This is a genomic window from Rossellomorea pakistanensis (genome assembly GCF_016908495.1).
Taxonomy (GTDB): Bacteria; Bacillota; Bacilli; order Bacillales; family Bacillaceae_B; genus Rossellomorea; species Rossellomorea pakistanensis.
Map to the genome: position 1 here is coordinate 403,699 of NZ_JAFBDZ010000003.1, position 57,671 is coordinate 461,369.

Annotated in this window: 63 protein-coding genes, 1 pseudogene and 1 other annotated feature (2 of these 65 only partly in view); of the genes and pseudogenes, 56 read left to right on the forward strand and 8 right to left on the reverse strand. The window is 36.3% G+C overall.

The annotated features are described in order from the left end of the window. Positions 1-172: the 5' portion of a sporulation integral membrane protein YtvI gene (gene ytvI, locus JOC86_RS15875; protein ID WP_239587640.1), read on the reverse strand. The gene continues 887 nt to the left of window position 1, outside the view; 172 of the gene's 1,059 nt are visible here — the first part of the coding sequence; it begins with the start codon at positions 170-172; its stop codon lies off the left edge, out of view. A gap of 134 nt (positions 173-306) precedes the next feature. Continuing rightward, the gene (locus JOC86_RS15880; RefSeq protein ID WP_205173889.1) at positions 307-666 is read right to left on the reverse strand and encodes a YugN family protein; all 360 of its coding nucleotides are present in this window, start codon (positions 664-666) and stop codon (positions 307-309) included. A 220-nt stretch (positions 667-886) separates the two neighbouring features. Here JOC86_RS15880 and JOC86_RS15885 point away from each other — a divergent pair, with 220 nt between their 5' ends. Both JOC86_RS15885 and JOC86_RS15890 read left to right on the forward strand, forming a co-directional pair. Continuing rightward, a complete protein-coding gene (locus tag JOC86_RS15885; RefSeq protein ID WP_205173890.1) occupies positions 887-1,321 on the forward strand; it encodes a CBS domain-containing protein in 435 nt (144 codons plus the stop codon). Positions 1,322-1,651: 330 nt separating this feature from the next. Continuing rightward, a complete protein-coding gene (locus JOC86_RS15890; protein WP_205174255.1) occupies positions 1,652-2,716 on the forward strand; it encodes a CAP domain-containing protein in 1,065 nt (354 codons plus the stop codon). Positions 2,717-2,803: 87 nt separating this feature from the next. Here the strand turns inward: JOC86_RS15890 and JOC86_RS15895 are convergent, their stop codons facing one another. Beyond that, the gene (locus JOC86_RS15895; RefSeq protein ID WP_205173891.1) at positions 2,804-3,286 is read right to left on the reverse strand and encodes a PaaI family thioesterase; all 483 of its coding nucleotides are present in this window, start codon (positions 3,284-3,286) and stop codon (positions 2,804-2,806) included. Between the two features lie 116 nt (positions 3,287-3,402). Between JOC86_RS15895 and JOC86_RS15900 the strand changes: the two genes are divergently transcribed. The 4 genes from JOC86_RS15900 (at position 3,403) to JOC86_RS15915 (ending at position 5,078) form a co-directional block, all read left to right on the forward strand. Then, the gene (locus JOC86_RS15900; protein WP_239587641.1) at positions 3,403-3,822 is read left to right on the forward strand and encodes a YlbD family protein; all 420 of its coding nucleotides are present in this window, start codon (positions 3,403-3,405) and stop codon (positions 3,820-3,822) included. A 38-nt stretch (positions 3,823-3,860) separates the two neighbouring features. Then, positions 3,861-4,103: a YlbE-like family protein gene (locus JOC86_RS15905; RefSeq protein ID WP_205173892.1), complete on the forward strand. Its 243-nt coding sequence runs from the start codon at positions 3,861-3,863 to the stop codon at positions 4,101-4,103. A 76-nt stretch (positions 4,104-4,179) separates the two neighbouring features. Next, a complete protein-coding gene (locus JOC86_RS15910; RefSeq protein WP_205173893.1) occupies positions 4,180-4,572 on the forward strand; it encodes a hypothetical protein in 393 nt (130 codons plus the stop codon). A 59-nt stretch (positions 4,573-4,631) separates the two neighbouring features. After that, on the forward strand, positions 4,632-5,078 hold the full coding sequence (locus JOC86_RS15915) for a YlbF/YmcA family competence regulator (RefSeq protein WP_205173894.1): 447 nt from the start codon (positions 4,632-4,634) through the stop codon (positions 5,076-5,078). Between the two features lie 313 nt (positions 5,079-5,391). Here the strand turns inward: JOC86_RS15915 and JOC86_RS15920 are convergent, their stop codons facing one another. Continuing rightward, a complete protein-coding gene (locus JOC86_RS15920; RefSeq protein WP_205174280.1) occupies positions 5,392-5,706 on the reverse strand; it encodes a hypothetical protein in 315 nt (104 codons plus the stop codon). A gap of 85 nt (positions 5,707-5,791) precedes the next feature. Here JOC86_RS15920 and JOC86_RS15925 point away from each other — a divergent pair, with 85 nt between their 5' ends. Then, entirely contained in the window at positions 5,792-6,067 is a 276-nt protein-coding gene (locus tag JOC86_RS15925; RefSeq protein WP_205173895.1) for a YlbG family protein, read from the forward strand. 52 nt (positions 6,068-6,119) lie between these two features. On the opposite strand, the gene JOC86_RS15930 is transcribed toward JOC86_RS15925, so the two are convergent. Beyond that, positions 6,120-6,509, reverse strand: coding sequence for a DUF7147 family protein (locus tag JOC86_RS15930; RefSeq protein ID WP_205173896.1), 390 nt, complete (start codon positions 6,507-6,509; stop codon positions 6,120-6,122). A 255-nt stretch (positions 6,510-6,764) separates the two neighbouring features. On the opposite strand from JOC86_RS15930, the gene JOC86_RS15935 reads away from it, so the two are divergent. From JOC86_RS15935 to coaD, 4 genes are all read left to right on the forward strand, one after another. After that, the gene (locus tag JOC86_RS15935) at positions 6,765-6,956 is read left to right on the forward strand and encodes a hypothetical protein (protein ID WP_205173897.1); all 192 of its coding nucleotides are present in this window, start codon (positions 6,765-6,767) and stop codon (positions 6,954-6,956) included. 107 nt (positions 6,957-7,063) lie between these two features. Next, positions 7,064-7,189, forward strand: coding sequence for a hypothetical protein (locus JOC86_RS25040; protein ID WP_275583412.1), 126 nt, complete (start codon positions 7,064-7,066; stop codon positions 7,187-7,189). Between the two features lie 63 nt (positions 7,190-7,252). Beyond that, on the forward strand, positions 7,253-7,804 hold the full coding sequence (rsmD, locus tag JOC86_RS15940) for a 16S rRNA (guanine(966)-N(2))-methyltransferase RsmD (RefSeq protein WP_205173898.1): 552 nt from the start codon (positions 7,253-7,255) through the stop codon (positions 7,802-7,804). A 21-nt stretch (positions 7,805-7,825) separates the two neighbouring features. After that, entirely contained in the window at positions 7,826-8,305 is a 480-nt protein-coding gene (coaD, locus tag JOC86_RS15945) for a pantetheine-phosphate adenylyltransferase (protein ID WP_205173899.1), read from the forward strand. Between the two features lie 233 nt (positions 8,306-8,538). Here coaD and ylbJ read toward each other — a convergent pair whose 3' ends face one another. Next, positions 8,539-9,768, reverse strand: a complete 1,230-nt coding sequence (gene ylbJ, locus JOC86_RS15950) for a sporulation integral membrane protein YlbJ (RefSeq protein ID WP_205173900.1) — start codon at positions 9,766-9,768, stop codon at positions 8,539-8,541. 289 nt (positions 9,769-10,057) lie between these two features. Between ylbJ and JOC86_RS15955 the strand changes: the two genes are divergently transcribed. Next, positions 10,058-10,840 carry a patatin-like phospholipase family protein gene (locus tag JOC86_RS15955; RefSeq protein WP_205173901.1) on the forward strand — a complete coding sequence of 261 codons (783 nt, stop codon included), beginning with the start codon at positions 10,058-10,060 and terminating at the stop codon, positions 10,838-10,840. Between the two features lie 4 nt (positions 10,841-10,844). Then, the gene (locus tag JOC86_RS15960) at positions 10,845-11,879 is read left to right on the forward strand and encodes a SepM family pheromone-processing serine protease (RefSeq protein WP_205173902.1); all 1,035 of its coding nucleotides are present in this window, start codon (positions 10,845-10,847) and stop codon (positions 11,877-11,879) included. Between the two features lie 435 nt (positions 11,880-12,314). Here the strand turns inward: JOC86_RS15960 and JOC86_RS15965 are convergent, their stop codons facing one another. Continuing rightward, positions 12,315-13,535 carry a nucleotidyltransferase gene (locus JOC86_RS15965; protein WP_205173903.1) on the reverse strand — a complete coding sequence of 407 codons (1,221 nt, stop codon included), beginning with the start codon at positions 13,533-13,535 and terminating at the stop codon, positions 12,315-12,317. A 149-nt stretch (positions 13,536-13,684) separates the two neighbouring features. On the opposite strand from JOC86_RS15965, the gene JOC86_RS15970 reads away from it, so the two are divergent. The 4 genes from JOC86_RS15970 (at position 13,685) to JOC86_RS15985 (ending at position 16,014) form a co-directional block, all read left to right on the forward strand. Then, positions 13,685-14,227, forward strand: a complete 543-nt coding sequence (locus tag JOC86_RS15970; RefSeq protein ID WP_205173904.1) for a YceD family protein — start codon at positions 13,685-13,687, stop codon at positions 14,225-14,227. A gap of 63 nt (positions 14,228-14,290) precedes the next feature. Further along, on the forward strand, positions 14,291-14,464 hold the full coding sequence (gene rpmF, locus JOC86_RS15975) for a 50S ribosomal protein L32 (RefSeq protein ID WP_205173905.1): 174 nt from the start codon (positions 14,291-14,293) through the stop codon (positions 14,462-14,464). An 84-nt stretch (positions 14,465-14,548) separates the two neighbouring features. Further along, positions 14,549-15,304, forward strand: coding sequence for an enoyl-CoA hydratase/isomerase family protein (locus JOC86_RS15980; protein WP_205173906.1), 756 nt, complete (start codon positions 14,549-14,551; stop codon positions 15,302-15,304). Positions 15,305-15,390: 86 nt separating this feature from the next. Continuing rightward, complete coding sequence (locus JOC86_RS15985) at positions 15,391-16,014, forward strand: RsfA family transcriptional regulator (protein ID WP_205173907.1); 624 nt, start codon at positions 15,391-15,393, stop codon at positions 16,012-16,014. Positions 16,015-16,152: 138 nt separating this feature from the next. Here JOC86_RS15985 and JOC86_RS15990 read toward each other — a convergent pair whose 3' ends face one another. Then, on the reverse strand, positions 16,153-16,629 hold the full coding sequence (locus tag JOC86_RS15990; protein WP_205173908.1) for an N-acetyltransferase: 477 nt from the start codon (positions 16,627-16,629) through the stop codon (positions 16,153-16,155). 324 nt (positions 16,630-16,953) lie between these two features. On the opposite strand from JOC86_RS15990, the gene JOC86_RS15995 reads away from it, so the two are divergent. The 39 genes and pseudogenes from JOC86_RS15995 to JOC86_RS16185 form a co-directional block, all read left to right on the forward strand. Further along, entirely contained in the window at positions 16,954-18,300 is a 1,347-nt protein-coding gene (locus JOC86_RS15995; RefSeq protein ID WP_205173909.1) for an acetyl-CoA carboxylase biotin carboxylase subunit, read from the forward strand. Between the two features lie 43 nt (positions 18,301-18,343). Then, on the forward strand, positions 18,344-18,556 hold the full coding sequence (locus tag JOC86_RS16000) for a biotin/lipoyl-binding carrier protein (protein WP_205173910.1): 213 nt from the start codon (positions 18,344-18,346) through the stop codon (positions 18,554-18,556). Positions 18,557-18,585: 29 nt separating this feature from the next. Next, positions 18,586-20,126: pseudogene (locus tag JOC86_RS16005) on the forward strand (acyl-CoA carboxylase subunit beta). A gap of 449 nt (positions 20,127-20,575) precedes the next feature. Beyond that, complete coding sequence (locus JOC86_RS16010) at positions 20,576-21,472, forward strand: 2-dehydropantoate 2-reductase (RefSeq protein WP_205173911.1); 897 nt, start codon at positions 20,576-20,578, stop codon at positions 21,470-21,472. Further along, complete coding sequence (locus JOC86_RS16015) at positions 21,472-21,858, forward strand: DUF3397 family protein (RefSeq protein ID WP_205173912.1); 387 nt, start codon at positions 21,472-21,474, stop codon at positions 21,856-21,858. Before JOC86_RS16010 ends, JOC86_RS16015 begins: the two co-directional genes overlap by 1 nt. Before the next feature lie 457 nt (positions 21,859-22,315). Then, positions 22,316-23,935 (forward strand): bacillithiol biosynthesis cysteine-adding enzyme BshC, encoded by a 1,620-nt coding sequence (bshC, locus tag JOC86_RS16020; protein ID WP_205173913.1) that lies wholly within the window; start codon positions 22,316-22,318, stop codon positions 23,933-23,935. 597 nt (positions 23,936-24,532) lie between these two features. Beyond that, positions 24,533-24,964, forward strand: coding sequence for a division/cell wall cluster transcriptional repressor MraZ (mraZ, locus tag JOC86_RS16025; protein WP_205173914.1), 432 nt, complete (start codon positions 24,533-24,535; stop codon positions 24,962-24,964). Between the two features lie 33 nt (positions 24,965-24,997). Further along, positions 24,998-25,930, forward strand: a complete 933-nt coding sequence (gene rsmH, locus JOC86_RS16030) for a 16S rRNA (cytosine(1402)-N(4))-methyltransferase RsmH (protein WP_205173915.1) — start codon at positions 24,998-25,000, stop codon at positions 25,928-25,930. Between the two features lie 22 nt (positions 25,931-25,952). After that, entirely contained in the window at positions 25,953-26,315 is a 363-nt protein-coding gene (ftsL, locus tag JOC86_RS16035; RefSeq protein WP_205173916.1) for a cell division protein FtsL, read from the forward strand. Then, complete coding sequence (locus JOC86_RS16040; protein ID WP_205173917.1) at positions 26,315-28,528, forward strand: penicillin-binding protein; 2,214 nt, start codon at positions 26,315-26,317, stop codon at positions 28,526-28,528. The genes ftsL and JOC86_RS16040 overlap by 1 nt, the downstream gene beginning before the upstream one ends. A gap of 270 nt (positions 28,529-28,798) precedes the next feature. Further along, on the forward strand, positions 28,799-30,664 hold the full coding sequence (locus JOC86_RS16045) for a stage V sporulation protein D (RefSeq protein WP_205174257.1): 1,866 nt from the start codon (positions 28,799-28,801) through the stop codon (positions 30,662-30,664). A gap of 346 nt (positions 30,665-31,010) precedes the next feature. Continuing rightward, positions 31,011-32,489, forward strand: a complete 1,479-nt coding sequence (locus tag JOC86_RS16050; RefSeq protein ID WP_205173918.1) for a UDP-N-acetylmuramoyl-L-alanyl-D-glutamate--2,6-diaminopimelate ligase — start codon at positions 31,011-31,013, stop codon at positions 32,487-32,489. Next, the gene (locus tag JOC86_RS16055; protein WP_205173919.1) at positions 32,486-32,920 is read left to right on the forward strand and encodes a hypothetical protein; all 435 of its coding nucleotides are present in this window, start codon (positions 32,486-32,488) and stop codon (positions 32,918-32,920) included. The genes JOC86_RS16050 and JOC86_RS16055 overlap by 4 nt, the downstream gene beginning before the upstream one ends. 1 nt (position 32,921) lies before the next feature. Then, positions 32,922-33,896: a phospho-N-acetylmuramoyl-pentapeptide-transferase gene (gene mraY / locus JOC86_RS16060; protein WP_205173920.1), complete on the forward strand. Its 975-nt coding sequence runs from the start codon at positions 32,922-32,924 to the stop codon at positions 33,894-33,896. After that, the gene (gene murD, locus JOC86_RS16065) at positions 33,897-35,246 is read left to right on the forward strand and encodes a UDP-N-acetylmuramoyl-L-alanine--D-glutamate ligase (protein WP_205173921.1); all 1,350 of its coding nucleotides are present in this window, start codon (positions 33,897-33,899) and stop codon (positions 35,244-35,246) included. Positions 35,247-35,348: 102 nt separating this feature from the next. After that, the gene (gene spoVE, locus JOC86_RS16070) at positions 35,349-36,449 is read left to right on the forward strand and encodes a stage V sporulation protein E (RefSeq protein ID WP_205173922.1); all 1,101 of its coding nucleotides are present in this window, start codon (positions 35,349-35,351) and stop codon (positions 36,447-36,449) included. Positions 36,450-37,021: 572 nt separating this feature from the next. Beyond that, positions 37,022-37,930 carry a UDP-N-acetylmuramate dehydrogenase gene (gene murB, locus JOC86_RS16075; protein WP_205174258.1) on the forward strand — a complete coding sequence of 303 codons (909 nt, stop codon included), beginning with the start codon at positions 37,022-37,024 and terminating at the stop codon, positions 37,928-37,930. Between the two features lie 166 nt (positions 37,931-38,096). After that, positions 38,097-38,885: a cell division protein FtsQ/DivIB gene (locus JOC86_RS16080; RefSeq protein ID WP_205173923.1), complete on the forward strand. Its 789-nt coding sequence runs from the start codon at positions 38,097-38,099 to the stop codon at positions 38,883-38,885. After that, positions 38,860-39,570 carry a DUF881 domain-containing protein gene (locus tag JOC86_RS16085; RefSeq protein WP_205173924.1) on the forward strand — a complete coding sequence of 237 codons (711 nt, stop codon included), beginning with the start codon at positions 38,860-38,862 and terminating at the stop codon, positions 39,568-39,570. The genes JOC86_RS16080 and JOC86_RS16085 overlap by 26 nt, the downstream gene beginning before the upstream one ends. Before the next feature lie 38 nt (positions 39,571-39,608). Further along, positions 39,609-40,331 (forward strand): DUF881 domain-containing protein, encoded by a 723-nt coding sequence (locus JOC86_RS16090; RefSeq protein ID WP_205173925.1) that lies wholly within the window; start codon positions 39,609-39,611, stop codon positions 40,329-40,331. Positions 40,332-40,335: 4 nt separating this feature from the next. Then, a complete protein-coding gene (locus JOC86_RS16095) occupies positions 40,336-40,698 on the forward strand; it encodes a small basic family protein (protein ID WP_205173926.1) in 363 nt (120 codons plus the stop codon). Between the two features lie 114 nt (positions 40,699-40,812). Continuing rightward, positions 40,813-42,117 carry a cell division protein FtsA gene (gene ftsA / locus JOC86_RS16100; RefSeq protein ID WP_205173927.1) on the forward strand — a complete coding sequence of 435 codons (1,305 nt, stop codon included), beginning with the start codon at positions 40,813-40,815 and terminating at the stop codon, positions 42,115-42,117. Positions 42,118-42,158: 41 nt separating this feature from the next. Beyond that, positions 42,159-43,334 (forward strand): cell division protein FtsZ, encoded by a 1,176-nt coding sequence (gene ftsZ, locus JOC86_RS16105; RefSeq protein ID WP_205173928.1) that lies wholly within the window; start codon positions 42,159-42,161, stop codon positions 43,332-43,334. Positions 43,335-43,905: 571 nt separating this feature from the next. Next, on the forward strand, positions 43,906-44,832 hold the full coding sequence (gene spoIIGA / locus JOC86_RS16110) for a sigma-E processing peptidase SpoIIGA (RefSeq protein ID WP_205173929.1): 927 nt from the start codon (positions 43,906-43,908) through the stop codon (positions 44,830-44,832). Positions 44,833-44,979: 147 nt separating this feature from the next. Beyond that, positions 44,980-45,699, forward strand: a complete 720-nt coding sequence (gene sigE / locus JOC86_RS16115; RefSeq protein WP_205173930.1) for an RNA polymerase sporulation sigma factor SigE — start codon at positions 44,980-44,982, stop codon at positions 45,697-45,699. 207 nt (positions 45,700-45,906) lie between these two features. Further along, positions 45,907-46,683, forward strand: coding sequence for an RNA polymerase sporulation sigma factor SigG (sigG, locus tag JOC86_RS16120; RefSeq protein ID WP_205173931.1), 777 nt, complete (start codon positions 45,907-45,909; stop codon positions 46,681-46,683). A 91-nt stretch (positions 46,684-46,774) separates the two neighbouring features. Continuing rightward, positions 46,775-47,053, forward strand: a complete 279-nt coding sequence (locus tag JOC86_RS16125; RefSeq protein WP_205173932.1) for a YlmC/YmxH family sporulation protein — start codon at positions 46,775-46,777, stop codon at positions 47,051-47,053. Positions 47,054-47,118: 65 nt separating this feature from the next. After that, positions 47,119-47,940: a peptidoglycan editing factor PgeF gene (gene pgeF / locus JOC86_RS16130; protein WP_205173933.1), complete on the forward strand. Its 822-nt coding sequence runs from the start codon at positions 47,119-47,121 to the stop codon at positions 47,938-47,940. Between the two features lie 6 nt (positions 47,941-47,946). Further along, on the forward strand, positions 47,947-48,621 hold the full coding sequence (locus JOC86_RS16135) for a YggS family pyridoxal phosphate-dependent enzyme (protein WP_205173934.1): 675 nt from the start codon (positions 47,947-47,949) through the stop codon (positions 48,619-48,621). A gap of 15 nt (positions 48,622-48,636) precedes the next feature. After that, positions 48,637-49,077 carry a cell division protein SepF gene (locus JOC86_RS16140; protein ID WP_205173935.1) on the forward strand — a complete coding sequence of 147 codons (441 nt, stop codon included), beginning with the start codon at positions 48,637-48,639 and terminating at the stop codon, positions 49,075-49,077. An 8-nt stretch (positions 49,078-49,085) separates the two neighbouring features. Next, the gene (locus JOC86_RS16145; RefSeq protein ID WP_205173936.1) at positions 49,086-49,349 is read left to right on the forward strand and encodes a YggT family protein; all 264 of its coding nucleotides are present in this window, start codon (positions 49,086-49,088) and stop codon (positions 49,347-49,349) included. A 79-nt stretch (positions 49,350-49,428) separates the two neighbouring features. After that, positions 49,429-50,205, forward strand: a complete 777-nt coding sequence (locus JOC86_RS16150; protein WP_205173937.1) for a YlmH family RNA-binding protein — start codon at positions 49,429-49,431, stop codon at positions 50,203-50,205. 92 nt (positions 50,206-50,297) lie between these two features. Further along, positions 50,298-50,813, forward strand: a complete 516-nt coding sequence (locus JOC86_RS16155; RefSeq protein WP_205173938.1) for a DivIVA domain-containing protein — start codon at positions 50,298-50,300, stop codon at positions 50,811-50,813. A 53-nt stretch (positions 50,814-50,866) separates the two neighbouring features. After that, positions 50,867-51,086: a binding site (T-box leader), on the forward strand. A gap of 134 nt (positions 51,087-51,220) precedes the next feature. Then, positions 51,221-53,992, forward strand: coding sequence for an isoleucine--tRNA ligase (ileS, locus tag JOC86_RS16160; protein ID WP_205173939.1), 2,772 nt, complete (start codon positions 51,221-51,223; stop codon positions 53,990-53,992). 120 nt (positions 53,993-54,112) lie between these two features. Continuing rightward, on the forward strand, positions 54,113-54,379 hold the full coding sequence (locus tag JOC86_RS16165) for a hypothetical protein (RefSeq protein WP_205173940.1): 267 nt from the start codon (positions 54,113-54,115) through the stop codon (positions 54,377-54,379). Positions 54,380-54,484: 105 nt separating this feature from the next. After that, on the forward strand, positions 54,485-54,979 hold the full coding sequence (gene lspA, locus JOC86_RS16170) for a signal peptidase II (protein WP_205173941.1): 495 nt from the start codon (positions 54,485-54,487) through the stop codon (positions 54,977-54,979). Next, the gene (locus tag JOC86_RS16175; RefSeq protein WP_205173942.1) at positions 54,951-55,862 is read left to right on the forward strand and encodes an RluA family pseudouridine synthase; all 912 of its coding nucleotides are present in this window, start codon (positions 54,951-54,953) and stop codon (positions 55,860-55,862) included. Before lspA ends, JOC86_RS16175 begins: the two co-directional genes overlap by 29 nt. Before the next feature lie 328 nt (positions 55,863-56,190). Further along, on the forward strand, positions 56,191-56,733 hold the full coding sequence (gene pyrR, locus JOC86_RS16180) for a bifunctional pyr operon transcriptional regulator/uracil phosphoribosyltransferase PyrR (protein ID WP_205173943.1): 543 nt from the start codon (positions 56,191-56,193) through the stop codon (positions 56,731-56,733). A gap of 193 nt (positions 56,734-56,926) precedes the next feature. Further along, positions 56,927-57,671 carry the 5' portion of a uracil-xanthine permease family protein gene (locus JOC86_RS16185; protein ID WP_205173944.1) on the forward strand. Its footprint extends 572 nt past the window's final position, so only the first 745 of its 1,317 coding nucleotides appear in the window; it begins with the start codon at positions 56,927-56,929; its stop codon lies off the right edge, out of view.

Sequence of the window (57,671 nt, forward strand, 5' to 3'; positions counted from 1 at the left end):
GTTTCAATCGAAATTTGTTTATTAACATTCTTACTGCAGGCTCTAATATTATAGCAGTTATGATTGCTGCTATTAAAGGAATTGAGACAGGCAGAATAAAGTAAATCAATAAAAATAGTAATAGGATGGTAATCGCAATGATTACCATTTTTTTGTTTAGAACCTTGGTCAATGTTGTGCCCCTTTCTCCTCTAGAACATCATTAATACTATTATAGTAAAGAGTCTTAATGTTGAACAGTAAAAACAGGAGCATGTAAGTAAAAACATACAAAAAAGCTGACTCCATTTGAGTCAGCTTTCACTATTAATCAGCAAACACTTCTACTTCTTTTTTTACATCAGCAAGGAGCTTATCACAACTGTTTACAAGATGATTTGGAAAGTGTTCTCCTTCACCATATTCTACTCCATGTGGATAATAATGTTTTCCCAATAAAGGAGTCATTAACTGAATGACCGCGTCATGCTTACCAATGTCTCCTCCAGCAGTGTATCCCTGAATACGTAAATAATATGTACCCTCTTTAATTTCAAATTTGCGATCGTAGGTTACTCGTTCGTAGTCCCATTGACCTTCACGAACCAGTCCATGAGATAGCATAACTTCATCTAAGCGGTTTAAATCCGCTTTCAAATTTTCAATGCCAGTAGCTTCAAAACGCATAATCTTTTTCCCTCCTATATGTTAAGGCATTCATATCTTTTATTAAAAGATAGTACAAAATGCAAAGTTCTTCATTTTTAATAATAGTGTAAAATCATTCATCTTGCAACGGAATGATGTGACGAAATGTGAACATTGACTTATATTTAAGAATAGTTTGCCCGTTCTCGAAAGAAAATAGAAATATTGCTTTAAGTTATTTTGAGTGAGGAGGATTAAGATGAAGGTGAAAGAAATGATGACAAAAGATGTTGAGTGTTGTACACTATTAGACAATGTTTTTGAAGTAGCGGTAAAAATGAAAGAAAACAATGTCGGCGTAATCCCAATTGTTAATGGGGAAAGGATCGTCGGGATGATAACCGATAGAGATATCGTTCTCAGATGTGTTGCTGAGAAGCACCCAAATTCTTCAAAGGTAGAGGATATCATGAGTAATGATTTAATCACCATTGGTCCTGAGGAAACAACAGATGATGCCCTTCAATTAATGGCAAGATACCAAATCAGAAGAATACCTGTTGTGGAAGGGGATCAAACTTTACTTGGAGTAGTTTCTCTTGGTGATTTTGCCATTAGACATGAATATGCACATGAAGCGGAAGAAGCATTACAGGATATTTCAGATCCTATTTATAAAAATAAACCTTGTTAGGTATTCAACCCTATGTTTAAAGGCTTTTTTTGCATACACTTTGTGAAAGTATAAAGTAGTTCAAGGTTGGGGGACCCTTTAGGGTACTCCTTTTTTGTTTGGAATGCCTAACGCTATAAAAAATTAAGGTTCCTCTTTTCTTGATCTTAAAATGCCTGTTGGAGAGATAGCTGGTTGGGGGAGAGCGTTTCTTAATTTGAACAACTTGGGTACTTTCGTTTTATTATCAAGATATTCAGACATCTAGCTATTAATGAATAGAGTAGAAATGATATAATAAAACTATTCTTACCTACATATCATGATAGAAATAGGAAAGGAGGATAACTCCTGAAAATAATAATTAGAACGCTTATTGTTCTTATTTTCCTTATTATATTTGGAATTTATACAAGCCTTCAAAAAGATGAAAATTCAATGTTAGAAGGTCCTGATAAAAACACTCCACAATTAGATAAAGAGAATAAATTAAGTGAAGCAATAGAAGGACACGATGGCGAGAGACCTAATGAGGGTCTTTCAGTATTCATTGGGAAAAGTATAGAAGAAGTGATAGCGGAGATCGGGGAACCCGTTCGTATTGATCCTTCTTCGTATGGCTATGACTGGTGGATCTATAAACCATCGCCAAAAGAGTACTTTCAAATTGGAGTAGATAATAGTAAAGTTGTAACCGTTTTTGCAATAGGAGAGGATGTAAATGTGGCACCCTTTACATTAGGACAAAGTATTGATGAGATTTATCGATTTACCATCGTAGATTCTGAGATTGTAGTAAATAATGATAACGGAACATATCAATTTGAGCTTTCAGAAGAAGATCTTAACACTAGACTTCTAGCACAATTCGGTGATATCTATGCACAATTATACCTTGATAAATATTCTGGGAAATTGATGAGTATTCGGTATTTTAATGAAGAAACCCTTGTTAAGCAACGCCCCTATGAAATGGTATATAGAGGACAGCTTATAGAAGAAAAAGAAATTAGTGATGAAGAATGGGAAGAGATAGATAATGGAAGTGCACAACAAATTTTTGACATTACAAATATGATTAGAAAAAATTTTAAACTCTCAACACTTGAATGGGATAAAGACACTTCTTTAGTAGCAAATGGCCACAGTAAAGATATGTTTAATGAGAATTATTTTTCCCATGATTCACCGACCTTTGGATCGCTTTCAGATCGACTTGAGTCAGGAAATATACTATTTCAAAAGGCAGGCGAAAATATAGCGGCCAAATATACAGATGGACCTGCTGCCGTTCATGGATGGTTGAATTCAGAAGCGCATCGAGAAACAATGTTAGACGATGAATTTACTCATATTGGAATAGGTGTTTATCACAAATATTATACTCAAAATTATATAAAAAAAATGGATGAATAAGGAGAGGGTAAGTACTTACGCCTCTCTTTTCTATAAGGTATTTACTAATCTATATTGAGAATTATGACCACTCTTTATAAAGATTGATTATTTTTTAAAGATAAAAAAAGAGCCTGTGCTATGAGCAATTACTTTTCCGTCATCCCGTACGACCTTCCCATCCATAACTAATGTTTTTGAACCTTTATGAACAACTGAAGCCCTCGCAGTTAGATTACCTCCAGTACCAGGTGCAAGATAGTGCATGGTTAAATTAGTCGTTACGGCACCGTATCCCTCAGGCAAAATGATATTCGCTAATGTACCCATAGCTGAATCAACTAAGGTAGCTGTTACGCCACCATGTACGATTTCAAATGAATTATAGGTAAATGGAGTAATCGGGATACTTACATCGCAATGATTTTCACTTAATGTTCTTTCCATTCCTAAGACTCCACCAATGTAGGAACCGTTTAGGTTTTCTCTTTTTCGCTTTACACCTTCCAATATCTGTTTTACCACTTGCAATTCTTCTTCATTTCCTGTCGAGATGCATTCATCTAAAAGCTTATATAGTTCTTCTTTCATTTTCGGTCATCCTTTTCATGTTTTTACTCTTTCTTCATCTTATCATGATTAGCACCATTTTGGATTTTGAATCATAGATTATTATAGGTATATGTCCGGTATTTGGAGGTGACATAATGGCTAATAAACTACATCCAAAAGTCCAAGAGTTCAAACATTTTGCCAAAAATCATCCGAAAATGATCAAGGATGTAAGAAATGGATCGATTACTTGGCAAGACCTTTTTGAAGAATGGTACCTGCTAGGTGAAGATGACCCAAGGTGGAATGAATACATTGAAGGAAAAAACGCTGAAACCAAAGGGGATAAGGAGAAAAATTCAGGGGATAAGAATTGGGTAGAACAAATTACAGGAGTAATAAAAAATATGGATGCTGAACAAATGCAACAGCATATAAATAGTATTAGTCAAGCTTTAGGAGCAGTCCAAGGTGTGCTAACACAATTTCAATCAGGCGGTGGAGATTCAAAATCAGCCATAAAGTCGTCAACGGAAACAAAGCCAAACCATCCATTCTCTTTTTTTAAGGATTAATCCTTTGATTCTCATGAGAAAAGGAAGTGAAACCGTTTATGAGAAAAGAGGTAACTGATTATATTTATTCAAAGGTTGATTTGAAAAATTTTATAAGAGAACAACCTACATGGTATCGAACCTTATCGAGAAATCCACATTTATTACAAGAATTTGAGATAGCATCTATGAATCATTTTCGAAGAACGATTCCTCATCGAGTTGAGAAATTTTCTAACGGTGTTCAAATGGCTTCCATGATGATGCATATGTTTCAAGCAATGAATGATTCTGAAGGATAATATTTCGGCCACTCCTTGATTTTCTTGGTTAATATTCAACCATTATGCAAAGGATAACAGGTAAGGAGTGGTATATATGAAAAAACTGTGCATCATTGTTGTACTTTTTCTATTAGCTGGATGCAGAGATGATTTACCTGAACCAGAAACAATTCAAGAAACACCTGCCATCGAAACGGCATCATCTGTTGCTAAGAAGAAAACTGATATGACAGTTCGTCATGTCGTTCAAGGAAATCAAGTCTATGTGGAATGTATTGTACCGGATATAACATTTACAAACAATAATTCGGCCAAGAAAGGTAAAATTGTTGTTAGTTTAGATGGAAAAAGATTTAGCGAATATAATACAGCAGCTTTTATTATGAAAGGTATTCCAAAAGGGGTTCATCATCTAAAGGTTGAAATCGTAAAGCTGAATAATGAACCATTAGGAATGTCAAAACAATTCTATGTGACAATTTCATAAATGTTCGATTCGCTTACCTTCATAAATTCTGTTAAAATGATTTTATGGAGGTGAGCGTTTTGCTTGCTACAATGGAAAGATTGGAAATACTTGATGCAGCGGAACAGTTAGCCGGACAGATTCTGGAGTCAGATGTAGCAGAACACTATCGCTACTGTTTATATAAATTAAACAATAATAAAGAAACACAAGCTAAGATACGCAAATTCACTAAAATGAAGGAACTTTATGAAGAGGTTCAAAGGTTTGGCCGTTATCATCCAGACTATAAACGAGTGATGATGGAGATACGTACACTTAAACGTGATATGGATATGGATGAACATGTAGCAAATTTCCGTCATGCTGAAAATGAGTTACAGGATCTATTAGATCATGTTAGCTTGCTTGTAGGCAGAGCTGTTTCACAGCAAATTAAAGTCCCTACTGGAAATCCTTTTTTCTCTTCAAGTTCAGCTTGTGGTGGAGGTTGCGGAAGTGGCGGTGGTTGTGGTTGTTCAGCGTAAGAGGGGGGAAACCCTCTTATTTTTTATGGTTTGATTGATAATCTCACTAATATACTAGGAAAAAGTTTGGTTTGCCGTTCAAGGACCTGTTTGAAGCTTAAGTCAACTCGAATTTAAAAGGAAAGGCGGCCGTTCCATAATGACTCGCCTTATGTAAGGGGTAAGCTGTTCGAGACGCTTCCGCTTTTCGTGTGTCTAGCTCCAGTGCTTAGGCTTTCGAGACATAAGACAAGCCACCTTGAAAGGGAAAACCCACCATTTCTAGGTGACTCGACTTATGCTTGTCAAATCTGTTCATGGAGCTTCCGCTTTTCTAAGACCTTAGCCTAATACAATCGACACATAGGTTTCCACAGCAGAACATTTTTTCTTGAGGAACATAAAAGCGATGACGGTATACATACATGTCTTGGCTTTCACGAACATATATGGTTTCAGAATGTAATCTTTTGCCCCTCATGACTCTTGATGAAGCCTTTCGGATTGTTTCTTCAATTTTTTGTTTAGTTTCATAACTTGTCACGTAAATAAATGGAATTCCAGCTTTCTTTTCCCATTGAAAGCTTTTTATGTAAGCATGTTGGTTTATTTCTTTTTCAAATTCATTCCAAATATTTAAAATATCCAAAAGAGTCATCCTCTCATATGTCTATTGCTTGAGTGTTCTTAATTGTGCTAGACTATTTAAAAAGAATGCTATAAGGGGAAAAAATATGTTTACAGAAAGACAAGGAATTGTTGTTTGGCTATATAGTTTAAAGCATGCCAAATCATTAAGGCGTTTTGGAAATGTCCTTTATGTTTCAAGAAAATCCAAATATGTGCTTCTTTATTGTAATCAAAGTGATACAGAGTTTGTGATGGAGAAACTTTCAACCTATTCCTATGTTAAAAAGGTTGCTCCTTCTTATAAACCGTTTCTTAACACACAATTTGAAAATTCTAAACCGGATAAGGCAAAGGAATACGATTACAAAATGGGCATATAATGATACATACTACTATGCCCATTTTTAATGTGCTTATTGGATCATTCGCTCTCTACTGAAGCGGCGCGATATAATGGTTCAGTCTTAAGATGGCGATTAGGTGTTGATAGTACAGGTCTATCTCCGGGAATAGGATAGACGGTTTAACATCCATTTGAATAATAGTCTTTCCTAGTTCATCTGCCACATTTTGAAAGAGGGCATATCTCTGGCTTGGCTGGTGTTCTGGGTGTGGAATCCCTTCACGACTAATGTAGATAGGCTGGAATTTTCCGTCACCTGATGGAGTCAATACTAGTGCAATCGAAGTGACTTGTCGCCCTTTTATTTCAGTATGGAATGCGATTAGATGTGATAATCGATGCTGATTAGCACGGGTCAGTTCAATTAATTCGTAAATATCTGCAAATCCCTCACCGAGTTCGATAAAACGTTGAATCACTTTCATTCTTCCTTTCCAACTTAAAAATGCATTAAGTTCTTCTTGTTGTCAATTCATAATTATTTCAGACTGAAGTTCATAAGTAAAGGGATGTTCCTTCATTAGAAGTAGAATTATAAATACGCTAAAGGAGTGTTCTTCTTGATTATTGTATTTGTTCTTCTTATCATTTGCCTTCTGGCCGGTTACCTCATATCCCCAAACAATAAATCCACTGATATACCAGACTTTGATTATTTTATTGTAACTGCTATATTGTCTACATTATACATTCATGGAGTCATTTCTCTATATGAAAAAGAAATGCTTGAATCATCTACTTTACTTGATATCGAAAGCTATGTAATGTATTCAGGTTTACTTAGCCAAGAGGAATGGTTATGGTGGATAGAGGATCATTGTAGTGACAATCCATTGCTGGTAGATCTAGATGGCGATTTGGTATAAAGCTAATAAAAACAAAAAAAACCCTGCAGATCTTAACTGCAGGGTCCTTCTATATCCTTTTAACAGGATAGAAGGTAAAGGGAGAGGAGAAACCGGAGGAAGAACTTATGGGGAAACGTAAGTCTTCTCCGCGGTTGGCAACAACATCAGATGCGATGTTGTTAGTTTCATTATCACCTACTGTCGATAATTTATACATTTTCTTCAGAATAATTGACAAGATTATTGTATGATAGATAATGATGTTGAATTATGGTAGGATAATGAGGGAAAACTTAAGTTTAGTGGTGAAAAAAATGAGAATTATATCAGGTAACCGTAAAGGAAAAGCATTGAAGTCTGTACCGGGTACCGGTACGAGACCGACAACAGATAAAGTAAAAGAAGCTATCTTTAATATGGTTGGTCCTTATTTTCAAGGAGGTCTAGGTCTTGACCTGTTTGCAGGTAGCGGGGGGCTGGGCATTGAAGCATTGAGTAGAGGATTGGATAAAGTTATCTTTGTAGATAAAGATGCAAAAGCTATCGCTACAATCAAAAGTAATTTAGATCAATGTGATTTATCAGATAAAAGTGAAGTTTATCGTAATGAAAGCTTCAGAGCTTTAAAGGCGATTGTTAAAAGGGAATTGCAATTTGACTTAATCTTGCTTGACCCCCCTTATCAAAAACAAAAACTAGTTGATATATTAGAATTGATTGATGATCAACAATTGCTGAATGAAAACGGTTTCGTAATGTGTGAACATAGCTCAGATGTGTCATTACCTAATGAGGTGGGAAGTTTAAAGTTATTGAAGAAGGAAACATACGGAATGATCAGAATCTCAATCTTTCATGCGTTATAGTTAATTAGGGGGTAAGAAAAAATGGCGAGTATTGCAGTATGTCCAGGGAGCTTTGATCCGATTACATACGGTCATCTAGATATTATTTCCCGTGGGGCTAAAGTATTCGACAATCTATACATAGTAGTATTAAATAATTCATCCAAAAATCCATTATTCTCAGTTGAGGAGAGAATACAACTAATCCAAGAAGTGACAAAAGATATTCCGAATGTTGTGGTCGATTCCTTTCAAGGGTTATTAGTGGACTATGCTAAAAATGTGGGGGCAGATGCTATTATACGAGGATTGCGAGCTGTTTCCGACTTTGAATATGAAATGCAAATTACATCCATGAACAGAGTCTTGAATGAAGAGATTGAAACTTTTTTTATCATGACAAACAATCAATATTCATTCCTGAGCTCTAGTATTGTAAAAGAAGTGGCAAAATACGATGGTGATATTTCTGAATTAGTACCAAAAGCTGTGGAAGATGCTCTTAAAGATAAATTTAAGTGATAATTTCCATACTTTATGAAGTAAGTAAAATTAGAAAGACTATTATAGGATTGTCTTTAAAGTGACAAAAGCCATAATAGTCTTTTTATATTTAAGCTGTTCTAAAAAATTGTTGTTTTTTATGAAGATAAATTTTTGTAAGAACGTTGGTTGGAGCGGAAACCAACCCTTTTTCAAATAACAACAATATTTACGAAAACAGCCTATATTTAAAAAAATATTCGAATAGTTCTCTAATTAAGTCGATTTTGATCAACAATCTTTCTCCACAATAAAAGGCAATAAACTCCTAAGGAAATAATCGTTAGGATCGGACCGAAAGCTTTCAGCCAATAAATCGCTGATCCCCAAAATTCCCACTGATGTATATTAAATACTGGTACAGCATTTGAAGGTTGATTGTGGTAAAACCTTTCATAAACAGGCTTCCATAGTAAAACAGAAATAGTTGCTGCAATCATTCCATGAAGAATTCTAGCGTAAAAAAAAGGTTTAAAACGTATATCTGTCTGAGCCATTATGCTCGCTGCCTGTGCTTGCACACTAAATCCATTAAATCCAAGTATAAAGCTTGTAATCAGAGCCTGATGAATAAGCAGAGTTCCATCAATTCCACTTGTCATTTGGCTTCCAAGTGTAATTTCAAATAATCCTGAAATAAAAGGCATAGTTAAACTTTCTGATAACCCAAATACGATAAAGATTGTCGTTAGGCCACTAGCTATGAGAGGTGTGATATGAAGGTGAAATAAGATTTTGTTTAATACGGAGAATAGAATAATAAATCCTCCGATCATTAATAATGTTTGTATAGAGGAGCTAACAGCATCTCCAAGTAATTTTCCCAATGGTCTCTTATCTTTTAATCTTGTTTGATGTAGGACTGATAATGCTGTTTTAATACTGAAGCTTCTATCCATACTGTAAGTTCTTTCTTGTTTTTCTTCTTTTCTTCCATAAAAACGCATAATAATACCAACACAAATATTTCCTAAATAATGTGCAAGGGCTAAAATCACGCCTAGATGAGGGTTTTTAAAGAATCCAACAGATACTGCACCAAAAATAAAGAGAGGATTGGAGGAATTGGTGAAAGATACAAGTCTTTCAGCCTCAATTCGAGTTAATTGTTTCTCTTGGCGTAATCTTGCTGATAACTTTGCTCCAGCTGGGAAACCAGAAGCCATGCCCATTGCCCACACAAAGCCGCCGACTCCAGGTACTCTAAAAATCGGCCTCATTAAAGGCTCTAGCAAGACTCCAATAAACCTTACCACTCCTATACCGATTAGCATTTCTGAGATTATGAAGAATGGGAGCAACGAAGGAAATACGATTTCCCACCACATATTTAAGCCCCTAATAGAAGCTTCAAATGATTCTTCTGGAAAGATAATCAGAGAAAGAGCGAAAGTTGATACACTTAAACTTAAGAGTAATGTTTTTATTTTTGAAGCATTCAATGACATTTCCTCCTTGGGAGCCGTGCCTTTTTCCTTGGAAAACCTTGTAGAAGTGATAAAATAAAAAGATGGTACTTGTCCTCATATTAATCAATATACTCATAGATAATATAAATAGACCATAAGATGAAATGAACTGAAAAAAGAATTATGGAAGCACATGTTCAGCTCCAGTAATTGATTTTTAAGCTAAAGCGGATAGGTTGCTTGCACTTGACACTTATAAACACTCTTCAACACTAGGGCACTTTATAACGTTTTGAAATGACCAAAAGAGGGAGTGCAATATATGAGTGGACCTAAGGTTGGATTGGCTCTTGGCTCAGGGGGGGCAAGAGGTTTTGCCCATTTAGGTGTATTAAAGGCATTTCACGATGAAGGCATACCGGTCGATATGATGGCAGGGAGTAGCATGGGAGCACTTGTAGCTTCTTTTTACGGTGTTGGCCATGATATCAATCATTTATATAAGCTATCAGCAGCATTTAAGCGAAAATATTATCTGGATTTTACTGTACCAAAGATGGGGTTTATTGCGGGCAAACGAATAAAGGAATTTATTAGGTTATTTACCCATAATAAAAAGATTGAAGAATTGAAAATCCCCATTTCTATCGTGGCAACAGACTTGAAAACAGGGGAAAAAGTTATCTTTACTAGTGGTCCTATAGCTGAGGCAGTAAGAGCAAGTATTGCGATCCCAGGTATTTTTGTTCCTGAAAAAGTAAATGGGCGCCTGCTTGTTGATGGAGGCGTAAGTGACCGTGTTCCTGTATCGGTTGTAAAAGAAATGGGAGCAGATATCGTTATTGGTGTGGATGTTTCACATGTGAAGAAGAATGTTGAAATCAATAATATTTATGATGTTATCATGCAAAGCATTGATCTTCTTCAACTTGAAATTGTAGAGAACAGGGAGATTAAGTCTGACTTTATGATTCGACCACATGTAGAAATGTATAGTACACGTGCTTTTAAGAATATTGAAGCCATGATTAGAATTGGGGAAGAAGAAGCATTAAAAATCATTCCATCTATAAAAAAGAAAATGGAAAACTGGAAGGGGTCTTAATCTTTTGTCACAAAGAAATTGGATTAGAACAATCGTAGTATTTACCATCATCATCGTAGCAGCTTCCTTTTATTATCTACCTTATTATGTTACGAAACCTGGAAGTGCACATGTGTTAGACCCAATCGTAGAGGTAGAAGGTGGATTTGAGGATGAAGGCGAACTAATGCTGACAACCGTAAGGATGGGAAGAGCAAATATTTTTACCTATGCGATAGCAGCTTTAAGAGAATATGAATATATTTATCCAGTTGAGGAAATTAGAAGTCCACATGAATCAGATGAAGAATATAATGTAAGGCAATTATATTTGATGAAAAACTCAAAGCACAATGCCATTCAGGTGGCTTTTGAAAAGGCTAATAAACCTGTTTCTTTTGATTATAAAGGAGTCTACGTTTTAAATGTTTATAAAGAAATGCCTGCTAGTAAAGTATTAAAAGCGGGGGATAGGATTACTGCTATCGATGAAAACCAGTTCCAATCATCAGAGGAATTTATCAAATATGTAAGTGAGAAAAAAGAAGGTGAAGAAGTTAACATCACTTATAAAAGAGATCAAAAAGAACATACAGCGAAAATAGCCTTAGCGAAATATCCTAAACTTGATAAGATTGGGTTAGGGATTGGGTTGGTTGACGATCGTGAAATTGAAACCACACCATCTGTTGAGTTAAAAACAGATGAAATTGGAGGACCTTCAGCAGGGTTTATGTTCAGTCTGGAAATCTATAATCAACTTGTAAAAGAGGACATCACGAATGGTAAGGAGATTGCAGGTACAGGAACAATATCTGAAGCAGGTGAAGTAGGAAGAATCGGAGGAATTGAACAAAAAGTTATAGCAGCTGATGATGCGGGTGCCGAAATATTTTTTGCTCCAGATGATAAAATAAAAGCTGACATGCGTAAAGCAGATCCGACTATACTCTCAAATTATGAAGCAGCTAAAAAAGCTGCTGAAGATATAAATACAGATATGAAAATTGTACCTGTTCAAACATTTGACGATGCATTAAAATACTTGAGCGGTTTGTAATTGATTAAACAAGTCTGTCCAAAATTAAGAAGTTGGGAACGAAAAATTCAGGGCGTAGTTGCGTAGTTCTAAAAAGGATTTGAAACCACAATCTAGTCTATATACAGATGGATTTTCATCTATATATATTCAAGTTGTGGTTGCTAAAAACTTGATTTTTAGGACAAGCCCATAGAAAATTTTGTTCCGAACTTTTTATAGGAAGGCTTGTTTTTTAACATATATTTTTGTAAAAAGGTTGTTTTTCGCTGTAGGTGCGAGATTCTTGACGGAGAAGCGGGACAGGTGAGACCTAACCTAAGCAGGAGCATGGCGGCGAAGAGGATTACCGCTCGCTCAGCGGAAAGCGAGATTCCTTTCGCTGCAACCAACTAACTCCTCTTCAAATAACAACAATATCTACGAAAACAGCCTTTAATAAATAGAGTAGAAAAGTTATCTACTTACAATGATCGGAGGAGTCGCATATTCTTTCCGATATAAATCAGCTTGTTTTTCTGGTTCTATATGCCCTAGTGAATAGATTTCCGAAGCTTTTCTGTCCAAAAATGTATCACTTGGATTCCCTTTAGATATTGTACTGACAATCGGGAGAGTGATCTCTTTTTTGATTTTATTTAAATAACGGGTACCAATTGAACTCATTCCCAAAAGACGAATATATTTAGGTTCGGTATGTCTGTCCATCATCGCTTGTTTTGTAGTATTCGTTAGGATATGGAGGGACATTCTTTGTATTCTCGTCCAGGTGTACCTTTTTGTTTTTACTTTTTCCATATATTCATAAAAAGAAAAAGACGTTTTTGCACAGTTTTTCAGCCTATTTTCAATTCCTTCCTCAATTTCGTAAATTACTCGCAGCTCCTCTGCTGTAGATGATAGCAAACGGTATTTCAAAAGCGGCCAATACATCTCCCAACCATGAAGGTCACCATATCGCTTCCTATATGCTTGTAATGCTTTTAGTGTTGTGCTGGGTACAAAGGGACTAATTTTGGATAGGCCTCCGTCTTCTGAAAATATAGATTTTCTTATACTTGTTGCACTTGCTACATTAGAAGAGGTAAATGATTGATCATGATACCCTGCATTTTTTCTTGAAATTGTAAAAGCTTTCATTGAAGACTCAATCTTATTCCGAGCTTCAATGTAGTGAAAACCAAGTATATTATTTGGCTGTGATAAATCGATTAGGTGATTCGAAAGATTTAGCTCTTGATAAGCACTTGACAATGCACTTGGATAGCTCATTCCTTGTTTTATGTAATCTTGGACTTTTAGATCATATTGATCTCGGTACCGTGAAATTTGATCAGCAGTTGTTTCGAATGCGGAAATATTACCTGATTCACTACCGAAACAAAAGCTCTCACATCGAAGAGCATTTAATAAAGAAATAGCACCATATGCAAAGACTTCTGCATGCTGTGTTGCAAATGAATATGGAAGTTCTACTACTAGATCTACTCCTGCTTCAAGCGCCATTCTCGCACGTGTCCATTTATCTACTAGGGCAGGTTCGCCTCTTTGCAGAAAGTTGCCACTCATTATAGCAATAACAAGGTCAGCCCCTGTAGCATTTTTTGATTCCAACAAGTGATGTAAATGTCCATTATGGAAAGGGTTGTATTCAACAACTACTCCTGCTGCTTTCATTTCTCATTCACTTCCTTTAAAATAGTTAATACTCCGTTTAAAATAACGTTATAATTACAACACTATAGTTGTAAAGAGTGTAAAGAAAAAATATTGACAAAAGGTAGTATGGAAGCTATAATTACTTTTGTTGCCTTGAGGTGATTACATTGAAATGGTCAATAATTCAATTGCAAAAGTTTCGCGATAAGGGATTGACACTGGATGAAACCGTTACACTTGACGAACTTAAATCTCGTGACCCGGAAATCCGGGATATTTCACCCATTTCTATTAAAGGAAGAGCCGATATAGGCTCTGACAGGGTAACGTTCCATTTAAATATTACTGGAACTCTTATTTTACCATGTTCACGTACCTTAGTAGATGTCAGATATCCTATTAATATTAATACTACGGAAACTTTCCTCCTAAAATCAACTGATTATGAAGGTTTTGAAGAGGAAGAAGTCCATCAGGTACAAAGTGACGTAATTGATTTGAAACCAGTTGTTTTAGAATTACTGTTACTAGAAGTACCGATGCAAGTTTTCAGTGAAGATGCGAAAGATGATGAGAATCTCCCATCAGGCAAGAATTGGGAGGTAGTAACAGAGGATCAATTGCAACAAGCTGAACAAGAAGAGGAAAAGAAGGTAGACCCTCGGCTTGCAGACTTAGCGAAGCTTTTTGAACAAGACAAAAACTCTTAATAATGAAGTACCAGAGGATTCTTTCTTCATAGAATGATGAATCTCTTTAAGGAGGTGGGAAGAATGGCAGTACCATTTAGAAGAACTTCTAAAACAGCAAAAAGAAAACGCCGTACACATTTCAAATTAAATGTACCTGGTATGGTTGCATGCCCAAACTGTGGTGAAATGAAATTAGCTCACCGTGTTTGCAAAGAATGTGGAACTTATAAAGGGAAAGATGTAGTAAACAACTAATTGTTTACTACTCAAGGAAAAAACGTGAAGAGACCATGGCTCTTCACGTTTTTTTAATAGTAAAAAGAAAATGTGGTGAGGAAAATGGACTATCTATTACATAAGTCAGATACAGGAATATTGACCTTTTCAATCAATAGAGTTAATAAACGAAATGCCGTTAATTATGAAGTAATGTCAGGACTTAAACGTGCAATTGCCCAAACACGACTTGATGAAGAAATAAAGGCATTAGTCATCACTGGTGCTGGAAATCATGCTTTCTGTTCAGGAGGGGACCTTTCTGAATTTCATGGATTAAAAACAGAAGAGCAAGCATGGGAGATGCTTAATAGGATGGGGGAGTTATTATATGAAATAGCTACTCTTCCAAAGCCTACGATTGCGTGGATTAACGGAGTCGCAATAGGTGGCGGGTGCGAAATTGCTGCAGCTTGCGATTTTAGAATTAGCAAAAAAGGCGTTAAAATGGGATTTGTTCAAGGGAATTTGGCGATTACTACAGGGTGGGGAGGAGCAAGTTTATTATATGAAAGAATCCTTCCTTCCCATGCCATGAGGCTTTTAATGACAGCAGACTTATATGATGTTGAAGAATTATATCAGATGAAATTTATCGATCATTTTATCAACGGTGATGGAAGTGAAATCGATCATTATTTACATAGCATAACAACAAAAAACGTTCATGTTATAAAGGCTTATAAGCAATCCCTCTTGAATAAGTGGAATATTTCAAATTTACACGAAAAGATGATGAAGGAAATCAGATCATGTGCCATTTTGTGGGCGAAAGAAGAACATCATGAAGCTGTTGATCGATTTTTGAATAAAAAATAAAAAATAAAAGAGAGATTTATTCTATCTTTCCTAGTAAGAGCATAAGAATACATTAAAGATTCGGTTTACCTTTGGGAGGGATAGAATTGACATCTAATAGACAAGATGCTTGGAGTCAAGATGAGGATTTATTGTTGGCAGAAGTGGTTCTCCGTCATATACGTGATGGTGGGACCCAATTGCAAGCTTTTGAAGAAGTAGGGAAAAAGCTCTCTAGAACATCTGCTGCTTGTGGTTTCAGGTGGAACTCATTTGTTAGAAAACAATATAAATCTGGTATTGACCTGGCAAAAAAACAAAGAAAAGAGAACAAGAAGAAACATCCTCAAAGTTCGTTTGTAGGTGGGCATGAAATCGAGGATGAACCTTCAGAAATATTGACCACTTACAATCCAATGACAAACTCTCTAAGTCTTGATCAGGTGATTCACTATCTAAAAAATGTCAATAAAACAATACAAGATGGTGACTCCATCATAGAGGAAAAGAAGAGACTAGAAGTTCAAGTAGAGGAATTAAGAAAAGAATTACATCATTTGAGAGCAGAAAATGAAAACTATCAAAAGAAACTTCAACTACTTGAGGAGGATCATCACTCATTGCTTACTATTTTTGAAAAAGCAAGAAAAATGGCACTGCTTCAGGGAACTGAAGACAAAGTAAAGTTTCAAATGGATAAAAACGGGAATTTACAAAGGGTACAAAAATAAGTAAAGGGGTAACTCATGAAGTTACCCCTTTACAATATATAACAGCTGGATAAGTCCTAGAGGTATAGATGACTGCAACGCTTCCAAAAAAATGACGTTGTAAGCCTGGGATTCTTTAAAAACTAAACCCCATAACTTCTAGCCGATTTTCTGCTCTTTGACTCCCTCTGGATACCACACAAAAGGATTCTCCCCTAAGTCGCGATCCATATCATAAGTTACATTTTCAAATTGCATTTTCTCCCAGAAAGCTTGTGACTTTACTCTTGGATTCGTTTTAATTGGTAAACCGAATTGTTTTGCAAACTCTACAAGTTTACTCCCGTAACCTTTTTGTTGATAATTTGGAAGCACTTCTAACTTCCATAGCTCTAAATAATTTTGTGGGGGATCAAAATATTGGTCGTATTTCGCACTTCGTTCATAAAGACTCATCCTTGCTACTAGCTTATCACCAAAGTATATACCAAAAAATGGAGAAACACTATCATTCTCGATAATATTAGCTTCAAGATCTTCAAGCATAGATAACTCTTGAATTCCATATTCTTTAAATTTTTTGAATTCCTCTAGTGTTTTATAATTTACTCTTAATTTTTCAACTGTTGTTGCCATTAAACATTCCCCTTTCCCGAAATTGCTATCTTGTATTAGATTAAAGTACATAATATAAGCATATTAGATTTTAGAAAGATTTAAAGTTCAGCGATTAGTGAGAACGTTTTCTTTTTGAAATAGTGTTCTCTTATCCTTTTTAATATTATATTTGCACTTTAAAATACTATTGATTTATTATTATTATATAACAAAAATACGAAAAATTCTGCACTTATTTAAGTAAGCGGTTACAATTTTAGCAGGATTTTTTAATTTTTTGTAGAAAAAGGTATACGAAGGGATGGTTTGAAAATAGATCAGTCTCTAGAAAGGGGATTTGCTGTGCGAAAGATATTAATTGCGAACAGAGGAGAAATTGCCTCTCGAATCATTAAAACGTGTAAAGAATTGGATATTCAGACAGTTGCCATTTATTCTGATGCAGATAAGGATATGCCTTATGTAAGAGAGGCAGATACAGCTCATCGTATCGGAGAGCCTCCTGTTAATAAATCTTACCTAAATGTGGATGAAATCGTAAAGGTGGCTCTTAACGAAAAGGTAGATGCAGTTCACCCAGGCTATGGCCTGCTTTCTGAAAATAGTCAGTTTGCTAGAGAAATAAGAAATCATAGCATTGAGTTCATAGGTCCATCAACAGAAGTTATTGATTTAATGGGGGATAAGGTTACAGCAAGAAAAACAATGGAAGAAGCAGGAGTTCCTGTTGTTCCAGGAAGTAAGGGCTCCGTTGCTTCCATTGAAGAAGCAAAAAAGATTGCTAGCAGTATTGGCTATCCCGTAATGCTAAAAGCAAGTGGTGGCGGAGGCGGAATTGGAATGGTCCGCTGCGAAAATGAGCAAGCGCTCGTTCAAAGCTATGATTCTACTAAGAATAGGGCAAAAGCATATTTTGGGATGGATGAAGTATTTCTTGAAAAATGTATTGACCATGCAAGACATATAGAAGTCCAAATATTTGGAGATCGAAAAGGAAATATCGTCCATCTATTCGAAAGGAATTGTTCTGTCCAAAGAAGAAATCAAAAAGTGATCGAGGAAGCACCTTCACCTAAACTTTCGGACAATACAAGGGAAAAGATGTTTGAAGCAGCAGTTACTGCGGCAAAAGCGGTCCATTATGAAAATGCTGGAACGGTGGAATTTATTGTTGATCAGAATGAGAATTTCTATTTCCTGGAAATGAATACAAGATTACAGGTAGAACATCCTGTAACAGAATGTATTACAAGTTTGGATCTTGTAAAATGGCAAATATTAGTGGCAAGTGGTGATGCGCTTCCACTAACTGAACAATCAGAAATCAGGCAAAAAGGACACGCCATTGAATTTCGAATTTATGCAGAAGATCCAAAGACGTTCTTCCCTTCACCAGGGAAGCTTGCTCAGTTAGATTGGCCACAATTTGATTTTGTAAGAATTGATAGTGGATATGAATCAGGAAATACTGTTACACCTTTTTATGACCCAATGATAGCAAAATGTATTGTTTATGGTGAGAGCAGGGGAGAGTGCATCCAAAACGCAACTTCATATTTAAATGAAGTAAAGGTAGATGGGATCAAAAGTAACCTTCCGCTCTTTATTGACATATTGCAAAATCCTTCCTTTAAAGAAGGAGAGTACAATACTAGCTGGTTATCCACCTTATTAACAGTAGGCAAATAATATCTATACCACATATACACTAAACAAACTAGGAGGAAAACAAATGAAAGAAATAACAGCTTCAATGGCAGGTACGGTATTAAACGTATTAGTTCAAGGTGGGGAAGAAGTTTCAAATGGTCAAACCGTAATGATGTTGGAATCTATGAAAATGGAGATTCCAGTAGAAGCGACAGATGCTGGAAAGGTTGTTGAAGTAAAAGTAAATATCGGCGATTTTGTCAATGAAGGAGATATCCTATTAACGGTTGAATAAAAAACTTATATAGCAAAGGGGGAGGATGTATGACTGTTAAGAATAAATTAGACGCCACATTAGAGGAGAAAAAAGAAAAAATACTTTCTGGTGGACAACCAAAGTATCACGAAAAATTAAAACAACAGAATAAATTATTTGTGAGAAATCGTTTAAACCTTCTATTTGATGGTGGAGAGTACCAAGAAGATGGAATGTTTGCAAATTGCCAAGCAGAAGATTTACCAGCTGATGGAGTCGTAACAGCGATTGGAAAGATTAATGGGCAGACTGTATGTGTGATGGCCAATGATTCAACAATAAAAGCGGGCTCATGGGGAGCAAGAACTGTAGAAAAAATCATTCGAATTCAAGAAAATGCATTAAGATTAAAAGTTCCTATTCTTTATTTAGTAGACTCGGCAGGAGCTAGGATTACAGACCAACTTGAGATGTTCCCAAATCGCCGCGGGGCAGGTAAGATTTTCCACAATCAAGTGAAGTTATCCGGTATGGTACCGCAAATTTGCTTATTGTTTGGACCATCGGCAGCAGGAGGGGCTTACATACCTGCATTCTGCGATATTGTAATCATGGTAGATGGAAATGCTTCTATGTACCTTGGCTCACCTCGTATGGCTGAAAAAGTAATTGGTGAGAAAGTAACGCTTGAGGAAATGGGTGGGGCAAGAATGCATTGCAGTGTAAGCGGCTGTGGAGATTTTCTTGCACATTCTGAGGAAGAGGCGATAGAAACGGCAAAAAGTTACCTAAGCTACTTCCCAGAGAATTATGAAAAAAACCAAACAAAATTTCAAGTGTTGCACCTAAAGAAGGAAAACCTTTACAAGATATTATCCCTGAACATCAAAATGCACCATTTGATATGTATGAATGTATCGATACATTAATTGACGAGGGAAGCTTCTTTGAAATGAAAAAACTGTTTGCTCCAGAAATGATTACAGGATTTGCTAGAATGGGTGGTCAACCCGTGGGGATTGTTGCTAATCAACCGAAAGTAAAAGGTGGAGTACTTTTTGTTGATTCTGCTGATAAAGCGGCTAAGTTTATTCAACTATGTGATGCATTCCATATTCCGTTGCTTTTCCTTGCAGATGTACCAGGATTTATGATAGGTACTAAGGTTGAAAGAGCTGGAATCATTCGTCATGGTGCAAAATTAATTGCGGCGATGAGTTCAGCAACTGTTCCTAAAATTTCGGTGATTGTGAGAAAAGCTTATGGAGCAGGATTATATGCGATGGCAGGTCCAGCGTTTGAACCAGATTTCTGTGTTGCATTGCCGACAGCGCAAATTGCTGTAATGGGTCCTGAAGCAGCAGTGAATGCCGTTTATTCGAACAAAATTCAAGCTATCGAAGAACCAAAAGAAAGAATTGCTTATGTTCAAGAAAAACAAAAAGAGTATAAAGAACATATTGATATTTATAAGCTTGCTTCAGAGCTGATTATCGATGAAATTGCAGCTCCAAATAAGCTGCGTTCGGTTCTAATCGATCGATTTGAACTATATAGTACAAAGGACATCGAGTTTAGTAATCGAAAGCACCCTGTTTACCCAGTATGATGAATTAATGGGCTGATCCCGTTGAAGTGTAGGAAAATAGCTGTCTTAAAGGGACCAGGAACTACCATATACGTCAACATAAAGGAAGGGTTTTCTTCTTTCTATCGACGTTGTGATTCCTGACACAATGGTTTGGACAGCTCTCTTCACTTTAATTTGGTTCAGTCCTTTTAAATTATGGCTCTTTTCGTAAAGGTGGTTGTTTTTTACAAGTTAATGGAGTTATAAATAAAGGAATTGGCCAAATGCCAATTGGTTCGATTCCGACTTCTCACATTGATATCAAGCACACAAATCGATATAGAAATTTTGCTTTTGATTAAAGCAACAAAGTTTGCAAAAACAACCTGATTTATATAAAATATGTGCATATTTCCCTAACCATTTGTTTCCTTGTTAATAAGATTTTGTTAAACTTATGATACAAATTAATACCTTAAGGAGTAATTATGAACATTGGAATTATTGGTGCCGGAGCGATTGGCCTATTATTTGCAGCGTATCTTAGTGAAGAGAATCATGTAAGGATATTTGTCCAAAATGATAAGCAAAAACAAGTACTTTTAAAACAAGGAATTCAATTAAAAATGACAGAAAGGGTTTCGGACCATGATGTCACAGCCGAAACGACATATGAGAATCTTGGTAAATGTGATCTTATCATTATTGCTGTAAAGCAATATCATCTCACAACAGTAATACCTCAAATTAAAGCTCATTCCAATCACAAGCCCATTCTTTTCTTACAAAATGGAATAGGACATCTTAACTACATGGAGTCGCTATCAAATCCAACACTGTTAGTCGGAGTTGTGGAACATGGTGCACAGAAATTCGGCGAACACTCCGTTTTACATAATGGAATCGGAAAAACCAATGTAGCCCTATTCAAAGGAAGCTATGAAACCTTGCAAGAAGTTAAATCCCTTTCATCAAAAAATTTTATCTTCTCTATCCAAGACAATTATGAAGAAATGTTAATTAGAAAATTGATAAAAAATGCCATCATTAATCCTTTAACCGCACTTTTAAACATTCCTAATGGTGAACTAATAGTAAATGATCATTTTCGAGAAGTCATGCGAGGGGTATACAATGAGTTTGAAAAGATTTTCCCTCAATTAAATCAAATTGTTTCCTATGAAGAAGTAGAAAAGATTTGCCGAAACACAGGTGAAAACCGTTCATCAATGTTAATGGACTTTGAATTAAAACGAAGGACTGAAATTGATGCCATTTTGGGTGTGCCATTAGAAATCGCAAGAGAAAGGAAAGTGGAAACTCCTATGATTTCATTGCTTTATTCATTGGTTAAAGGAAAGGAATATAAGGGGGACAGTGAGTAGTGTCAACTATTTTATCTACTTTAATAGCTGTATTTGTTACCATCCCTTTTCTTGGTTATCTACTCTGTTTTATCATTGCTAAAGAAGTCTTTAAGAATCATAAGAAAGCAGTACACTTAGCAATTGATGTTATGACGTTCCTATTAATTATTTCGGTCCATTTTATCATGCTTGCCATTTGGAAAGAATCTTTCTTTTGGGTGATTTTATTAGTGATGTTTTCATTTGGGATGATATTTGTGTTCATTCATTGGAAAACGCAGGAGGAAATTATTTATAAGAAAGTGTTAAAAGGTTTTTGGAGATTAAATTTTCTAGTCTTTCTTACAGCTTACTTTGGACTTATTGTCTACGGTCTCATTATAAGGGTCATTGATTCTATCTAAACATTTTTTAAAAGGGTCGATAATAAAGTAAGACTAAATATGATTTTATGCGGTACTGCTCTTGAATTTTCCAATTTAAGCAACTAGCTCCTTGAGACATAAGCCAAGCCACCAAGGAAGGGAAAGGCACCCTTCCTTGGTGACTCGGCTTGTGCTTATCGGGGGCCCGCAGGATGTGGGTCAGAAAGGCGTTGCCACAGGACGTGGCGAACTTAGCCTTTCATCCTTTACAAGGCGCTTCCGCTTTTCGGGTGTCTAGCTGCAGCGCCTAGCTCCTCGAGACATAACCCAAGCCACCAAGGAAGGGAAAAGGCACCCTTCCTTGGTGACTCGGCTTATGCTTGTCGGAGCTGTTCAAGGCGCTTCCGCTTTTCTTGTAAGCAAGATTTTTTCTTTTATCTTATAGGAATGCTATACTCAGATAAGGTGAAGAAGAAGGTGAAAAGGAGTCATATATATGGAACTGGAAAGTTTATTTATTCCAGCAACAAATCGTTTTGCATCATTATACTTACAACAACAAGAACCGGTAGCCGCTTTTTTTGATTATAATATTAACGATAAAAATGTTTTTCAAAATAGATTAGAGGATTTAAAAAATCGTGAATTTCCAAGGGGAACTCTAGTAGATTGTATTGAAGAATATATGAGTATGTATCCTCAAAGTCCAGCGGTTAAGCATTCATTAGAAAAATTAAGAGCCGATGCAGTTGCGGTGGTTGGAGGACAACAAGCAGGACTCTTAACAGGGCCACTTTATAGCATACATAAAATCATTTCTATAATAAAGTTAGCTCAAAAACAAGAAAAAGAATTAGGTACGCCTGTTGTTCCTGTTTTTTGGGTCGCCGGAGAAGATCACGACTATCTAGAAATTAACCATCTTTTTGTTGAGGAAAATGATTCGATGAAGAAAGTCGGTTATCCAGAAAGGGTCCTTGAAAAGAGGATGGCAACAGATATCCACTATTCTAAAGAGCAAATGGAGAAGTGGGTAAATGATATCTTAAAATTGTTTGGTGAGTCAAAATTCACAAGGAAAGTTCAGAATTTACTTAAAGAGGCAATTTCGAAGACAAGTACATTTGTAGAATTTTTTAGTTATATCATTATGACCCTTTTTAAAGACTATGGTTTACTCATTATTGATTCTGCATACTCTCCATTAAGGAAGCTGGAAAAACCTTATTTTTCTCAAATAATTGAGGGTCAAAGGTTGATTACAGATTCACTATTATCGCAACAAAAAAATATACAGCAACACGGATTTGAGAATCTGATTGATATATCTGGGGATGCGGTTAATCTATTCCTTAATGAAGGAAACGAAAGATTTCTTTTAGAGTGGAAAGGTGGAGATTACCAGTTAAAGAATCATACGATCAAGTACTCTAAACTTGAATTAGAGAACATCCTTTCTCAAACACCCGAACGTTTTAGCAATAATGTGGTGACTAGACCCTTAATGCAAGAATGGCTATTTCCTACCCTAGCATTTATTGCAGGTCCTGGGGAAATCGCTTATTGGGGAGAACTTAAGGAAGTCTTTAAATGGGCAGGATTGAAAATGCCTCCTATTATTCCAAGGCTGAATATCACGCTATTAGAACGTAATGTTGAAAAGTATATGAATGATCTTGAACTATCATTCGAAGATGCCCTCATCAGCGGGGTGGAAAATAGAAAAGCTCAATTTTTATTGAACGTTAATGAGAGTAGTTTAGAAGAGGAACTCGAGAAAGTAGAAGAGTTTTTGCGATATTCATATAAGTCGATCAGGGGAGAAGCTCTAAAAATTGAAAAAGGATTAGAGCCGCTTATTGAAAAAAACTTAAACTTTCATCTTGATCAACTTTCTTTCTTAAAAAGAAAAGCTGAAAAAAGTACTCTCCAAAAGCACAGTGTGGTACTTAGAAAGTTTGACCGAATCCAAAATTCATTAAAACCAAATGGTAGTCCCCAAGAAAGAATATGGAATATTTATTATTTTATCAATCACTACGGGCCGGGCTTTATAGATGAACTCCTTCGATTAGACTATGAATTTGACGGTACCCATAAACTTATTCGTATTTAATATACAAATATTAATTTGTGACTCAATTGATGAGGCAATAAACCTTGTTAAAAACGACCCATTTATTAAAGAGCGTTATTATGCTACCTATGAAGTAAATGAGTTAATTGAAGCAAACGAGAATAATAATTGGTTGATAGACATACCTCAAACTAAAGCAAATTTAACTGATTAAAATAAGTTATTTTTGAACTAATGATGCGTTAGTTATATAAAATATATAGATAAATGAAAAAACGCTTGGATTTTAATCCAAGCGTTTTTGTATGTTATTTAGTGTGTTAATACTGATGTGTTTTGGTAAGAACTTCTATCTGTTAGTGTACATTTTCTACGTTATCTGAACTGCTTATCATTTTTTATTTTGTCTTTCCCCTACAATATGCCCTCTTTTCCTTTAATAAATGAGTTTCTCTGCTAGAACCTGATAAATTTCATGGTTTTCTATTTCTTTTACCACAAATTATATGTAGTAAATTGTTTTATAAAAATTCTGAAAAAATAAAGGGATTAATTGGTTTATAAAGAATAGTAAATTTAAGTGGAGAAAAGTGGGGGGATGTGGTACATTTGTGTTAGAAAGTGGGGGTAATGGATATGTTCATGGGTGAATATCAACATAACATTGATAATAAAGGTCGTTTGATTGTCCCTGCGAAATTCAGAGAACACTTGGGTGAAGCCTTTGTTCTCACTCGAGGACTCGATCAATGTTTATTTGGTTACCCTGTCAATGAATGGAAATCCGTTGAAGAGAAATTGAAAGCTCTCCCACTAACCAAAAAAGATGCCCGAGCCTTTACGCGTTTCTTTTTTTCAGGAGCTTCAGAATGTGAACTGGACAAGACAGGAAGGGTGAACATTCCTTCTACATTAGTTGATTATGCTGCTTTAGAGAAAGAGTGTGTCATTATTGGAGTTTCCAATCGAATTGAGATTTGGAGTAAAACTTTATGGGAAGACTATTTCTCACAATCAGAAGATTCTTTTTCTGAAATCGCAGAGAATATGATAGGATTCGACATTTAGCAAAATGTTCGATTGGAAAGGTGAATATCAAAAATGTTTAAACATACAACCGTATTATTGAAAGAAACCGTTGATGGACTCAATATCAAGAAAGATGGAGTGTATGTCGACTGCACACTTGGTGGTGCAGGGCACAGTGAATACTTAATTTCTCAATTGTCTTCAGAAGGGAAGCTCTATTGCTTTGATCAAGATGTAACAGCAATTGAAAACGCTAAGAAGAAACTCGAGAAGTATGAAGGCCAAGTAGAGTTTATTCAGTCCAATTTTCGTTACATACAGGAAGAACTTCGTAAATTAAGAGTTCCCTTCGTTGACGGAATACTCTACGATTTAGGGGTTTCATCGCCACAGTTGGATACACCAGAAAGAGGTTTTAGTTACCATCATGATGCACCACTCGATATGAGAATGGACCTTGAAGGAGATATTAGTGCATATCATGTTGTGAATCATTGGTCGTATGAGGATTTGGTAAGAATATTTTTTAAGTATGGGGAAGAAAAGTTCTCGAAACAAATTGCTAGAAAAATTGAAACAGCCCGTGAAGTTAAAGCAATTGAAACTACAGGAGAATTAGTTGAACTTATAAAAGATGGAATTCCGGCACCAGCTAGAAGAAAAGGTGGACATCCTGCTAAGAGGGTTTTTCAAGCGATTCGAATTGCGGTCAATGATGAGCTGCATGCATTTGAAGATTCACTTAATCAAGCTATTGAGATTTTACAGCCTAAAGGGAGAATCAGTGTCATTACTTTTCACTCTTTAGAGGATAGAATTTGTAAAACCATCTTCAAGGAAAAATCAACAGGTCCAGAGCTTCCACCGGGATTACCCATTATCCCTGAAGGCTATGAGCCTATCTTAAAACAAATTACTAGAAAACCAATCGTTCCTTCTGAGGAAGAATTGGAAGAAAATAATCGTTCTCGATCTGCAAAGCTTCGAATTGCAGAGAAAATATAAATAGTTCTAGGGAGGGAGAGAAATGAGTAATTTAGCACAGAAGCATCATTATCAAATTGAACCAGAGAGAAAGAATAGTCCGAAAACAGCTCCTGTACGAGAGGAAAAGCGATCTTTAATCACACTAGGCGAGAAAATATTACTTGTAATATTTACAGTTGTTTTTTGTTTTTTGGCCGTTAAAATTGTTTCTACCCAAGCGGCTATTTATGACGTCAATAAAGATATCCAAACCGTTGAAACAACAATAGAAAAACAGCATAAATCAAATAAAAATTTAGAACTGGAAGTAAGTGAATTAAGCACATATGAACGCATTTTGAAAAAGGCAAAAGAGTTAGGGCTAGACTTGAAAGAACAAAATGTGAAGGTTGTGCAAGACTAATGAATAGAAAAAGACCTGGAATGAATATTGGGGCAGCCATCCTATTTGGAATCTTTGGCTTGCTCTTTTTTGTATTAATTGTAAGGATCATTACAATTCAAGTAACTGGTGAAGCGGAAGGAAGAGCTGTGGCTGCAGAGGCGGCAAAGAAGTATATAAAAACGGGTGTTTTAGAAGCAAAAAGAGGAACGATTTTTGATAGTAATGGGGACCCGATAGCAGAAGATACAGCATCGTTTTCACTAGTTGCGATCCTGAGTCCTACGGTAACAAGTGATCCTGATGAACCAAAGCATGTTGTCAATCCAAAGGAAACAGCTAAAAAGCTTTCAAAGCATATCGATATGAGTGAAAGTGAAATTTATGAACAGTTAACCCCTGAGAAAGAACCTTTTCAAGTAGAATTTGGAATTGCCGGTCGGGATATTTCACAACAAGTCAAGAAAGCGATTGAAAAAGAAGATCTTCCTGGTATTACTTTTATCAAAGAATCAAAACGATTCTATCCAAATGGTGTCTTCTCCTCCCATTTAATTGGTTTTGCACAAAAAAAGATGCTGGAGAATGGCGACTCTGTTACAAATGGAATGATGGGAATTGAGAAGAGTTTTAATGATATCCTGCAGGGGGAAGATGGAAAATTACAATATAAAAGTGATGTTTGGGGGTATATTCTTCCAAATGCCGAAGAGCACGTGACACCTCCAAAGGATGGAAATAATATTCATTTGACAATAGATAAAAAAATTCAAACATTTCTTGAGGATGCTCTAAGCAGTGTAGAAAAACAATATAAACCTAAAAAGATGATTGCCGTCGTAGCCGATCCGAAAACAGGTAAAATTCTTGCGATGGGACAGAGACCCACTTTTCATCCAGATACTAGGGAAGGGTTAGATGAAAACTGGCATAATGAAATTGTAGAAACAACATATGAGCCAGGGTCAACATTTAAGACCTTTTCTCTAGCTGCTGCTGTTGAGGAAGGTGTATTTAACCCTAACGCAACCTATAAATCTGGAGCGTACAAAGTAGAAAATGTTCCACACCCCATTCGAGACTGGAATAATGGTAATGGGTGGGGAACGATTAGCTATTTAGAAGGTGTCCAGCGATCCTCAAATGTTTTATTTGCAGACTTGTTAGAGAGTATAGGACAAGAACGATTTAAAGATTACTTAGATGCCTTTCATTTTGGTAAGAAAACAAATGTTGGATTACCAAATGAAGCAAGTGGGAATGTTCTTTACAATTATCCGATTGAAAGGATCACGACCATATTTGGTCAGGGAACCACTGTTACTGCCCTACAGATGATTCAAGCAGAGACAGCGATTGCAAATGACGGTAAAATGATGAGGCCATATGTGATCTCTAAAATCGTTGATCCGAATAAAGATAAAATAGTTAAGGAAACAAAACCTGAGGTAGTCGGGAATCCTATTTCGAAAGAGACGGCTAAAAAAGTAAGAGAGTATTTAGCTTCGACTGTTACTTCAGAGCATGGTACAGGTCAACCTTTTGCGATTGATGGTTATGATGTAGCTGGTAAGTCAGGAACCGCACAGATCCCAGACCCTGATGGAGGCGGATATTTATCTAGTGGGAAGGATGGGTATTTGTTCTCCTTCCTCGGGATGGCACCTGCGGATGATCCACAGCTGATAGTATATGTGGCCATCGAGCAACCAGAGCTAAAACCAACAGAAATCGGTTCTGACCCTGTTTCGAAAGTGTTTAACCCTGTTATGCAAAACAGTTTAAAATACTTAAATATTAAACCTGACGAAAACATTGGGCTAAAGAAAATCAAAGTACCAGATGTTTCAGGTGAAAGTATTCAGAATGCTAAAGCGAAATTAAAGGAGCTAGGACTAAAACCGATTGTATTAGGAAAAGGGACTAGAGTAGAGAAACAAAGTCCCTTAACTGAGGAAATGGTCTTGGCAGGTGAAAGAATCATTTTGAAGACAGACGGTGACGTGACGGTTCCTGATATGAAGGGCTGGTCTGTTAGAGATGTTTTAAAAGTTTCAAATGTAGCGGATCTTAAGTTGAATATGGTTGGAAGTGGATATGTTGTGAGTCAAAATGTAAAGCCTAACTCGCCATTTCAAAAAGGAGAACCTCTAGTCGTAAACTTTCAGACACCTAAAGAGCAATTAAATAAGGAAGTAGAAGAAAGCGGGGGAGAGGAACAACCGCTGAATTGATGATAGGGTTAGAAAAAGAGTAGTAAATATAGACTCTTCGTCTTATTTTAGTAGACGAAGAGTCTATTTTTTAGCGTGTTTTTCAAGCTTTTTTTAGGAGGAATTGTAAACGAAATTCCATTAATAAAAGAGCTTTATCCCTTATAAAATCCTTTTCTATCATACTCGTAACGGTACAAGCATATACTTGAACGAGCTATAAAAGGGGAGGATTCTAAGTTGAAACGGGTATCTAATGTAACGGTTAGAAAACGACTAGCGATCACTTTAATGGTAGGAGTCCTTATTTTTACAATAATTGATATTCGACTTGGGTATGTTCAATTTTTTTTAGGGGACATGCTAACTGGACTAGCAAAGGATTCCTGGAGTAGGAATATTCCATTTGAACCGGAAAGAGGAAAAATTCTTGACCGTAATGGTGTTGAACTTGCGACAAATCAAAGTGCGCCAACCGTCTTTGTTATGCCAAGGCAGATTGATGATCCAAGGGAAACATCGGAGAAACTCGCAGCAGTTCTTAATATTTCAGTTGAAAAGGTCTATAAATATGTGACCAAACAAAGTTCATTAGTCATAATAAAAGAAGCACGTAAAATATCATATGATAAAGCAAAGGAAATAAAGGACTTAAATTTGAAAGGTGTTTATATTGGTGAGGATTCTAAGAGATATTATCCGTTCGGAAGCTATCTTTCACATGTACTGGGGTTCGCAGGTATAGATAACCAGGGGCTAATGGGACTTGAACTATATTATGATAAAGAACTAAGTGGTGACAAAGGTTCTGTGAAATTTTATTCTGATGCTAAAGGGAAGCGGATGCCGGATATGGCAGATGATTATCAACCCCCAGTGGATGGTCTCGATCTTACATTAACTATTGATACGAAAGTTCAAACCATTATTGAGAGAGAGTTGGATATCGCTCAGGAAACATACAATCCTGATGGACTTATTGCCATCGCAATGGATCCTGACACTGGTGAAATATTAGCGATGTCAAGTCGACCGACTTTTGATCCGGAAAATTTCCGAAATGTTCCACAAGAAATTTATAATCGAAACCTGCCGATATGGAGCACATATGAGCCGGGATCAACCTTTAAGATTATTACACTGGCAGCTGCTTTAGAAGAAAATAAAGTAAATTTAAAAGAAGATACATTCCATGATCCGGGACATATAGAAGTATCAGGTTCTACCTTGCACTGTTGGAAAAGGGGAGGACATGGTTCACAGACATTTTTAGAGGTCGTTCAAAATTCCTGTAACCCTGGGTTTGTCGAACTTGGTGAAAGATTAGGAAAAGAGACTTTATTTAATTATATAGAAGACTTTGGCTTTGGAAAAAAAACGGGTATTGACCTTCAAGGTGAAGGAAAAGGGATCTTATTCAATTTAGATCGAGTGGGACCAGTTGAACTTGCTACTACTGCTTTTGGTCAAGGGGTATCTGTAACGCCGATTCAACAGGTGGCAGCAGTCTCTGCAGCTATAAACGGTGGGACGTTATACCAGCCATACGTTGCAAAAGAATTAGTAGACCCAAAAACTGGAGAAGTGGTTATGCGTAATACACCAGCTGCAAAAAAACAGGTGATTTCAGAAGAAACATCAAAGGAGATCAGATATGCCTTAGAAAGTGTTGTCGCACAAGGAACAGGAAAAGGAGCTTTTGTTGAAGGGTATCGTGTTGGTGGTAAGACAGGTACAGCACAAAAAGTAAAAGATGGGAAATATTTAGAAAACAATCATATCGTTTCTTTTCTAGGATTCGCCCCTGCTGATGATCCAGAGATTGTCGTTTATTTAGCCGTAGATAATCCAAAGGGAACAGTTCAGTTTGGAGGAGTTGTTGCAGCTCCAATAGTGGGGAACATTATTGAGGATAGTCTAGGAGCCCTTGGGGTAGAAAAGCGAAAAAATCAAATTGAGAAAAAAACAACATGGAGTGATACACCAGTCGTGAAGACCCCTGATTTAATTGGGCTCTCAAGAAAAGAACTTCAAAAACAGCTAGTAAACCTCAAGTTAGATGTAAGTGGTGAAGGTAATAAAGTGGTTAGTCAGGCTCCAGATCCAGGTATGAAAATTGAGGAAGGGTCAACGATTCGAGTCTTAATGGGCGAATAAAGTGTTCATTTTTTCATAAAAAGACAGAAATTATTAGTAGAACTCACATATATATCTAGTAAGGGCTGGCTTACTGAGTCAGTCCCTCTCCCCTTATTTTATTATGTTTTGTATATTTCCTAAAAACGAAATTCATGTAAACCTATTTTATGTGGATCGTGAGTGGCGATGAGATAAGGTGTATTACTTTAAAATGTCTTTTAGACCTATCTAAATAAATACCCTTCACAAAAAAATTGTATTATATTTTTTTTAAATAGAAATTAAAGTTAAAAGGTTAATAGCGTTTATGAATATTTTTATGTAAAATAATAAAAGGTTGCTTACATACATGAGGAGTGAAAACATGAAATTGCAAACTTTGCTAGAGGTATTGCCGTTTTACACCGTTCAAGGGAAAGGAAACCCTGATATTACAGATTTAAAAAATCATCATGAGAAGGTTACGAGTGGTGATTTATTTATTTGTATTAAAGGTTCCGATGTAGACAGTCATACATTAGCAAAGGAAGCAGAACAACGAGGAGCAGTTGCTGTCTTATCTGAAGTTCCTTTAAATTTAGGAATACCAGTTGTAATGGTACATGATACGAGAAGAGCTATGGCGATTCTTTCAGATTATTTCTATAATCAACCTTCACGTGACCTTTTGCTCATAGGTGTTACAGGAACGAATGGCAAGACGACTACAACACACATAATTGAGACGGTTCTTAATAGCGCCGGGAGGAAGACAGGGGCAATCGGTACTTTATATGTTAAAACTGGAGATGAAATCGAGGAAAGTAAAAATACAACACCAGATAGTTTAACTTTACAGCAAACATTTAGTAAATTTATTGAAAAAGGTATTGATTCAGCTGTAATGGAAGTTTCTTCACATGCACTTTATCAAGGAAGGGTGCACGGTTGTGATTATGATATTGCTGTATTTACGAACCTTACACAAGATCATCTCGATTATCATTCTTCGATGGAAGAATACCGTAGTGCAAAAGGCTTATTGTTTTCACAGTTAGGGAATACTTATAGCAAAGGATCACCAAAGTATGCCATCATTAATATTGACGATCCTTCTGCTGATTATTTTATTTATTCCACTGCATCCCATGTGATCACATATGGCTTAAATCAACATGCACATTTCCGTGCGGAGAATTTGATTCTCCAAGCAAATGGAACTCAATTTAAATTAGTTACCCCTTGCGGAGAATATCAAGTGTCTTTAAAGCTTTCAGGACAATTCAATGTTTATAATACATTAGCTGCAATAGCATCCTCATATGTTGCAGGTATTCCGCTTCCTTCTATTCTTTCTGCAATTGAAGAGATTAAAGGGGTTAGTGGAAGGTTTGAACTTGTAGATGCAGGCCAGGATTATTCTGTGATCGTGGACTATGCCCACACACCGGATAGTTTAGAAAATGTGTTAAAAACAATTAAAACTGTCACAACAGGTAAAATCATTACGGTTGTTGGCTGTGGAGGTAATCGTGATACACTCAAAAGGCCTATAATGGCAAATGTGGCCTGTCGATATAGCCAGAAGGTATTCTTTACTTCTGATAATCCTAGAAACGAAAACCCTAAATTAATTATTGATGATATGCTTATGGGGGTACCAAAAGAAGAGGCAGAGAAATACGAAGTGATACTGGATAGAAAGGAAGCTATCTTTAGGGCGGTATCTAATGCACGAAAAGGAGATACAGTATTAATTGCTGGAAAAGGACATGAAACGTATCAGATTATTGGTGATCGTGTCACAAACTTTGATGATCGTGAAGTGGCAATTGAGGGGATAAAAATGAGGATTATAGAATGATTCTATATCGTGATATTAAGAAACTTTACCCAATTACTCGTGGAGTGGAAGAAGAATCTTTAAAATTTGAATCGATCTCATGCATCTCAACCATTAAACTAAAAAAAGCGTTATATATACCTCTCGAAGGTGAAAAAGGGTTGTTTGATGCAATTCAAAATGGAGCCATTTCCTCTTTATGGGATAGGTCTATTAATCTTCCTAAGTGGATCCCAAATCATTTTCCAGTATTCTTTACTGACAATATCGATTATGCTGTAGAAAGAATCATAGGTAATTACAAAAATAAAATGAAACAAGAAGAGTGGGAAACAATGACGAAATTTTTTATTAATCATAACAAAGAAGAAAAATTTGATATAACTTATGAGGATGTACGAATGAAAAAGAAATCTTTAGATGTAGTTTTCATAGAGAAAGGGGGGGAATAAAATGTTGGAACAAGTGATTTTATTTACTATTCTTATGGGATTTTTTATTACCGTTTTGCTATCTCCAATCTTTATTCCCTTCTTAAGAAGATTAAAGTTTGGACAAAGTATTAGAGACGAAGGTCCAAAATCTCATCAAAAAAAATCTGGAACTCCTACTATGGGGGGGATCGTCTTTTTAATCTCCATCGTCATAACCACATTTGTTATGACAGGTAAATTCTCAGAGCCGTCAGTTGAAACCTATTTATTACTGCTTGTTACAGTGGGCTTTGGTTTACTCGGCTTTTTAGATGATTTTATAAAAGTAGTCATGAAAAGGAATTTAGGATTGACTTCTAAACAGAAACTAGTAGGACAGATTGTCATTTCGGTTATTTTTTATGTAGTCTTAAGACAAAACGAATTTTCAACAGTTGTATCTATTCCATTAACAGACCTTTCCTTAGATCTTGGATGGTTTTTTGTAGTGTTCATCGTTTTTTGGCTTGTTGGATTTTCAAATGCTGTAAACTTAACGGATGGACTGGATGGATTAGTTTCTGGAACTGCTGCGATTGCATTTGGAGCCTTGGCCGTCCTTGCTTGGAATCAATCTCAATTTGATGTTGCAATCTTTTCCGTTGCAGTTGTAGGGGCATTACTGGGGTTCTTAGTCTTTAATGCACATCCTGCAAAAGTGTTTATGGGTGATACTGGTTCACTTGCTTTAGGTGGTGCCATTGCTGCGATAGCGATCCTGACAAAGATGGAGATCCTTTTAATATTAATTGGAGGAGTCTTTGTTATAGAAACCTTATCCGTCATCCTACAGGTCATTTCATTCAAAACGACTGGTAAAAGGATTTTTAAAATGAGCCCACTTCATCATCATTATGAATTGGTTGGTTGGTCCGAATGGAGAGTAGTTGTAACATTTTGGACTGTGGGATTACTTTGTGCAGTGTTAGGAATTTATATTGAGGTGTGGATATAATTGAAAAAGATTAAAACATATGAACATAAAAAAATATTAGTTCTTGGCCTTGCTAAAAGCGGGGTCAGTGCAGCAACACTTTTACATAGGTTGGGGGCTTTTGTCACTGTCAATGATTATAAGCCTCTACATGAAAACCCTGAGGCACAAGGGCTTCTTCAGCAAGGCATTAAAGTAATATGTGGAGAGCATCCTATTGAGCTTCTAGATGAAGGGTTTCAAATTATAGTGAAAAATCCAGGAATACCATACAGTAATCCTATGATCCAAAAGGCAGTAGAGAAAGGGATTCCGATTATTACGGAAGTTGAATTAGCTTATCAGGTATCTGAGGCTAGTATAATTGGTATTACTGGAACCAATGGTAAAACGACTACAACTACTTTGATTTGTGAAATGCTTGAAAAAGGGTCTAAGAACCCATTAATAGCAGGTAATATAGGAACAGTTGCTTCAGAAGTTGCTCAAACTGCAACTCCTGAACATAATATGGTCATTGAACTATCTTCTTTTCAGTTAATGGGCATAAATGAATTTCGTCCCCATATTGCAATTTTAACGAATCTATATGATGCACACCTTGATTATCACGGTACAAGGGAAGAATATGCTCTTGCCAAGGCGAATATTACTAAGAATCAAACAGAGGATGATTACTTAATTGTAAATGGAGATCAACCTCACCTAATAAATTTAATCCAAGCATCAAATGCTCAAAAAATTTATTTCTCTACAAAGAAAATAGTGGAGAATGGCGTATATATTGAAAATGATGAAGTCAAATACTTGGATGAAAGTATTATCTCAGTAAAGGATATTGTATTACCGGGTGCCCATAACCTGGAAAATATTCTTTCTGCTATTGCTGCAGCTAAATTAAGCGGTGTTTCAAACGAAGCGATCAAAGAAGTATTATCAACATTCCAAGGAGTAAAACATCGAACTCAATTTGTGAAATCCTCTCGAGGCAGGAAATTTTACAATGATTCTAAGGCAACCAATACTTTAGCGACAAAAAGTGCACTTAGTGCCTTTGAACAGCCGATTATATTACTCGCAGGAGGACTTGATCGCGGGAATGATTTCGATGACTTAATTCCTTATCTTCATAATGTAAAAGCAATCATCACGTTCGGTGAAACCTCTGAGAAATTATTGGAGACAGCTCAGAAAGCAGGGATAGATAGGAGAATTCCTGTCGATAATGTAGAAAGTGCCGTACCGGTAGCATTTGAGCTTTCAAATGAAGGGGATATTATTCTTCTATCACCCGCATGTGCAAGTTGGGATCAATATCGGACTTTCGAAGAACGAGGAGACATTTTTATTGAAGCGGTGCATAAGCTATAATAAGGGCTTGTCTCAAGGGAGCAATCGAATCACCACGACATTACATTTTAATAAAAAAAGTTGCTCGTAACGGCTCTAATAAGTCTAACGAGGTGTTGGAGATTGCCTGCAAAAAAATCAACTCCCGACTTTATATTAATCCTTATAACGTTATCTTTATTAGCCATTGGACTAATCATGGTTTATAGTGCCAGTGCCGTTTGGGCTGATTATAAATTTGAAGATACGTTCTATTTTGCGAAACGCCAATTGCTGTTTGCAGGGGTTGGGGTTATTGCCATGTTCTTTATTATGAATATCGATTATTGGACATGGCGAACTTGGGCTAAGGTGTTAATTATTATTTGTTTTGTACTACTTGTTTTAGTATTAATCCCCGGTGTCGGAGTACTTAGGAATGGTTCTAGAAGCTGGATTGGTGTTGGAGCCTTTTCCATCCAACCCTCTGAATTTATGAAGCTAGCAATGATTGCTTTTTTAGCGAAATACCTTTCAGAAAAGCAAAAGTTTATCACTTCATTTAACAAGGGTGTATTACCTTCATTACTTTTGGTTTTTACAGCATTTGGGATGATCATGCTTCAGCCTGATTTAGGTACAGGTACGGTTATGGTAGGTACTTGTATTGTTATGATCTTTATAGCTGGTGCACGAGTAAGTCATTTCGTAGCTCTTGGCCTTGTGGGCCTTGTAGGGTTTGCTGGTCTAGTCATCTCTGCTCCATATAGAATGAAAAGAATCACCTCCTTTCTTGACCCTTGGGAAGACCCTTTGGGAAGTGGATTTCAAATGATACAGTCACTGTATGCCATCGGACCAGGTGGATTATTTGGTCTAGGATTAGGTGAAAGTAGACAGAAATTCTTCTATCTACCAGAACCGCAGAATGATTTTATTTTTGCGATTTTAGCAGAAGAACTAGGATTTATAGGTGGAAGTTTAGTACTACTATTGTTTACCTTATTGTTATGGAGAGGTGTTAGAATTGCACTTGGTGCTCCTGACCTATATGGAAGCTTCTTAGCGATAGGAATTGTGTCCATGATTGCTATTCAAGTTATGATAAATGTAGGCGTTGTAACAGGACTAATGCCTGTAACGGGTATTACTCTTCCATTTTTAAGCTACGGAGGCTCGTCATTAACGCTCATGCTACTAGCAGTTGGGGTGCTATTAAATATTAGCCGATATTCTAGAGTATAGACTATAGACGGAATGTAGAAGCTATAGAAGGTTTGTAATAATTCAAATAAGAACAGGGATTTGGTGAACCGCCAAGGGGGTGAGCTGATTCCTGTTTTTATTACGTTTTGAACAATTTTTTTTACATTTCAATAACAATCTCTTTATGACGTCTTATAATTGATTAAAATATAGTAGAATAGGGAAAGAAAAGGGGGATTCATCCTTTTCATTTTTGATGCTCTTTTCGTAAGGTTGTTGGTTTTCATGAGTATTTAGGAAATGGTCGTTCAGCATTTCCAACGAAATCCCTACATCTCTCTCTTCTTGTATTAAGTCTGTAGAGGGGGACAGGAATTTTGTATTTTATTTACTAATAACAATGGATAAGAAAACATCAATTTTTAATAAGTTACTCCCTACATACCCATGCATCTGTTTAATCTCACATCTAGAATAACATAAGTGGTGCTGGATTTTTTTTGCCCTTTGAACCAAAGAATAAATAGACTGTTGTAGTTAATTCTTTAGCATACTTAATGTTTAGTATAAGCTTGATTGACTAGAAGAAGGTTCTGGAGGAATTTATGTATATTCATCAATTGTTAAATGAGTTGGAGGAGCAAAACGTTGGGAGTATTAAAGCGAATGAACCATTGTCCAATCATACAACAATAAAAATAGGTGGACCAGCTGACTTATTTGTTGAGCCCGCTTCAATTGAAGACTTAAAACGAACATTGAAATTAATTAAAAAATATCAAGTTCCTTGGAGAACTATTGGCAGGGGATCAAATCTTCTTGTGTCAGATAAAGGAATTGAAGGAGTTGTGATAAAGCTCGGGAAAAGCTTAGATGAGTTTAAGGTCAATGACACAGAAATAATAGTGGGTGCAGGATATTCCTTTATCGTTTTAGCTAATGTATTAAGTAGACAAGGTCTAAAAGGTTTGGAATTTGCTGGCGGGATACCTGGATCTATTGGTGGCGCAGTATATATGAATGCAGGTGCACACGGATCAGAAATATCCAATGTATTGACAAATGCTTTAATCTTATTCCCGGATGGGTCGATGGAATGGCTTTCAAAAGATGATTTAGGATTCTCTTACCGGACATCAATTTTACAAAAGAGTCGTCCTGGAATAGTCGTGAAAGCTCAATTAAAGTTAGAAAAAGGTGATAAAGAAACGATTACGAAGAAAATGCAAGAGCATAAGCACTATCGCAAAAAGACCCAACCATGGAATCTTCCTTGTGCAGGGAGTATTTTTCGTAATCCGTTGCCAGACTATGCTGGGAAACTTGTAGAAAAAGCAGGCCTTAGAGGACATAAAATTGGTGGGGCGCAAATTTCAAAGATGCATGGGAATTTTATCGTAAATACAGGAGATGCGAAGGCTGATGACGTTTTTTCTCTAATAGAACATGTGAAAAACACGATTTTTGACAAATATCAAATTAATTTGGAGACGGAAGTCGAAATAATTGATATGAAATAAAGTCATTTCCCTCTTTTAACCTCATTTCCCTTAATATAGAATAAAGATAACGGCAAATAACAAACAAGCATTGACGACTATTTTCCGTTTATTACAATGAATTTATTCTGTATACAAAGGAATAATGATGAGAATATGTAAAGAAGTTTATATGGGGGGAAAAGGAATGGACAAGGGGAAGATTGTCTCTCTTGAAGAACGTATTCCGAAATTAAAACAACATCGTAAAAAGAAGGCGAATAGAAGACTCGTTTTTTTACTATCCCTCTTTTTTTTATTAATCTTATCTGTCATCTATTTTCAATCACCCTTAAGTCATGTGAAAAAAGTAGAGGTAACGGGAAATGTGTTGACGACTAGTGAATATATACTTGAAAATAGTGACATTTCAAAAGGTATGAATGTGTGGAGCGTAAAGAAATCTGAAACAGAAGAAAAAATCGAAAAACTTCCAGAAATTAAGGAAGCAAATGTAAAGTTGAAACTTCCAAACTCCATTAGAGTTGAATTAAAGGAGTATAGTAAAGAAGCTTATCTTTTAAAGGGTTCAAGCGTTTATGCGATACTTGAAAACGGTGAAATCCTGAAATCACAAAAAATAAACACAATTCCTAATGATGCCCCGCTTTTAAAAGGATTTAAGGAAAATGAAGTTTTAAAAGAAATGATTAAAGAGTTGGAAAACCTTCCTGACGCAGTCAAACAATCCATCTCTGAGCTTATTTTAGTACCTAAAAAGACGGATCCATATCATATCACATTATATATGAATGATGGATTTGAGGTTAGTGCTTCAATTCGAACTTTTTCTGAAAAAATGGTACACTATCCTTCTATCGCTAGTCAATTAGACCCAGAACGAAAAGGGGTAATCGATTTAGAAGTAGGATCCTATTTCAAAGCATACGAAACGGAAGGAGAAAAGCAGGATGAAGAAAATGAAAGTGAGGGGTAAGCACGTTGTACTTTCTCTCGTGTGCTTAGTACTAGGTTTTATCCTCGCTTTTTCCTATAGTTTAGCTAGTACTGATGAATCCATTCAGTCTAAATTGACAAGCGGGCAATATCAAAAAGAAGATGATTTGAGGGACCAATTAATTGCTCTACAAGAGAAGAATAGTATGATTCAAAAAGAATTATATGAAAAACAAGATCGAGTGGTAGAGATTGAACAGGAATTGTCTAAAGAAAAACAAATATACTTTAATTTAGCGGAAGATACCGAGAAATTTCGAATGTATTTAGGTAAAACCGGGGTTAAAGGGCAGGGATTAAAAGTAACTCTTGCAGATGCGAACTATAAACCGAGTGAAGAAAATGTAAATAACTATATCGTTCATGAACATCATGTCTTTAAGGTGATAAATGAGTTGTATATAGCAGGTGCTTCAGCAGTAGCTATCAACGGGCAGAGATTAAAACATAATTCTTACATAGTATGTGAAGGTCCGGTAATTACGGTTGATGGTGTTCAATTTCCTGCTCCATTTGAAATAACAGCCATTGGAGATTCAGAGGTGATGTCTGCAGCATTAAATATTGTTGGTGGAGTGAAAGATCAACTTGTGAATGATAATATCGTGTTTACAGAAGAAAAAAAACAGGAAATTATTCTTGAGCCGACAATAGGAGAATCCTAGAAGGTACACTTAATGAAGTGAAAGTAAGGTGAAAAGGAGTGGATCATCGGGTTAAAATTAGCTTTACTATTATCACATGCATTATTGGCTTTATGCTTGCCATTCAGTTTCAGACCGTAAAAGAGCCAGTTGTTCGAGATACTCGTGATATTTGGGAGCTGAGAGAAGCGATACTGAAAGAAAAAGAAACGTATTCTGCTTTATATCAAGAAATCCGCTCTATTGATCAAAAATTAGAGAAATATGAAACGGAAAAACAAGATAGTCAAGAAGAGGCTTTAAGAGAGACTCTTGAAGAATTAAAAACGGAAGCGGGATTAACAGAAAAACAAGGTGCAGGTATAATATTGACGGTACAACCAGTATTAGAGGAAGTTCTAATGGGGGAGAAAATAAGCACGGTTTCTCCTGATTTATTGGAACGACTAGTGAATGAGTTAAATCGATTTAAAGCACAAGATATTTCTATTGATGGACATCGAATGATTAACACTACTGTCATAAGAGATATAAATGGCGTGACCAAAATTGATGGTTATTCTTTAGAGGAAATCCCGTTCGAGATTAGGGTTTTAACAAAGGATTTTGAAGATGCAGAAAAACTGTACAACCAATTAAAGGCTTCACAATCCATTGAAGATTTCTTTATTGATAATTTACGTGTGAATATTTCAAAGCCCATTAATCATTTAACATTACCCGCGTATGAGGATTCTATAAGAGTGAAGCGGATGGAGCCAGTAAAAAAAGGAGGGGAATAAAACTATGTGGCTGCCCCTACTAGGGTTGCTGCTAGGGGTAATTCTTGGATTACTTACCGATATAAGGATTCCTGATGAATATTCTAATTATTTGTCCATTGCGGTATTAGCAGCTCTCGATACATTGTTTGGAGGGATAAGGGCTCACCTTCAAAATATTTATGATGACAAAGTATTTGTCACAGGTTTTTTCTTTAATATTCTTTTAGCTGCAAGTTTGGCTTTTCTAGGTGTCCATCTTGGTGTAGACTTGTACCTAGCAGCCGTTTTTGCTTTTGGTGTACGACTTTTTCAAAATATTGCAGTCATTAGAAGAATCATCATTAGCAATTGGACGTCAAATGGAGAAAAAGAGAAAAAAATATGAAAAATTAAAAGGGAATCACTTACTTACGACGAATATTTCTAATAGATATATTCAATTTTCAATTAACTTATTTGTTGTTCTAAGAAATACAGACTTTGAAGGAGGTGCCATAGAGTGAACAGCAATGAAATCTTTGTTAGCCTTGACATCGGTACATCCAGTGTAAAAGTGATCATTGGTGAAATGTCTAATGATTCTCTTAACATTATCGGTGTAGGCAATGTAAAATCAGAAGGTATTAGAAAAGGATCGATTGTTGATATAGATGAGACCGTTCATACAATTAAAAAAGCTGTTGAACAAGCTGAAAGAATGATTGGTATGAACATTAGAAAAATAATTGTTGGGATTGCTGGTAATCAGGTAAACCTTCAATCTTGTCACGGTGTTGTTGCCGTCTCAAGTGAGAATCGAGAAATATCTGATGAAGATGTGGCACGAGTGATGGATGCTGCCCAGGTTATTTCAATTCCGCCTGAACGTGAAATTATCAATGTCATTCCAAAACAGTTTATTGTCGATGGACTAGATGAAATTACTGATCCACGCGGGATGATTGGTGTAAGGCTTGAAATGGAAGGAACCATTATAACGGGATCTAAAACGCTATTACATAATATTCTACGTTGTGTAGAAAAGGCAGAACTAGAAATTACTGATATTGTTTTACAGCCTCTTGCCGCAGGAGCAGTTTCACTTTCAAAAGATGAACAGAATCTTGGGTCTGCATTAATTGATATTGGTGGAGGTTCAACGACAATAGCTGTGTTTGGACATGGACACTTAAAGGCAACATCTGTTCTTCCTGTCGGTGGCGAACATATCACTAAAGATCTTTCCATAGGATTACGTACATCTACAGAAGATGCAGAAAAAATTAAGATGAAATATGGACATGCTTTTTATGATCATGCATCTGAAGATGAGGTATTTAGTGTTCCGATAATTGGAAGTGATCAACATCAGCAATTTAATCAATTAGAAATCTCTGATATTATAGAAGCTAGGTTAGAAGAAATCTTTGACCTTATTCATCATGAACTTAAAAGAATGGGAATAAAAGATTTGCCTGGAGGTTATGTGCTAACAGGTGGAACAGCTAACCTGCCCGGTGTTCTTGAATTATCCCAGGCCGTATTTCAAAACAGGGTTCGAGTGGCGATACCAGATTATATTGGTGTAAGGGAACCACAATATACAACTGCTGTTGGACTTATTAAATACGCGCACAAGAATGCTAGATTACAAGGAAGAAGTGTAAGCGCCTCTCCAGAACCAGTAACAGTTGGAGAAGTTAATCGTCAAGTAAAACAAGTAGAATCAAAGCCAAAGCCTAAACAACAACCAAGTCAAGAAAATCAAAATGAAGAAAAAATTTCGTCTAAAATGAAAAAATTCTTTGGATATTTCTTTGAATAGTTTCAAAAGGGTTCAGAATCGACGAATTAGGAGGATTTGTCATGTTGGAGTTTGATACAAATTTAGATTCATTAGCAACTATAAAAGTTATCGGTGTCGGTGGTGGAGGAAACAACGCTGTTAATCGAATGATTGAACATGGCGTTCAAGGTGTTGAATTCATTGCTGTTAATACAGATGCACAAGCTCTTAATCTTTCAAAAGCTGAAATTAAGATGCAAATTGGAGCAAAATTGACTCGTGGTCTTGGAGCAGGAGCTAATCCTGAAGTAGGTAAAAAAGCTGCTGAAGAGAGTAAGGAGCAGATTGAAGAAGCATTGAAAGGTGCTGACATGGTCTTCGTAACAGCTGGTATGGGCGGGGGAACTGGAACAGGTGCGGCACCCGTTATAGCACAAATTGCGAGAGACTTAGGAGCGTTAACGGTTGGGGTTGTTACTCGACCATTCACATTTGAAGGAAGAAAGCGTGCAAACCAAGCGGGTGGTGGAATTTCTGCCATGAAAGAATCGGTTGACACACTAATTGTCATTCCAAATGACCGCCTTCTGGAAATCGTGGATAAGAGTACTCCAATGCTAGAAGCCTTCCGTGAAGCTGATAATGTGCTGCGACAAGGTGTTCAGGGTATTTCAGACTTAATCGCTACACCAGGATTAATTAACCTCGACTTTGCAGATGTTAAAACCATCATGTCTAGTAAAGGTTCAGCTCTCATGGGAATTGGTGTCTCCTCAGGTGAAAACCGTGCTACAGAAGCAGCGAAAAAAGCAGTCTCTAGTCCACTTCTTGAGACTTCTATAGATGGGGCGCAAGGTGTCCTTATGAATATAACTGGCGGAACATCCTTAAGTCTTTATGAAGTTCAAGAAGCAGCTGATATCGTTGCATCTGCATCAGATCAAGATGTAAATATGATCTTCGGTTCTGTCATTAATGAGAATTTAAAAGATGAAATTGTCGTTACAGTTATTGCAACTGGTTTTAATGAAGAAGTGCTTCAAACGAAAAATACACGTCCATCCTTTGGTGGGTTAAAGCCAAATGTAAATAATCAAAACCAAAATCAAAACCAAAATCATACGACACAACCTGTCCATCGTGAAGTTAGACGAGAAGAAGCTCATCAGCAAGAGGCGCCTCGATCAACACAACAAGGAGCGGAAGAAACTTTAGATATTCCGACCTTCTTACGTAACCGAAATCGCAGAAGATAATGACATAATAAATTTAAGTCAGACTCCTTATTAAGGGGTCTGTTTTTTTATTGCTCTTTTCGTATAGCTGTTTTCTAAAGGTTGTTGTTTTTTAAAAAAAGATTGGTTGGAGTGGGAGATGCGAGACTCCAGCGGGAGTTGCGGGACAGGTGAGACCTATGCAGGAGCAAGGCGACGAGGAGGCACACAGCCTGCCCCGAGGAAAGCGAGCATTCTTTCGCTGCAACCAACCACCCCTTTTCCTATAACAACAATGTTACGAAAACAGTCTTCCGTATAGATTGGTTTCTCGCAAAAGAATTAGAGAGAATTATCGATAGAAAATCCTCCTGCTATTATCAAGGCACAAACAAATTTGTATAACCATTTTTTATGTAGAATGATTTTATTTACTCTACTCTTCCAATAGCTCTATGAAATTTAAATTCTGAAAAAAAGTAATTAGACAAAATTCGAATCGAAACATGAAAAATTCCTCTCTTTTGCATACAGAAACTGACACACTTTTAAATAGAATGTACGTTATACTTCACATAACGAATTCGTACTGGCATATAAAGGAGGGGAATGATTGACTTTATATCTAGATGTCATATGGTTATTAAACCTTTTAGTAGATAGTTTTTTACTTTGGATGACAGGACTCCTATTAAAAAGGCATCTTACGATGTGGAGAATTTTTGCTGGTGGTTTTATTGGGTCTCTTATTATCATTATTCAATTCTTACCTATGCAACTAATAAATATTGGTCCATTAGTCAAACTGTCATTTTCAATAGTGATGATCGCGGTTGCATTTGGATATAAACGTTTCAAATTCTTTATTCAAAATCTCCTCATGTTTTATTTCATCACATTTTTAACTGGTGGTTTTTTAATTGGCCTACATTATTTCGTTAAATTTGATTCTAACTTACAATCAGATATGTTTTTAGCGAGTATAAAGGGGTTTGGAGACCCAATAAGCTGGGTTTTTGTCATGTTTGCACTCCCTGCAGCATGGTACTTTTCTAAAAGAAGAGTAGATGCAATTGAAACTGTCAAAATTCACTATGAGCAGCTTGTTGATGTAAAAATTGAAATTAATGACATTCATTTAAATCTAAAAGGATTGGTAGACAGTGGGAATAGCTTATATGATCCAATGACGAAAAGTCCTGTCATGATTATATCGGTTTCTGAATTCAGTGAAATAATACCTCAAGAGGTCATGAATTTAGCTGATTCTATTGATGAACTAATAAGTGGCAATTGTGACCTTCCGACAGAATGGTCAGATCGAATGAGGTTTATTCCAGCAAATTCAGTTGGCAAAAAGAATCAGCTGCTTGTTGCTTTTAAGCCGCATACAATTGTCATTGAAAATGATAGTGGGAAATGGGAATGTAAGAAAGGATTAATTTCATTTGAGCGTCAGCAACTTAGTTCGGATGGTCAATTTAATTGCATTGTTCATCCTAAGATGATGGCAGATCAACCATATCAAAGTGTTTCATAAACGACTACCGAAATTAGATGTTGTAAAGGTTAGTGGTTTTGATTATTTTTCTGTTTTATTCGGCTTCTTGAAAGGAATAAACCATAACCATAAGAGAAAAGCGAAGATAATAAATGAACATTCAATACCTTTGAAGGGGGAACAGACGTGAAAAAATTCCGATTAAAGTTCTTATATTATTGGTACAAATTATTAATGAAGCTAGGGTTAAAATCCGATGAAATTTACTATATTGGTGGAAGTGAAGCATTACCTCCTCCATTATCAAAGGACGAAGAAGAGGTACTATTAAAAAAACTTCCGAATGGAGATAAAGCAGCAAGATCGATATTAATTGAGCGAAATTTAAGACTAGTCGTTTACATTGCAAGGAAATTTGAAAATACAGGGATTAACATTGAAGATCTTATAAGTATTGGAACAATAGGCTTAATAAAAGCTGTTAACACGTTTAATCCAGAAAAAAAGATCAAGCTTGCCACATATGCTTCAAGATGTATTGAAAACGAAATCCTTATGTACTTAAGAAGAAATAATAAACTTCGCTCTGAAGTTTCATTTGATGAACCTTTAAACATTGATTGGGATGGTAATGAACTTCTCCTTTCAGATGTACTTGGAACAGAAGAAGATATCATCACTAAGGATTTAGAAGCTACAGTTGATCGGAATTTATTATTTAAAGCATTACATCATTTATCAGATCGTGAGAAGCAAATCATGGAACTCAGATTTGGTTTAAGCGGAGAAGAGGAAAAAACTCAGAAAGATGTCGCGGATATGCTTGGAATATCACAATCTTACATATCGCGATTAGAAAAACGAATTATTAAAAGACTTCAAAAAGAGTTCAATAAAATGGTTTAATTATATCAAAAAAATGGAGGAGGCTCTTCAAGAGTTTCCTCTTATTTTTTTGAAAATTTTTTTATTATAAGCAAATCCTTGATATCAATATGGTTTAGGCTTTTTCATAAAAAAGATTGCGATTCAACAGAATAGGACAATGCATAAAATTTCCTTCCAGGGAGATACTGAACTTTGTACAGCAGCTCCTACAAGGAGGGGAAAGAATTGACTCGCAACAAAGTAGAAATTTGTGGTGTAGACACGTCGAAGCTTCCTGTTCTAAAAAATGAAGAAATGCGAGAACTATTCAGAATCATGCAGGCTGGTGATCTCTCTGCAAGAGAGAAATTGGTCAATGGAAACTTGCGTCTTGTATTAAGTGTTATTCAAAGGTTCAATAATCGTGGAGAGTATGTAGATGATTTATTTCAAGTAGGCTGTATTGGTCTAATGAAATCTATTGATAACTTTGACTTAGGACAGAATGTACGCTTTTCTACATACGCAGTTCCAATGATCATTGGAGAAATTCGTCGTTATTTAAGAGATAATAATCCTATTCGAGTTTCTCGTTCCCTACGAGATATTGCTTATAAAGCACTTCAAGTTAGAGAACGACTTATGGGTGAAACATCCAAGGAGCCAACTGCTGAAGAAATTGCAAAAGTGTTAGATGTATCACATGAAGAGATTGTGTTTGCGCTTGACGCCATTCAGGATCCGGTCTCACTTTTTGAGCCAATCTATAATGATGGCGGGGATCCGATATTTGTTATGGATCAGCTAAGTGATGAACGAAATAAAGATCACACTTGGATCGAAGAAATAGCTTTAAAAGAAGGTATGAGGCGCTTAAATGATCGTGAGAAACTCATTATTAGAAAGCGTTTCTTCCAAGGAAAAACGCAAATGGAGGTTGCTGATGAGATTGGTATTTCTCAAGCTCAAGTCTCACGTTTAGAAAAAGCGGCAATCAAACAAATGAATAAGAATATCCAATAGAGCAGATTCTTTGTGAACTCTTCACAAGGGGTCTGCTCTCCCTTTTTTCTGCATATATTGTGATAAATAGTAATAGAAATGAGGGAGCAGTATGGTACGGATATCTGAATTTCAAATAAAGGATGTTGTCAGTATTTCCGATGGACGTAAGCTTGGAAATATAAATGATATTGAAATTAATTTAGACACAGGAAAAATAGAGGCCATTGTCATTGGTGGGAATGGGAAGCTATTAGGCTTCTTTGGAAGAGATGAAGATGTTGTCATTCCATGGAATAGCATTGTCAAAATTGGTGAAGATGTGATTCTCGTTCGACATAAAGATAATCATTATTTACAGGGTCAACTTGAGGAACCGAAGCAGTCGTAAAAAACAACAATGTTGTTATAGGGAATTCTATGGTAAAATAAATAAAAACGGAAGGGGACAAATCGTTGTTATCTGAGCCATTTAAACAAAGTAACGAATCATTTTTATTAGTAGAAGAATGTTCCCATTCCTTTCCTTCACTTACCATAGGATTTACGACAAAAAATAATGGATTTAGCAAAAAACCTTTTCATTCCTTTAATATGGGACTTCATGTCGACGATTTAGATCAAAATGTCATTAAGAATCGTCAGAAGCTATCCGACCTTCTTAAATTTCCATTAAATAAATGGGTAGGTGCTCAGCAAACACATGAAACAACCATTCAATGGGTAACACAGGAAGATGCTGGCTATGGATCATCTGATTACAAGAGTGCATTGAGAAAAACGGATGGGCTTATGACCAATCAATCTGGAATTCTCTTGACAATGTGTTATGCAGATTGTGTTCCCTTGTATTTTATTGAGCCTGAATCTAACCTGATTGGAATTGCCCATGCAGGTTGGAAGGGGTCCGTTGGAAATATTGCCGGCAAAATGGTAGAGAAATTTGAAGCATCAGGAGCAACTCCGAGCAAAATCAGAGTGGTGATTGGGCCATCCATTTGTCAATCATGCTATCAAGTAAACCACATTGTTATTGATGAAATAGAGAAGGTCTTAAGCTTTGATCAAGTTCGTCCTTATACACAAGTTGGACATGATCAATTTCAATTAGATTTACATAAACTTAATACACAGCTACTTCTTAATAGTGGAATATTACGAAACAATATTACCCTTTCTACTTATTGCTCTTCGTGCGATGATCATCTATTTTATTCACATAGAAGAGACAATGGAAAGACTGGAAGAATGATGAGCTTTATCGGCTGGAAGGAGTGAGTCTTCATGAGAGTTATAGATAAGCTCGAAATGATAAAAAAACATATTAACGAAGCTTGTAAACAAAGTAATCGGAACCCCGAAGAGATTAATATAATTGCTGTAACGAAATATGTGTCATCAGATAGAGCCAAAGAAGCAATTGAAGCAGGCATTCAGGATTTAGGCGAAAACCGTGATGAAGGGCTACTCAATAAGTGGGAAACCCTTGGGGACAAGCCTTTTTGGCATTTTATCGGAACTCTACAATCTAGAAAAGTTAAGAATATTATTGATAAAGTTTCTTACATACATTCATTAGATCGGTTGTCCTTAGCAAAAGAAATTAACAAAAGGGCAGACAAGCCTATCTCATGTTTCGTCCAAGTCAATGTGTCAGGTGAAGAATCAAAACATGGCTTACTTCCAGAAGATACAGTTGACTTTATTGAAAAACTAGAGCAGTTCGAAAACATTAGAGTAATTGGACTTATGACGATGGCTCCTCATATCGAAGATGAAACATTGTTAAGAAACTGTTTTAGAAAATTAAAATTGCTTCAAAAAGAAGTTGAAAATTTACACCTAGAATCAGCTCCATGTCATGAGTTATCCATGGGAATGTCAAATGACTATAAGATTGCAATAGAGGAAGGAGCTACTTATATTAGGATTGGTACTGCATTAGTCGGTGGAGAATGAGAGGAGGAAGATTAAGTGGGAATTGGAAGTAAGCTTAAAACTTTTTTCTTGTTAGATGAAGATGAAGTCGAGTATGAAGATGAGCGTTATCAGGAACAAGAGGTAGAGGAGAAGTCGCCTGTGAAACAACATAATCAGAAACAAAATGTTGTAAGCTTACAAAGCGTACAGCAGTCATCCAAAGTGATGATTCTTGAGCCTAGAGTTTATGCTGAAGCTCAGGAAATTGCCGATCATTTGAAAAATCGCAAGTCAATAGTCGTCAATCTGCAAAGAATTCAACATGACCAAGCGAAGAGAATAGTTGATTTTCTTAGTGGTACTGTTTATGCTATCGGTGGAGATATTCAAAGGATTGGCAGCAATATCTTTCTTTGTACCCCTGATAATGTAGAAGTCAGCGGAAATATTTCAGAGTTTTTGCAAGAAGAAGAAAACCGGAACTCGAGGTGGTAACGTAAACTATGGAATTAGTATTTGGAATATTATTTAGACTGATTGAAATTTATTCATGGGCATTAATCATTTATATATTAATGTCATGGTTTCCGAATGCAAGAGAAACAGCTATAGGTCAATTTCTTGCAAGAATATGTGAACCGTATTTAGAGCCATTTCGTCGATTTGTCCCGCCGCTTGGAATGATTGATATTTCTCCAATTGTTGCATTTATTACACTAAATCTAGCAAGAATGGGATTAGGTCAACTGTATATGTGGATAGCATAATGTGAAAAAGGAGTTAGCCTAATGCGCTCCTTTTTCTTTTGTATATTAATCAAGTTTTTTCTAAAGAAAGGTGCATAACATGACGTCTATTTATCAGCATTTTCGAAGTGATGAAAGAGATTTTATTGATCAAGTATTAGAATGGCGGAGCTACGTAGAAACGAATTATGCCCCCAAATTAACTGATTTTCTTGATCCAAGACAGCAGCGAATCCTCATATCCATCATTGGACAGCACCATGAAGTAAAATACAGTCTTTTTCCTGAAAGTGAACAAGTTGAAAGAAAAAGGGTACTTATCTATCCCGATTATTATATTCCTTTACAAGACGATTATAACGTGGCCCTTTATAAGCTAAACTATCCAGAAAAGTTCATTAGATTAGAACATCGCCAAATCTTAGGGAGTATTCTTTCACTAGGGATTAAGAGAGAGAAGTTTGGTGACATCATTCTCAATCAACCGGTCATTCAATTTATGGTAGCGGAAGAAGTATCTCATTATGTACAGATGCATCTCAATCAAATCGGAAAGAATAAAGTTAGTTTAGATAGAGTAGCTTTTGATCACTTAATTCAATCAGAAGAAAAATGGAGAGAGAAAGTATCAACAGTAAGCTCACTAAGACTTGATGTTATTATTTCTTCGATTTACAACATTTCTAGGCAAAAGGCAAAAGATTTTATTACTGGAGGAATTGTCAAAGTGAATTGGAGGAATGTGGAACAGGTTTCATTTGATGTAGAGGAAGGCGATGTATTATCTGTCAGAGGTCTTGGAAGAAGTAAACTATTATCGATTGAAGGGAGGACTAAAAAAGAAAAATGGCGCATTATCGCAGGACTATTAAATTAATTTAAAGAAATTGCAGGAATATACCCACATTCTGTCGAAAATTCAGTTATAATAAACTATAGATTAAAGCATGTTTATGGAGGTGCTTATTAATGCCTTTAACGCCGTTAGACATACATAACAAAGAATTTAGTCGCGGCTTTCGCGGTTATGATGAAGATGAAGTAAATGAATTTCTAGATCAAATCATTAAAGATTATGAGATCTTAATTCGTGAAAAGAAAGAATTAGAAGAAAAACTGAACTCACAAAGTGAAAGATTAGGTCATTTCTCTAATATTGAAGAAACATTAAATAAGTCAATTGTTGTTGCACAGGAAGCGGCAGAAGAAGTAAAACGTAATGCAGGAAAAGAGGCTAAATTGATTATAAAAGAAGCTGAAAAGAATGCAGATCGTATTGTAAATGAATCCCTTTCAAAGGCAAGGAAAATTGCTCTTGAAATAGAGGAATTGAAAAAACAATCTAAAGTATTCAGAACACGCTTTAAAATGCTAATTGAAGCTCAGCTAGATCTAATAAATAATGATGATTGGGATCAATTGATGGAATTCGATGTCGATGCGACCGAGCTAAAAAATTTACAAAAAGAAGACTCACTATCTTGACGTAAACCATTTAGTTTTCATATAATTGAAAAACAATAGAATTTCGATAACCATTACATGCTATGAGAGGGACAGTACGTTTCCATAACTCTTCAATAAAGCGAGTCGAGGATGGTGAAAGCTCGACGAAGAAATGAAGCGGAATATCACCCAGGAGCTCTAAATTTGAAATCCTCAGTAGAATTTAGCGTTTTATTCACGTTACGAATATCAAAGTGGGTAATTATTTACCTATTAGGGTGGTACCGCGGGAAAAACCTTCTCGTCCCTTTGGGACGAGAAGGTTTTTTTCTATTCTTAGAATTTCCGTTAAGGACTCCTTATTTTAGTTAAATGTTTGAAATAAGGTTCATTTCGGAAACAATTTTAAGAAGGAATATTGTCATGATGCTAAAGGAGGAAAAGCTTTGGAATACAAAGACACGTTATTAATGCCAAAAACGGAATTCCCGATGCGTGGGAATTTACCAAAAAGAGAGCCTGAAATGCAGCAAAAATGGGAAGAGATGAATATTTATCAAAAAGTACAAGAAAGAACAAAAGGCCGTCCATTATTTGTTCTACATGATGGTCCTCCATATGCGAATGGAGACATTCATATGGGGCATGCTCTTAATAAAATTTTAAAAGATTTCATCGTTCGATATAAATCGATGGCAGGCTTTTGTGCTCCATATGTGCCTGGTTGGGACACACATGGACTTCCAATTGAGCAAGCTCTAACTAAAAAAGGTGTAAAACGTAAAGAAATGACTGTTGCTGAGTTTAGGAAACTTTGCGAGGAGTATGCCTATGAACAAATCGATAGTCAACGTGAGCAGTTTAAAAAACTTGGTGTACGTGGCGATTGGGAGAATCCTTACATTACACTGAAGCCAGAATATGAAGCACAACAGATTCTTGTGTTTGGAGATATGGCGAAAAAAGGTTATATCTATAAAGGATTAAAGCCTGTTTACTGGTCTCCTTCTAGTGAATCTGCATTAGCTGAAGCGGAAATTGAATACCAAGATAAACGTTCACCTTCCATCTATGTAGGTTTTTCTGTTACCGATGGAAAAGAAGTATTAGAAGCAGGAACTAAAATTGTCATTTGGACTACAACGCCATGGACAATCCCTGCAAACCTTGCAATTGCTGTTCATGCAGATTTAAATTATGTTGTTGTCAAGGTGAATAATGATCAGTTTGTCGTAGCAGAAGAACTGCTAGAAAGTGTGGCTGAAGTTCTTGAATGGAATAGCCAAGAAGTATTAAAAACGGTTAAAGGCTCTAGCCTAGAACACATTATTACTTCACATCCACTTTATGATCGTGATTCCATTGTAGTATTAGGTGACCATGTTACAACTGATTCTGGTACTGGTTGTGTACACACAGCACCAGGACATGGGGAGGATGACTTCCTAGTTGGAAAGAAATATGGATTAGATATTCTTTGTCCTGTAGATGAAAAAGGGGTCATGACTGCTGAAGCACCTGGATTTGAAGGACAATTTTATGATAAAGCAAATAAACCGATCACTGAGAAGCTGGAAGAAGTAGGGGCGCTTCTTAAATTGAACTTTATCACACACTCCTATCCACATGACTGGAGAACGAAGAAACCAATAATCTTTAGAGCAACTTCACAATGGTTTGCCTCTATTGATAAATTTAGAGACGAACTTTTAGAGGCTGTGAAAGGAACAAAATGGGTTCCAGCCTGGGGGGAAACCCGTTTATTCAATATGGTCCGTGACCGTGGAGATTGGTGTATTTCGAGGCAGCGTGCCTGGGGAGTTCCAATTCCAGTATTCTTCGCTGAATCTGGAGAGGAAATCATTACAGAGGAATCAATTAAACATGTATCCGACCTATTCCGTGAACACGGTTCAAATGTCTGGTTTGAACGTGAAGCGAAAGACTTGTTACCTGAAGGGTTTACACACCCAGGTAGTCCAAATGGTTGCTTTACGAAGGAACAGGATATTATGGATGTATGGTTTGATTCAGGGTCCTCTCATCAAGCGGTTCTTGAGGAACGTGATGATTTACAAAGACCGGCCGACTTATATCTAGAAGGCTCTGACCAATATCGCGGATGGTTTAACTCCTCCTTAACAACAGGAGTTGCTGTTACAGGAAAAGCTCCATATAAAGGTGTTCTAAGTCATGGTTTCGCTCTTGACGGAAATGGAAGAAAGATGAGTAAGTCCCTAGGAAATGTAGTTGTACCTGGAAAGGTTATGAAACAACTAGGAGCGGATATTTTACGTCTATGGGTAGCCTCTGTTGATTATCAGGCAGATGTGCGTGTATCTGACCCTATTTTGAAACAAGTTGCGGAAGTATACCGCAAAATCCGCAATACATTCCGTTTCTTGTTAGGGAACCTTGCTGACTTTGATCCAAAAAATGATACAATTGCTTATGAAGACTTAAGAGAAGTTGATCAATATTTACTTGTAAAATTAAATCATTTAGTCAAGTCAGTACGTGAAGGCTACGAAAACTATGATTTTGCAACGATTTATAATAAAGTAAACAATTTCTGTACATTAGACCTTAGCTCGTTCTACCTTGATTTCGCAAAAGATGTCCTTTACATTGAGGCAACAAATCATTATGAAAGAAGAGCCATGCAAACAGTCTTGTATGATTGTTTAGTGACTCTTACAAAACTAATGTCACCAATTCTTTCACATACTGCTGATGAGGTTTGGGGGCATATTCCTGGCGTTGAAGGTGAAAGCGTCCAATTAACGGATATGCCAGAGAGTAAAGAAAAATCAAATGACGCTGAACTCGTTAATAAGTGGGAGAAATTCTTAGAATTAAGAGATGATGTCTTAAAAGCGCTAGAAGAAGCACGTAACGAGAAAGTGATTGGGAAGTCTCTAACAGCCAAAGTTAGTCTATTTGTTGATGATAAGACAAAAAAATTGCTGGATTCTGTTAATGAGGATTTAAAACAATTATTCATTGTTTCAAGCTTTGAAGTTGCAGGAAAGGTTGATGAAGCACCAGAAAGCGCATTAAAGCTTGGGAAGAACGCATTAGTAGTCGAAAAAGCGGAAGGCGAAACATGTGATCGCTGTTGGATTGTGTCTCCGCAAGTTGGCGAAGATCCAGATCATCCGGCACTATGTCCACGATGTGCACAAGTAGTAAAAGAAAACTATACTCATTTAGCATAATTTTTGACAAAAGACCAAAACCTTAAAATGGTTTTGGTCTTTTGTTGTTAAATTAATTTCTAATTCTTACATATCTAAATTTCTACATAACAATCCATACTATTAACAGGAGGGATGATGATGGATAAAGATTTGATAAAACTTATAAATGAATTAGAGATCTCTTTGTTAGAACTCAGTGAAGCGCATTCTTCGAATACTCTTGTACAACACTACATCCAAGAAGAAAAAAGAGATATTGAGCAATTATTAAACCAAATCTATTTTAACCCAGAAGAAGTCTCCACATTACCCGTTGAAACTCTTGATTCAAGCTATATGATCTATAGTCCTCATCAAAATTATAGTTGGAAAAAATATATAAAAAGATCTAATTCATTACAATAACTATTTTATGTCTACTGGGTGATATTTGTAAAAAAGTGTTCTTCCTATTGGAGTTATGCTAAAATGCTAAGGTAATCATTCTTTAAGATACGGAGGTTGCCTTAGTTGATTTATTATCTTATTGCATTATTTATTATCGCATTAGATCAATTAACAAAATGGCTTATTGTAAAAAATATGGAGGAAGGTGAGAGTATAACAGTTATAGAAAATCTTTTCTATATCACCTCTCATCGTAATCAAGGGGCAGCATGGGGAATACTCCAGGGAAAAATGTGGTTCTTTTATATTATAACCATCATCGTTATTATTGGAATTGTTTATTATTTGCAAAAGCATGCAAAAGGGATTCCGTTATTTAGTGTTAGTCTAGCTTTTATGCTCGGTGGAGCAATTGGGAATTTTATTGACCGCTTATTTCGAAAAGAAGTAGTCGACTTTTTGAATACATATATTTTTTCTTATGACTTCCCAATTTTTAATATAGCGGATGCTGCACTATCAATAGGCGTGGTATTATTAATTATCTACATGATTCAAGAAGAACGCAAGGAGAAAAAGGAGAAGTTAGATGGAAGTAATGGAGCACATCATTCATGAGCAAGAAGTTAGTGAACGATTAGATAAAGTTTTATCGACTATAGATGCAGGTTGGTCAAGATCACAGGTTCAACAATGGATAAAGGACGGACAGGTTTTAGTGAATGGGGAATCCGTTAAACCTAATTATAAATGTGCATTAGGTGATGCCGTTAAGATATCAATTCCAGAACCTGAAGAGTTAGATGTAGTACCAGAAGCAATGGAATTAGATATTTACTATGAGGATGAAGATGTCGTTGTCGTGAACAAACCAAGGGGGATGGTCGTCCACCCTGCACCAGGTCATCCCTCAGGAACACTTGTTAATGGTTTAATGGCTCACTGTAAAGATCTTTCAGGAATCAATGGGGTACTAAGGCCTGGAATTGTTCATCGAATTGATAAAGATACTTCTGGTTTGCTGATGGTAGCTAAAAATGATTTTTCTCACGAAAAGCTGGTTAATCAATTGGTTGAAAAGACGGTGACAAGAAAGTATAAAGCGATCGTACACGGAAATCCGCCTCATGATTATGGAACGATTGATGCCCCCATCGGGAGAGATTCGAAAGATCGTCAAAGTATGGCTATTGTCGATAATGGAAGAAATGCTGTAACCCACTTCAGAATATTAGACAGATACAAAGATTATAGCCTTGTAGAATGTGAACTAGAAACAGGGAGAACTCATCAAATTCGCGTTCACATGAAATATATTGGTTATCCTTTAGCAGGCGATCCTAAGTATGGCCCAAGAAAAACGCTCCCTATAGATGGGCAAGCCCTTCATGCAGGAGTGCTTGGTTTTATACACCCTCGAACAGAAGAATACGTAGAATTCGAGGCGGATGAGCCTGAAGAATTTAAGGAAATCATCCGTTTTCTAGAATTAAATCGTTAATAAATTCTTATAACTTAATTTTCGGAAAAAGACTGCAATATTTTAGGGATAATTCTAATCACTATTCATTCGTAGATACTATTTTCTGAAAACAATATTAACTGTGAAACCCTTGACATATATCGACGATCATTATAATATAATCATTAAGTGAATAAGGAACCTTTAATACAGTCCCGTGAGGCTGAGAAGGAGATAGTATAACTACGTACGAGTGTAGTTTGATTATCATACAACGATAAGTGTGCCCTCTCACCCAATTACGGTGCGAGGGATTTTTTTTATGGGTTTCACTTCAGTTTACTAAAAACGAAGAAGAGGTGAAGAAATGGTACAAAAAGCGATTGTGCTAGATCAAGCATCGATTAGAAGAGCCTTAACAAGAATTGCTCATGAAATTATTGAACGTAACAAAGGCATTGAAAATTGTGTCTTAGTGGGCATAAAAACAAGAGGGATTTATCTGGCAAAACGACTAGCTGAAAAAATTGAACAAATCGAAGGCGAGTCCATTCCAGTAGGGGAAATAGATATTACACTTTATAGAGACGATCTTACGACAAAAACATCTAACAACGAACCAGAAGTAAAAGGTTCTGACTTACCGGTAGAAATTAATCATAAAAAAGTCATTCTCATCGACGATGTTCTTTACACTGGCAGAACGGTAAGAGCTGCGCTCGATGCTTTAATCGACATAGGAAGACCTAGTTCAATTCAGCTTGCTGTTTTAGTAGATAGAGGTCATCGCGAACTCCCGATTAGAGCGGATTTTGTAGGGAAAAATATTCCTACCTCGAGCTCAGAGAAAATAATGGTTGAGCTGACAGAAGTTGATTCAGAGGATCAAGTAACAATACACGATAATTAAATAGTACTCCTTTTAAATGTAGTCCAGTGAGGCTAACAAAGGTCGGTATGTGAATGAGTATTCTTCAAGTGATGAAGGATATCTATACATCTATGCCCTCTTTGTGCCTTCCAATGGACACGAAGAGGGTTTTTTGTATGAATACGATATCATTCAGTCATCAAAGAAGATACATGCGAGGAGGAGATTGAATATGACTCAATCAAATGAACCAGTATTAGATGTAAAAGATGTTCCGAAGCCAGCTAAATGGTTAACGTTAAGCATCCAGCACTTATTCGCAATGTTTGGAGCAACGGTTCTAGTTCCTTTCCTAGTGGGGTTAAGTCCTGCGGTAGCACTTGTTTCAAGCGGACTTGGTACATTAGCTTATCTACTTATCACAAGAGGTCAAATTCCAGCCTTTTTAGGGTCATCGTTTGCCTTTATCCAACCGATTATTATCGCCAAGGCAGCGGGAGGTACGGAAGCTGCTATGCTTGGGAGCTTTCTGGCAGGAATAGTTTATGGTATTGTAGCCCTGTTAATTTCTAAGTTAGGACTCAAGTGGCTATTACGAATACTGCCGCCGATTGTGGTTGGCCCTGTTATTATGGTCATCGGTCTTGGTTTAGCAGGAACTGCAGTCAATATGGCTATGTATGAAAATCCGGGAGCACAAGAACTGGTTTATAGCAACACTCATTTTCTTGTGGCACTTGCAACTCTATCGATAACCATTTTTTGTTCCATCTATTTAAAAGGAATCTTTGGACTTATCCCGATTTTAGCTGGAATTATTGGAGGATACATTATCGCCCTTTTTGCTGGAATTGTAGATTTGTCTGGAGTTAAAGAAGCACCACTATTCCAAGTACCTGAATTTTTCATTCCCTATGTTAGCTACACGCCGGACTTTAGCTGGGGAATTGCTGCGGCTATGGTGCCAGTAGCCATCG

What these genes read in the sequence shown, in the direction of transcription:
- JOC86_RS16155 (WP_205173938.1), top strand. Translation starts at nt 50,298, where the DNA reads ATGCCTTTAACGCCGTTAGACATACATAACAAAGAATTTAGTCGCGGC.
- JOC86_RS16145 (WP_205173936.1), top strand. Translation starts at nt 49,086, where the DNA reads ATGGAATTAGTATTTGGAATATTATTTAGACTGATTGAAATTTATTCA.
- JOC86_RS16000 (WP_205173910.1), top strand. Translation starts at nt 18,344, where the DNA reads ATGAAAGAAATAACAGCTTCAATGGCAGGTACGGTATTAAACGTATTA.
- ftsZ (WP_205173928.1), top strand. Translation starts at nt 42,159, where the DNA reads ATGTTGGAGTTTGATACAAATTTAGATTCATTAGCAACTATAAAAGTT.
- JOC86_RS15900 (WP_239587641.1), top strand. Translation starts at nt 3,403, where the DNA reads ATGGCTAATAAACTACATCCAAAAGTCCAAGAGTTCAAACATTTTGCC.
- mraY (WP_205173920.1), top strand. Translation starts at nt 32,922, where the DNA reads ATGTTGGAACAAGTGATTTTATTTACTATTCTTATGGGATTTTTTATT.
- JOC86_RS15965 (WP_205173903.1), bottom strand. Translation starts at nt 13,535, where the DNA reads ATGAAAGCAGCAGGAGTAGTTGTTGAATACAACCCTTTCCATAATGGA.
- JOC86_RS16050 (WP_205173918.1), top strand. Translation starts at nt 31,011, where the DNA reads ATGAAATTGCAAACTTTGCTAGAGGTATTGCCGTTTTACACCGTTCAA.
- JOC86_RS25040 (WP_275583412.1), top strand. Translation starts at nt 7,064, where the DNA reads ATGGGGAAACGTAAGTCTTCTCCGCGGTTGGCAACAACATCAGATGCG.
- JOC86_RS15895 (WP_205173891.1), bottom strand. Translation starts at nt 3,286, where the DNA reads ATGAAAGAAGAACTATATAAGCTTTTAGATGAATGCATCTCGACAGGA.
- JOC86_RS16045 (WP_205174257.1), top strand. Translation starts at nt 28,799, where the DNA reads ATGGTAGGAGTCCTTATTTTTACAATAATTGATATTCGACTTGGGTAT.
- JOC86_RS16055 (WP_205173919.1), top strand. Translation starts at nt 32,486, where the DNA reads ATGATTCTATATCGTGATATTAAGAAACTTTACCCAATTACTCGTGGA.
- coaD (WP_205173899.1), top strand. Translation starts at nt 7,826, where the DNA reads ATGGCGAGTATTGCAGTATGTCCAGGGAGCTTTGATCCGATTACATAC.
- pyrR (WP_205173943.1), top strand. Translation starts at nt 56,191, where the DNA reads ATGGTACAAAAAGCGATTGTGCTAGATCAAGCATCGATTAGAAGAGCC.
- JOC86_RS16125 (WP_205173932.1), top strand. Translation starts at nt 46,775, where the DNA reads ATGGTACGGATATCTGAATTTCAAATAAAGGATGTTGTCAGTATTTCC.
- mraZ (WP_205173914.1), top strand. Translation starts at nt 24,533, where the DNA reads ATGTTCATGGGTGAATATCAACATAACATTGATAATAAAGGTCGTTTG.
- ftsL (WP_205173916.1), top strand. Translation starts at nt 25,953, where the DNA reads ATGAGTAATTTAGCACAGAAGCATCATTATCAAATTGAACCAGAGAGA.
- JOC86_RS16010 (WP_205173911.1), top strand. Translation starts at nt 20,576, where the DNA reads ATGAACATTGGAATTATTGGTGCCGGAGCGATTGGCCTATTATTTGCA.
- JOC86_RS15885 (WP_205173890.1), top strand. Translation starts at nt 887, where the DNA reads ATGAAGGTGAAAGAAATGATGACAAAAGATGTTGAGTGTTGTACACTA.
- JOC86_RS16095 (WP_205173926.1), top strand. Translation starts at nt 40,336, where the DNA reads ATGTGGCTGCCCCTACTAGGGTTGCTGCTAGGGGTAATTCTTGGATTA.
- JOC86_RS15905 (WP_205173892.1), top strand. Translation starts at nt 3,861, where the DNA reads ATGAGAAAAGAGGTAACTGATTATATTTATTCAAAGGTTGATTTGAAA.
- JOC86_RS16080 (WP_205173923.1), top strand. Translation starts at nt 38,097, where the DNA reads ATGGACAAGGGGAAGATTGTCTCTCTTGAAGAACGTATTCCGAAATTA.
- JOC86_RS16135 (WP_205173934.1), top strand. Translation starts at nt 47,947, where the DNA reads ATGAGAGTTATAGATAAGCTCGAAATGATAAAAAAACATATTAACGAA.
- JOC86_RS16040 (WP_205173917.1), top strand. Translation starts at nt 26,315, where the DNA reads ATGAATAGAAAAAGACCTGGAATGAATATTGGGGCAGCCATCCTATTT.
- JOC86_RS15910 (WP_205173893.1), top strand. Translation starts at nt 4,180, where the DNA reads ATGAAAAAACTGTGCATCATTGTTGTACTTTTTCTATTAGCTGGATGC.
- JOC86_RS16175 (WP_205173942.1), top strand. Translation starts at nt 54,951, where the DNA reads ATGGAAGTAATGGAGCACATCATTCATGAGCAAGAAGTTAGTGAACGA.
- JOC86_RS16165 (WP_205173940.1), top strand. Translation starts at nt 54,113, where the DNA reads ATGGATAAAGATTTGATAAAACTTATAAATGAATTAGAGATCTCTTTG.
- JOC86_RS16150 (WP_205173937.1), top strand. Translation starts at nt 49,429, where the DNA reads ATGACGTCTATTTATCAGCATTTTCGAAGTGATGAAAGAGATTTTATT.
- rsmH (WP_205173915.1), top strand. Translation starts at nt 24,998, where the DNA reads ATGTTTAAACATACAACCGTATTATTGAAAGAAACCGTTGATGGACTC.
- JOC86_RS16085 (WP_205173924.1), top strand. Translation starts at nt 38,860, where the DNA reads ATGAAGAAAATGAAAGTGAGGGGTAAGCACGTTGTACTTTCTCTCGTG.
- bshC (WP_205173913.1), top strand. Translation starts at nt 22,316, where the DNA reads ATGGAACTGGAAAGTTTATTTATTCCAGCAACAAATCGTTTTGCATCA.
- JOC86_RS15990 (WP_205173908.1), bottom strand. Translation starts at nt 16,629, where the DNA reads ATGGCAACAACAGTTGAAAAATTAAGAGTAAATTATAAAACACTAGAG.
- rpmF (WP_205173905.1), top strand. Translation starts at nt 14,291, where the DNA reads ATGGCAGTACCATTTAGAAGAACTTCTAAAACAGCAAAAAGAAAACGC.
- JOC86_RS15880 (WP_205173889.1), bottom strand. Translation starts at nt 666, where the DNA reads ATGCGTTTTGAAGCTACTGGCATTGAAAATTTGAAAGCGGATTTAAAC.
- rsmD (WP_205173898.1), top strand. Translation starts at nt 7,253, where the DNA reads ATGAGAATTATATCAGGTAACCGTAAAGGAAAAGCATTGAAGTCTGTA.
- JOC86_RS15925 (WP_205173895.1), top strand. Translation starts at nt 5,792, where the DNA reads ATGTTTACAGAAAGACAAGGAATTGTTGTTTGGCTATATAGTTTAAAG.
- JOC86_RS15980 (WP_205173906.1), top strand. Translation starts at nt 14,549, where the DNA reads ATGGACTATCTATTACATAAGTCAGATACAGGAATATTGACCTTTTCA.
- JOC86_RS15955 (WP_205173901.1), top strand. Translation starts at nt 10,058, where the DNA reads ATGAGTGGACCTAAGGTTGGATTGGCTCTTGGCTCAGGGGGGGCAAGA.